The 57671-nt window shown below is 76.2% G+C and carries 50 protein-coding genes, 2 tRNA genes and 1 riboswitch (1 of these 53 running past the window's edge); of the genes, 17 read left to right on the forward strand and 35 right to left on the reverse strand.

The window, feature by feature from the left end; genetic code table 11:
• Positions 1–61 precede the first annotated feature (61 nt).
• Both AB8M62_RS12220 and AB8M62_RS12225 read right to left on the reverse strand, forming a co-directional pair.
• On the reverse strand, positions 62–1231 hold the full coding sequence (locus AB8M62_RS12220; protein ID WP_369053274.1) for an acyl-CoA dehydrogenase family protein: 1170 nt from the start codon (positions 1229–1231) through the stop codon (positions 62–64).
• Positions 1228–2784, reverse strand: coding sequence for a long-chain-fatty-acid--CoA ligase (locus AB8M62_RS12225; protein WP_369069730.1), 1557 nt, complete (start codon positions 2782–2784; stop codon positions 1228–1230). The genes AB8M62_RS12220 and AB8M62_RS12225 overlap by 4 nt, the downstream gene beginning before the upstream one ends.
• A gap of 146 nt (positions 2785–2930) precedes the next feature.
• On the opposite strand from AB8M62_RS12225, the gene valS reads away from it, so the two are divergent.
• Entirely contained in the window at positions 2931–5594 is a 2664-nt protein-coding gene (gene valS / locus AB8M62_RS12230; RefSeq protein ID WP_369069731.1) for a valine--tRNA ligase, read from the forward strand.
• Between the two features lie 432 nt (positions 5595–6026).
• Here the strand turns inward: valS and AB8M62_RS12235 are convergent, their stop codons facing one another.
• Positions 6027–7109, reverse strand: a complete 1083-nt coding sequence (locus tag AB8M62_RS12235; protein ID WP_369053278.1) for an inositol-3-phosphate synthase — start codon at positions 7107–7109, stop codon at positions 6027–6029.
• Positions 7109–7696, reverse strand: coding sequence for a PadR family transcriptional regulator (locus AB8M62_RS12240; RefSeq protein WP_369053280.1), 588 nt, complete (start codon positions 7694–7696; stop codon positions 7109–7111). The genes AB8M62_RS12235 and AB8M62_RS12240 overlap by 1 nt, the downstream gene beginning before the upstream one ends.
• A gap of 118 nt (positions 7697–7814) precedes the next feature.
• Here AB8M62_RS12240 and AB8M62_RS12245 point away from each other — a divergent pair, with 118 nt between their 5' ends.
• The 4 genes from AB8M62_RS12245 (at position 7815) to AB8M62_RS12260 (ending at position 12163) form a co-directional block, all read left to right on the forward strand.
• Positions 7815–8246, forward strand: coding sequence for a MarR family winged helix-turn-helix transcriptional regulator (locus tag AB8M62_RS12245; RefSeq protein WP_369053282.1), 432 nt, complete (start codon positions 7815–7817; stop codon positions 8244–8246).
• Between the two features lie 115 nt (positions 8247–8361).
• The gene (locus AB8M62_RS12250; protein WP_369069732.1) at positions 8362–8832 is read left to right on the forward strand and encodes a MarR family winged helix-turn-helix transcriptional regulator; all 471 of its coding nucleotides are present in this window, start codon (positions 8362–8364) and stop codon (positions 8830–8832) included.
• Between the two features lie 68 nt (positions 8833–8900).
• Positions 8901–11360: an MFS transporter gene (locus tag AB8M62_RS12255; RefSeq protein WP_369069733.1), complete on the forward strand. Its 2460-nt coding sequence runs from the start codon at positions 8901–8903 to the stop codon at positions 11358–11360.
• Positions 11357–12163: a YceI family protein gene (locus AB8M62_RS12260; RefSeq protein WP_369069734.1), complete on the forward strand. Its 807-nt coding sequence runs from the start codon at positions 11357–11359 to the stop codon at positions 12161–12163. Before AB8M62_RS12255 ends, AB8M62_RS12260 begins: the two co-directional genes overlap by 4 nt.
• A 67-nt stretch (positions 12164–12230) precedes the next feature.
• Here the strand turns inward: AB8M62_RS12260 and clpX are convergent, their stop codons facing one another.
• The 5 genes from clpX to AB8M62_RS12285 all read right to left on the reverse strand — a co-directional run bounded on the left by clpX (position 12231) and on the right by AB8M62_RS12285 (position 16919).
• A complete protein-coding gene (gene clpX / locus AB8M62_RS12265) occupies positions 12231–13520 on the reverse strand; it encodes an ATP-dependent Clp protease ATP-binding subunit ClpX (protein ID WP_369053287.1) in 1290 nt (429 codons plus the stop codon).
• Positions 13521–13726: 206 nt separating this feature from the next.
• On the reverse strand, positions 13727–14365 hold the full coding sequence (locus AB8M62_RS12270) for an ATP-dependent Clp protease proteolytic subunit (RefSeq protein WP_369053288.1): 639 nt from the start codon (positions 14363–14365) through the stop codon (positions 13727–13729).
• A gap of 49 nt (positions 14366–14414) precedes the next feature.
• Positions 14415–14990: a ClpP family protease gene (locus tag AB8M62_RS12275; RefSeq protein ID WP_369053452.1), complete on the reverse strand. Its 576-nt coding sequence runs from the start codon at positions 14988–14990 to the stop codon at positions 14415–14417.
• A gap of 256 nt (positions 14991–15246) precedes the next feature.
• Positions 15247–16689 (reverse strand): trigger factor, encoded by a 1443-nt coding sequence (tig, locus tag AB8M62_RS12280; protein ID WP_369053289.1) that lies wholly within the window; start codon positions 16687–16689, stop codon positions 15247–15249.
• Between the two features lie 156 nt (positions 16690–16845).
• Positions 16846–16919: transfer RNA gene (locus AB8M62_RS12285), tRNA-Pro, on the reverse strand.
• 111 nt (positions 16920–17030) lie between these two features.
• Here AB8M62_RS12285 and AB8M62_RS12290 point away from each other — a divergent pair.
• Positions 17031–17104: transfer RNA gene (locus AB8M62_RS12290), tRNA-Gly, on the forward strand.
• Here the strand turns inward: AB8M62_RS12290 and AB8M62_RS12295 are convergent.
• Entirely contained in the window at positions 17069–17527 is a 459-nt protein-coding gene (locus AB8M62_RS12295; protein WP_369069735.1) for a hypothetical protein, read from the reverse strand. The two genes, AB8M62_RS12290 and AB8M62_RS12295, sit on opposite strands and share 36 nt — an antisense overlap.
• A 49-nt stretch (positions 17528–17576) precedes the next feature.
• Between AB8M62_RS12295 and AB8M62_RS12300 the strand changes: the two genes are divergently transcribed.
• Complete coding sequence (locus tag AB8M62_RS12300) at positions 17577–18773, forward strand: glycerate kinase (protein WP_369069736.1); 1197 nt, start codon at positions 17577–17579, stop codon at positions 18771–18773.
• A 150-nt stretch (positions 18774–18923) separates the two neighbouring features.
• Here AB8M62_RS12300 and AB8M62_RS12305 read toward each other — a convergent pair whose 3' ends face one another.
• The 3 genes from AB8M62_RS12305 to AB8M62_RS12315 are packed head-to-tail and all read right to left on the reverse strand — an operon-like array spanning position 18924 to position 20916.
• Positions 18924–19721: an Fpg/Nei family DNA glycosylase gene (locus AB8M62_RS12305; protein ID WP_369053293.1), complete on the reverse strand. Its 798-nt coding sequence runs from the start codon at positions 19719–19721 to the stop codon at positions 18924–18926.
• 7 nt (positions 19722–19728) lie between these two features.
• The gene (locus AB8M62_RS12310) at positions 19729–20199 is read right to left on the reverse strand and encodes a ribose-5-phosphate isomerase (protein ID WP_369053295.1); all 471 of its coding nucleotides are present in this window, start codon (positions 20197–20199) and stop codon (positions 19729–19731) included.
• A 60-nt stretch (positions 20200–20259) separates the two neighbouring features.
• Positions 20260–20916 carry a mycothiol-dependent nitroreductase Rv2466c family protein gene (locus AB8M62_RS12315; protein ID WP_373694927.1) on the reverse strand — a complete coding sequence of 219 codons (657 nt, stop codon included), beginning with the start codon at positions 20914–20916 and terminating at the stop codon, positions 20260–20262.
• Between the two features lie 116 nt (positions 20917–21032).
• On the opposite strand from AB8M62_RS12315, the gene pepN reads away from it, so the two are divergent.
• A complete protein-coding gene (pepN, locus tag AB8M62_RS12320) occupies positions 21033–23588 on the forward strand; it encodes an aminopeptidase N (protein WP_369069737.1) in 2556 nt (851 codons plus the stop codon).
• A 54-nt stretch (positions 23589–23642) separates the two neighbouring features.
• Here the strand turns inward: pepN and AB8M62_RS12325 are convergent, their stop codons facing one another.
• Positions 23643–24008: a WhiB family transcriptional regulator gene (locus AB8M62_RS12325; protein ID WP_369069738.1), complete on the reverse strand. Its 366-nt coding sequence runs from the start codon at positions 24006–24008 to the stop codon at positions 23643–23645.
• Positions 24009–24136: 128 nt separating this feature from the next.
• Between AB8M62_RS12325 and AB8M62_RS12330 the strand changes: the two genes are divergently transcribed.
• Positions 24137–24544 carry an N-acetyltransferase gene (locus AB8M62_RS12330; RefSeq protein WP_369053298.1) on the forward strand — a complete coding sequence of 136 codons (408 nt, stop codon included), beginning with the start codon at positions 24137–24139 and terminating at the stop codon, positions 24542–24544.
• Here AB8M62_RS12330 and AB8M62_RS12335 read toward each other — a convergent pair.
• From AB8M62_RS12335 to malQ, 14 genes are all read right to left on the reverse strand, one after another.
• A complete protein-coding gene (locus AB8M62_RS12335) occupies positions 24510–27539 on the reverse strand; it encodes an ATP-binding protein (RefSeq protein ID WP_369069739.1) in 3030 nt (1009 codons plus the stop codon). The genes AB8M62_RS12330 and AB8M62_RS12335 overlap by 35 nt on opposite strands.
• A gap of 319 nt (positions 27540–27858) precedes the next feature.
• Positions 27859–28866, reverse strand: coding sequence for a nucleoside hydrolase (locus AB8M62_RS12340; RefSeq protein ID WP_369053301.1), 1008 nt, complete (start codon positions 28864–28866; stop codon positions 27859–27861).
• The gene (locus AB8M62_RS12345) at positions 28863–29768 is read right to left on the reverse strand and encodes an ABC transporter permease (RefSeq protein WP_369053303.1); all 906 of its coding nucleotides are present in this window, start codon (positions 29766–29768) and stop codon (positions 28863–28865) included. Before AB8M62_RS12345 ends, AB8M62_RS12340 begins: the two co-directional genes overlap by 4 nt.
• 5 nt (positions 29769–29773) lie before the next feature.
• Positions 29774–30880 (reverse strand): ABC transporter permease, encoded by a 1107-nt coding sequence (locus AB8M62_RS12350; protein ID WP_369053304.1) that lies wholly within the window; start codon positions 30878–30880, stop codon positions 29774–29776.
• Complete coding sequence (locus AB8M62_RS12355) at positions 30877–32385, reverse strand: ABC transporter ATP-binding protein (RefSeq protein WP_369053306.1); 1509 nt, start codon at positions 32383–32385, stop codon at positions 30877–30879. Before AB8M62_RS12355 ends, AB8M62_RS12350 begins: the two co-directional genes overlap by 4 nt.
• Positions 32382–33431 carry a BMP family ABC transporter substrate-binding protein gene (locus tag AB8M62_RS12360; protein ID WP_369053307.1) on the reverse strand — a complete coding sequence of 350 codons (1050 nt, stop codon included), beginning with the start codon at positions 33429–33431 and terminating at the stop codon, positions 32382–32384. The genes AB8M62_RS12355 and AB8M62_RS12360 overlap by 4 nt, the downstream gene beginning before the upstream one ends.
• A 134-nt stretch (positions 33432–33565) precedes the next feature.
• On the reverse strand, positions 33566–34219 hold the full coding sequence (locus AB8M62_RS12365; protein ID WP_369069740.1) for a VOC family protein: 654 nt from the start codon (positions 34217–34219) through the stop codon (positions 33566–33568).
• Positions 34216–35616 carry an alkylhydroperoxidase domain protein gene (locus AB8M62_RS12370; RefSeq protein ID WP_369053310.1) on the reverse strand — a complete coding sequence of 467 codons (1401 nt, stop codon included), beginning with the start codon at positions 35614–35616 and terminating at the stop codon, positions 34216–34218. Before AB8M62_RS12370 ends, AB8M62_RS12365 begins: the two co-directional genes overlap by 4 nt.
• Positions 35613–36746 carry a putative FMN-dependent luciferase-like monooxygenase gene (locus AB8M62_RS12375; RefSeq protein WP_369053311.1) on the reverse strand — a complete coding sequence of 378 codons (1134 nt, stop codon included), beginning with the start codon at positions 36744–36746 and terminating at the stop codon, positions 35613–35615. Before AB8M62_RS12375 ends, AB8M62_RS12370 begins: the two co-directional genes overlap by 4 nt.
• Positions 36743–38461: a dipeptide ABC transporter ATP-binding protein gene (locus AB8M62_RS12380; protein ID WP_369069741.1), complete on the reverse strand. Its 1719-nt coding sequence runs from the start codon at positions 38459–38461 to the stop codon at positions 36743–36745. Before AB8M62_RS12380 ends, AB8M62_RS12375 begins: the two co-directional genes overlap by 4 nt.
• Entirely contained in the window at positions 38458–39321 is an 864-nt protein-coding gene (locus tag AB8M62_RS12385) for an ABC transporter permease (protein WP_369053314.1), read from the reverse strand. Before AB8M62_RS12385 ends, AB8M62_RS12380 begins: the two co-directional genes overlap by 4 nt.
• The gene (locus AB8M62_RS12390; RefSeq protein WP_369053315.1) at positions 39318–40253 is read right to left on the reverse strand and encodes an ABC transporter permease; all 936 of its coding nucleotides are present in this window, start codon (positions 40251–40253) and stop codon (positions 39318–39320) included. Before AB8M62_RS12390 ends, AB8M62_RS12385 begins: the two co-directional genes overlap by 4 nt.
• 46 nt (positions 40254–40299) lie before the next feature.
• Entirely contained in the window at positions 40300–41952 is a 1653-nt protein-coding gene (locus tag AB8M62_RS12395) for a TIGR04028 family ABC transporter substrate-binding protein (protein ID WP_369053317.1), read from the reverse strand.
• 245 nt (positions 41953–42197) lie between these two features.
• Positions 42198–42292, reverse strand: a riboswitch (SAM riboswitch).
• A 110-nt stretch (positions 42293–42402) separates the two neighbouring features.
• Positions 42403–44613 carry a 4-alpha-glucanotransferase gene (gene malQ, locus AB8M62_RS12400; protein WP_369053319.1) on the reverse strand — a complete coding sequence of 737 codons (2211 nt, stop codon included), beginning with the start codon at positions 44611–44613 and terminating at the stop codon, positions 42403–42405.
• A 94-nt stretch (positions 44614–44707) separates the two neighbouring features.
• On the opposite strand from malQ, the gene AB8M62_RS12405 reads away from it, so the two are divergent.
• The 5 genes from AB8M62_RS12405 to AB8M62_RS12425 all read left to right on the forward strand — a co-directional run bounded on the left by AB8M62_RS12405 (position 44708) and on the right by AB8M62_RS12425 (position 51207).
• Complete coding sequence (locus AB8M62_RS12405) at positions 44708–46882, forward strand: prolyl oligopeptidase family serine peptidase (RefSeq protein WP_369069742.1); 2175 nt, start codon at positions 44708–44710, stop codon at positions 46880–46882.
• Between the two features lie 72 nt (positions 46883–46954).
• Positions 46955–48106, forward strand: a complete 1152-nt coding sequence (locus AB8M62_RS12410; protein WP_369053322.1) for a mechanosensitive ion channel family protein — start codon at positions 46955–46957, stop codon at positions 48104–48106.
• 65 nt (positions 48107–48171) lie between these two features.
• On the forward strand, positions 48172–49725 hold the full coding sequence (locus AB8M62_RS12415) for an SDR family oxidoreductase (protein WP_369069743.1): 1554 nt from the start codon (positions 48172–48174) through the stop codon (positions 49723–49725).
• Between the two features lie 97 nt (positions 49726–49822).
• A complete protein-coding gene (locus AB8M62_RS12420; protein WP_369053456.1) occupies positions 49823–50221 on the forward strand; it encodes a globin in 399 nt (132 codons plus the stop codon).
• Between the two features lie 29 nt (positions 50222–50250).
• Complete coding sequence (locus AB8M62_RS12425) at positions 50251–51207, forward strand: aminoglycoside phosphotransferase family protein (protein WP_369069744.1); 957 nt, start codon at positions 50251–50253, stop codon at positions 51205–51207.
• A gap of 2 nt (positions 51208–51209) precedes the next feature.
• Here the strand turns inward: AB8M62_RS12425 and AB8M62_RS12430 are convergent, their stop codons facing one another.
• Positions 51210–52658 (reverse strand): dihydrolipoyl dehydrogenase family protein, encoded by a 1449-nt coding sequence (locus tag AB8M62_RS12430; RefSeq protein WP_369069745.1) that lies wholly within the window; start codon positions 52656–52658, stop codon positions 51210–51212.
• A gap of 149 nt (positions 52659–52807) precedes the next feature.
• On the opposite strand from AB8M62_RS12430, the gene AB8M62_RS12435 reads away from it, so the two are divergent.
• Complete coding sequence (locus tag AB8M62_RS12435) at positions 52808–53224, forward strand: hypothetical protein (RefSeq protein WP_369053328.1); 417 nt, start codon at positions 52808–52810, stop codon at positions 53222–53224.
• The gene (locus tag AB8M62_RS12440; protein ID WP_369053330.1) at positions 53221–53433 is read left to right on the forward strand and encodes a hypothetical protein; all 213 of its coding nucleotides are present in this window, start codon (positions 53221–53223) and stop codon (positions 53431–53433) included. Before AB8M62_RS12435 ends, AB8M62_RS12440 begins: the two co-directional genes overlap by 4 nt.
• Before the next feature lie 31 nt (positions 53434–53464).
• Here the strand turns inward: AB8M62_RS12440 and AB8M62_RS12445 are convergent, their stop codons facing one another.
• Both AB8M62_RS12445 and AB8M62_RS12450 read right to left on the reverse strand, forming a co-directional pair.
• Positions 53465–54010 (reverse strand): GNAT family N-acetyltransferase, encoded by a 546-nt coding sequence (locus AB8M62_RS12445; RefSeq protein ID WP_369053332.1) that lies wholly within the window; start codon positions 54008–54010, stop codon positions 53465–53467.
• Between the two features lie 54 nt (positions 54011–54064).
• A complete protein-coding gene (locus AB8M62_RS12450) occupies positions 54065–54451 on the reverse strand; it encodes a RidA family protein (protein WP_369069762.1) in 387 nt (128 codons plus the stop codon).
• A gap of 49 nt (positions 54452–54500) precedes the next feature.
• Here AB8M62_RS12450 and AB8M62_RS12455 point away from each other — a divergent pair, with 49 nt between their 5' ends.
• Positions 54501–55025 carry a GNAT family N-acetyltransferase gene (locus tag AB8M62_RS12455; protein WP_369069747.1) on the forward strand — a complete coding sequence of 175 codons (525 nt, stop codon included), beginning with the start codon at positions 54501–54503 and terminating at the stop codon, positions 55023–55025.
• Between the two features lie 6 nt (positions 55026–55031).
• Here AB8M62_RS12455 and AB8M62_RS12460 read toward each other — a convergent pair whose 3' ends face one another.
• From AB8M62_RS12460 to AB8M62_RS12475, 4 genes are all read right to left on the reverse strand, one after another.
• Positions 55032–55667 carry a TetR/AcrR family transcriptional regulator gene (locus AB8M62_RS12460; RefSeq protein ID WP_369069763.1) on the reverse strand — a complete coding sequence of 212 codons (636 nt, stop codon included), beginning with the start codon at positions 55665–55667 and terminating at the stop codon, positions 55032–55034.
• On the reverse strand, positions 55664–56437 hold the full coding sequence (locus AB8M62_RS12465) for an ABC transporter permease (RefSeq protein ID WP_373694928.1): 774 nt from the start codon (positions 56435–56437) through the stop codon (positions 55664–55666). The genes AB8M62_RS12460 and AB8M62_RS12465 overlap by 4 nt, the downstream gene beginning before the upstream one ends.
• Positions 56434–57186: an ABC transporter ATP-binding protein gene (locus AB8M62_RS12470; protein WP_373694929.1), complete on the reverse strand. Its 753-nt coding sequence runs from the start codon at positions 57184–57186 to the stop codon at positions 56434–56436. Before AB8M62_RS12470 ends, AB8M62_RS12465 begins: the two co-directional genes overlap by 4 nt.
• Positions 57187–57259: 73 nt before the next feature.
• Positions 57260–57671, reverse strand: partial view of an SDR family oxidoreductase gene (locus AB8M62_RS12475; RefSeq protein ID WP_369053336.1) — the 3' portion only. It continues 356 nt past the right edge of the window; only the last 412 of its 768 coding nucleotides appear in the window; the start codon falls outside the window, past its right edge — the gene reads right to left on this strand; it ends in the stop codon at positions 57260–57262.

Consider the following 57671-nt stretch of genomic DNA (forward strand, 5'->3'; position numbering starts at 1 on the left):
CGGGCCCGCCGCCCGGGGAGGTCCCGGGCGGCGGGCCCGCCGTCGTGCGGCCGCGCGCCGCTCAGGTGAAGGCGCCGACCCCCGTCAGGTGGCGGCCGACGATGAGGGTCTGGATCGACTCGGTGCCCTCGTAGGTGTGCAGCGCCTCGACGTCGGCCATGTGCCGCGCCACCCGGTGCTCCAGCAGGATCCCGTTGCCGCCCAGCAGGTCCCGCGCCATCGCGGTGACGGTGCGGGCCTTGCGGGTGGCGTTCACCTTCGCCAGCGAGGCCTGCGTGTCCGTCAGCCGGCCCTGCTCGGCCAGCCGGGAGGTGCGCACGCAGTACAGCTGCATCGCGGTCACCTCCGCCAGCATCGTCACCAGCTTGTCCTGCACGAGCTGGAAGGAGGCCAGCGGCTTGCCGAACTGCGTGCGCTCCAGCGAGTACGCCAGCGCCACCTCGTAGGCGGCGGTGGCGTGCCCGAGCGCGCCCCAGGCGATGCCGGCGCGCGTGGCCGACAGCACCAGCCCGGTGTCGCGGAAGCTGCGCGCGCCGGGCAGCTTGTTCTCCGCGGGCACGCGCACCCCGTCCAGGCGGATGTCGGCGTTGTGGATGGCCCGCAGCGACGCCTTGCCCTCGATGACGCTGGCCTCGTACCCGGGCGTCCCCCGCTCGACGAGGAAGCCCTGCACCTGCCCGTCCTCCCCGCGCGCCCACACCACGCACACGTCGCAGGCCGTTCCCAGGCCGATCCAGCGCTTGGCGCCGTCCAGGACGTACTCGTCGCCGTCGCGGCGGGCGGTGGTGGCCAGCGCGACGGCGTCGGAGCCGTGGTCGGGCTCGGTGAGGGCGAACGCGCCGAGGACCTCCAGGCGGGCCATCGCCGGCAGCCAGCGCCGCTTCTGCTCCTCGGAGCCGAGGAAGGCGATGGAGCGCATCGCCAGCCCGGCCTGCACGCCCAGCAGGGTGGCGAAGCTGCCGTCGCCGCGGGACAGCTCCATCGTCACCAGCCCGGCGGCGGTGTGGCTCAGGCGCGGGATCCCCGGCCCCTCCAGCCCGTCCCCGACCAGTTCGAGGGAGGCGTACTCCTTCAGCAGGTCCAGGGGCATCTCCGCCCGCTCCCAGTACCCGCCGGCGACGGGCACGAGGCGCTCGTCGACGAACGCGCGGACCGAGGCCCACACGCGCCGCTCCTCCTCGGTCAGGTCGGCGGCCAGGTCGAAGTAGTCGACGCCGGTGGGTGTGCTCACGCGTGCTCTCCCGTCGTGCTCGGTCGCGGGGCGCGGATCTCGCGCTTGAGGATCTTCCCGGTGGCGCCCTTGGGCAGGGACTCCTGCAGCCAGACGTGCCGGGGGTACTTGTAGGCCGCCAGGACGGCCTTCACGTGCGCCTGCAGCTCCTGCGGGGTGGCGCTGGCGCCGGGCTTGAGGACGACGGCGGCGCCGACCTCCTCGCCCAGCCGCTCGTCGGGGACCGCGACGACCGCGGCCTCGGCGACGGCGGGGTGCTCGTAGAGGACCTCCTCGACCTCGCGCGGGTACACGTTCATCCCGCCGCGGTTGATCATGTCCTTGGCGCGGTCGACGATCCGGTAGTACCCGTCGGCGTCGCGGGTGGCCAGGTCGCCGGTGCGGAACCAGCCGTCGGCGTCGACCGCGAGCGCCGTGGCGGCCGGGTTCCCCCAGTAGCCCTTCATGACGTTCTCCCCGCGCACGACGACCTCGCCGACCTCCCCGGGTGCGGCGGGCGAGCCGTCGGCGGCGCGCAGGTCCATCTCGCAGCCGCGCACCGGGGTGCCGATGGACCCCGGCCGGCGCTCGGCGTCGGGGTGGTTGAAGGAGGCCACGGGCGAGGTCTCCGACAGCCCGTAGCCCTCCAGCACGGTGCAGCCGAAGCGCGCCTCGAAGGCGTGCAGGAGCTCCACGGGCAGCGAGGCGCCGCCGGAGACGCACAGCCGCAGCGAGGAGACGTCGGCCCGCTCGGCGCCGGGGTGGTGCAGCAGCGCCCCGTACATGGTGGGCACGCCGGCGAAGCAGCGGACGCGGTCGCGCTCGACCGCCGCGAAGGCGGCGGCGGGGTCGAAGCGCGGCAGCAGGGTGATCGCCGCGCCGGCGACGACGGCGGTGTTGAGCGCGCACGTCTGCCCGAAGGCGTGGAACAGCGGCAGCGCGCCCAGGACCGTCTCGCCCGGCTGCAGGCGGATCAGGGTCTCCTGGCTGGTCAGGGCGTTGGTGAGCAGGTTGCGGTGGCTCAGCTCGGCACCCTTGGGCGCCCCTGTGGTCCCCGAGGTGTAGAGGACGACCGCGGTGTCCTCCGGGTCGGGCAGGTGGACGTCGCGCAGCGGCTCGGCACCGGCGAGCAGGTCCTCGCCGGGGTCCTGCTCCGGGTCCACGACGAGGACGCGGGTGTCGACGCCGACGGCCCCGGCGTGCGCCGCGTCGGCCGTCGCGCGCCAGACCAGCGCCAGGCGCACCCCGGCGTCGGCGAAGCAGTGGGCGACCTCGCGGGCCTGCAGCAGCGGGTTGAGCGGGACGACGACGGCACCGGCGCGCAGGGCGCCGTAGTAGAGGACGCAGAAGTGCGGGACGTTCGGCAGCGAGACCGCCACCCGGTCGCCCGGCTCGACGCCGTGGGCGCGCAGCAGGCCGGCCGCGCGGGCGGTGGCGTCGTCGAAGGCGGCCCACGTCAGGACGGCGTCGTCCAGGCGGACGGCGGGGGCGTCGGGGCGCTCGGCGGCGTGCCGGGGCACGAACTGGGCGAGCGAGACCGGGGGCGGGCTCGTGGGGCTCGGGGCGTGGCTCATGGCGGCTCCCTGCAGGCGGCGTCGGCTACAGCCCGGCCAGTCTCGCACGTTCCCGGCACCGGCGGTACCAGGTACTCGTCAGTACCGACCGGCACCGGGCGACGGCTGGTCGTGGACGGGCGGGCGGCCTTGCGATGATGGGGACCATGTCCGACGCGTCCGCCCAGACCCTCCCGTCGACGGCCCCTGCGCCGTCCGGTCCCCCGCCGACCGCCCCCGGCGTCGTCGTCCCGGACCGCCCGACGGTCGACGGGCTGGAGGAGCGCTGGGCCGCCGCCTGGCAGGAGGACGGCACCTACGCCTTCGACCGCACCCGCGAGCGCGCCGACGTCTACTCCGTCGACACCCCGCCGCCCACGGTGTCCGGCTCCCTGCACGTCGGGCACGTCTTCAGCTACACCCACACCGACGTCGTCGCCCGCTACCAGCGCATGCGCGGCAAGTCGGTCTTCTACCCGATGGGCTGGGACGACAACGGCCTGCCCACCGAGCGGCGCGTGCAGAACTACTTCGGCGTGCGCTGCGACCCCTCGCTGCCGTACGACCCCTCCTTCGTGCCGCCGGAGAAGGCCCCCAAGAGCGACCGCGACTTCGTCCAGGTCTCCCGGCGCAACTTCGTCGAGCTGTGCGAGCGGCTGACCGCCGAGGACGAGCAGGCCTTCGAGGCCATGTGGCGCCGCCTCGGGCTGTCCGTGGACTGGTCGCACACCTACTCCACGATCTCCCCCGCCGCCCGCGCCACCGCGCAGCGCGCGTTCCTGCGCAACCTCGCCCGCGGCGAGGCGTACGCCGCCGAGGCGCCCACCCTGTGGGACACCACCTTCCGCACCGCCGTCGCCCAGGCCGAGCTGGAGGACCGCGAGCGCGAGGGCGCCTACCACCGCGTCGCCTTCGAGCGCACCGGCGGCGGCGAGCCCGTCTTCATCGAGACCACCCGCCCCGTGCTCATCCCCGCCGTGGTCGCCCTCGTGGCGCACCCGGACGACGAGCGCTACCAGCCGCTGTTCGGCTCCACCGTGCGCTCGCCGCTGTTCGGCGTCGAGGTGCCCGTCGTCGCCCACCGCCTGGCCGAGCCCGACAAGGGGTCCGGCATCGCGATGATCTGCACCTTCGGCGACACCACCGACGTCACCTGGTGGCGCGAGCTGCAGCTGCCCACCCGCGCCGTCATCGGCTGGGACGGCCGCCTCGTGCGCGAGGTCCCCGAGTGGATCGCCGGCGGGCCCGGCGAGGCGCTGTGGGCCGAGATCGGCGGCGCGACGGTCCACACCGCGCAGGAGAAGGTCGTCGCCGCGCTGCGCGCCAGCGGTGCGATGGTCGGCGAGCCGAAGAAGATCGTGCACCCGGTGAAGTTCTACGAGAAGGGCGAGCGCCCCCTCGAGATCGTCACCACCCGCCAGTGGTACCTGCGCAACGGCGGCCGCGACGGCGACCTGCGCGACGCGCTGCTCGCCCGCGGCGCCGAGCTGGACTGGCACCCCGAGCACATGCGCCACCGCTACGACCACTGGGTCGGCGGCCTCAACGGCGACTGGCTGATCTCCCGGCAGCGGTTCTTCGGCGTGCCCTTCCCCGTCTGGTACCCGCTGGACGCCGACGGGCAGCCCCGCTACGACGCGCCGATCCTGCCCGAGGAGTCGGCGCTGCCGGTGGACCCGGCCTCCGAGCCCGCCCCCGGCCACGAGGAGTCCCAGCGCGGTGCGCCGGGCGGTTTCGCCGCCGACCCCGACGTCATGGACACCTGGGCCACCTCGTCGCTGACCCCGCAGATCGCCGGCGGCTGGGAGCGCGACGAGGACCTGTTCGCGCGCGTCTTCCCGATGGACCTGCGCCCGCAGGGGCAGGACATCATCCGCACCTGGCTGTTCTCCACCGTCGTGCGCTCGCACCTGGAGCACGGCGCGCTGCCCTGGCGCCGCGCCGCGCTGTCGGGCTGGATCCTCGACCCCGACCGCAAGAAGATGTCCAAGTCCAAGGGCAACGTCGTCACCCCGCTGGCGCTGCTGGAGGAGTACGGCTCCGACGCCGTGCGCTACTGGGCCGCGCGCTCGCGCCTGGGCACCGACGCCACCTTCGACACCGGCCAGATGAAGATCGGGCGCCGGCTGGCGATGAAGGCGCTCAACGCCTCCAAGTTCGTCCTCGGCCTCGGCGTCGAGCGCGGGCTCGCCTCGGCCGACCCGGCCGCCGTCACCGAGCCGCTGGACCGCAGCGTCCTCGCCGGCCTGGCCGAGGTGGTGCGCACCGCCACCGAGCGGTTCGAGGACTACGACCACGCCACCGCCCTCGACGTCACCGAGCGCTTCTTCTGGGGCTTCTGCGACGACTGGGTCGAGCTGGTCAAGGACCGCGCCTACGGCGCCCGCGGCGAGGAGGCCGCCGCCTCGGCGCGCGCCACCGCCGCCATCGCGCTGCGCACCCTGCTGCGCCTGCTGGCCCCCTTCCTGCCGTACGCCGCGGAGGAGGTGTGGTCGTGGTGGCAGGACGGCTCGGTGCACACCGCCCCCTGGCCCACCGTCGACGAGCTCGGCGCTCCCGACACGACCACCACGGGCGTCCTCGACGCGGCCGGGCAGGCGCTCACCGCCCTGCGCAAGGTCAAGAGCGAGGCGAAGGTCTCGCAGAAGACGCCCCTGACCGCCGCCACGATCACCGGCCCGGCGCACGTCCTGCACGCCGCCCGGCTCGCCGAGGCCGACGTGCAGGCCGCCGGCCGCGCCGCCTCGATCACCTGGCAGGAGGCGCCGGTCGTCGAGGGCGAGCAGGCGGCGGCGCTCGCCGCGCAGGCGGAGATCGCCGAGCAGGGCTGAGGTCGCGGGGCGCCCGCTCCGGGCGTGGGCCGGTCGGTGGCGGGCGCTCCGGCCGGCTCTCCGCCCGCCACCGGGCGGGTCTCCACGGGCTGCTGGGACGGGCGGGCTCCGGACGCCGGCCTGCGCACCCGCCACCGCCCTGTCGTCCCGGACCGTCCCCGGGCCTCCTGGGAAGGTCGTCGGCCGTCCCCGGACCGTGCCGAGGTGTTCCGGGCCGTCATCGTGAGCCCCGCCGGAAGAGGGTGACGGGGTGTCGTGGACGCCGGGCGTCCGGAGCCCGCGCCCTCCGGCGAGCGGGACGAACCCCCCGGTCCGGCGCGGGCGGAGAGCCCGGCGGCCAGGACGCCCCGGCTCCCGGCGACGAGACCGACCCCGGACGCGGCAGGACCCCGCGGCGCACGCACCGCGGGGTCCCGTCGAGACAGCGCGAGGTCAGCGCTCCACGTCGCCGCGGATGAACGCCTCGACCGCCGCGCGGCCCTCGTCGTCCGGCATCTGCACCGGCGGGGACTTCATGAAGTACGCCGACGGGCTGGTCAGCGGGCCGCCGATCCCCCGGTCCAGGGCGATCTTCGCCGCGCGCACCGCGTCGATGATGACGCCCGCGGAGTTCGGGGAGTCCCACACCTCGAGCTTGTACTCCAGGTTCAGCGGGACGTCGCCGAACGCGCGGCCCTCCAGGCGCACGTACGCCCACTTGCGGTCGTCGAGCCACTGGACGTAGTCGCTGGGGCCGATGTGGACGTTGCGCGTGCCGAACTCGGCCTGCACGTTGCTCGTCACGGCCTGCGTCTTGGAGATCTTCTTGGACTCCAGCCGGTCGCGCTCGAGCATGTTCTTGAAGTCCATGTTGCCGCCGACGTTCAGCTGGTAGGTGCGGTCCAGCTTGATGCCGCGGTCCTCCAGCAGCTTGGCCAGCACGCGGTGCGTGATGGTCGCGCCGACCTGGGACTTGATGTCGTCGCCGACGATCGGGACACCGGCCCGCGTGAACTTGTCCGCCCACTCGGGGGTGCCGGCGATGAACACGGGCAGGGCGTTGACGAAGGCGACGCCCGCGTCGATCGCGCACTGCGCGTAGTGCGTCGCGGCGTCCTCGGAGCCGACGGGCAGGTAGCAGACGAGCACGTCGGCGCGCGCCTCGCGCAGCGCGGCGACGACGTCGACCGGCTCGGCCGGGGACTCGGTGATGGTCTCGCGGTAGTAGCGGCCCAGGCCGTCCAGGGTCGGCCCGCGCTGCACCGTCACGCCGGTCTCGGGGACCTCGGCGATGGTGATGGTGTTGTTCTCGCTGGCGCCGATCGCGTCGGCCAGGTCGGTGCCCACCTTCTTCTCGTCGACGTCGAAGGCGGCCACGAACTCCAGGTCGCGCACGTGGTAGTCGCCGAAGCGCACGTGCATGAGGCCCGGCACGGTGGCCGTCTCGTCGGCGTCGCGGTAGTAGTGCACGCCCTGCACGAGCGAGGCGGCGCAGTTGCCGACGCCGACGATCGCGACGCGGATGGGTCCTGCCATCAGGGGGTCTCCTCACGAGAGGTGGCGGGTGGCGGCGCGGGGGCCGCCGGTGCGGTGGCTTCGGCGCTGATGAGGCGGTCGAGCCAGGCGACCTCGCGGCGCACGGTCTCCAGACCGTGCCGCTGCGCCTCGAGCGCGTAGGCGTCGAGCTGCGCCTGCGTGCGGTCGATGGTGCGGGACAGGTGGTCCAGCCGCTCGAGCAGCCGGGCCCGGCGGCCCTCCAGCAGGCGCAGGCGCGTGCGGGGGGCGACGCGGGTGAACAGGGCGAACCGCACGCCGAAGGCGTCGTCCTCCCAGGCGTCCGGCCCGGCGTCCTCCAGGAGCCGGCGCAGGCGCTCGCGGCCCGCGCCGGTGACCTCGTAGACGACGCGGGGGCGGCGGCCGGCGGCCGGGGCGCTCCGCGTCTCGGTGACGCACCCGTCGGCCTGCAGCCGGCGCAGGCAGGGGTAGAGCGTGCCGTAGGAGAGCGCGCGGAAGGCGCCGAGGCGCACGTCCAGGCGCCGGCGGACCTCGTAGCCGTGCAGCGGACCGTCGGCCAGCAGGGCGAGCACCGCCAGCTGGAGGGCGTCCGTCCGCCGCCTGACCACCGCGCACCTCCTCGACAGATGCATCGGTTCGATGCATCGCCCTGAACGTAGACGGGATCACACCGGTCGGCAAGCGCCACCGGGCGTGGCGGCCCGGCGGGGCCTGTACGGTCCCTGCATGGTCACGGGTCCCGCCGAGAACCTCGAGCGAGAGCTCGCCGTCCTGCTGCGCCGGTCGCGCGCGATCTCCCGCGAGACCGCGCGCTCGGTGCACCCGGAGCTGGAGCCCGAGGCCTACAGCCTGCTGGTGCGCCTGGACGACGTCGGCTCGGCGCGCCCGTCGGACCTGGCCGCCTTCTTCGGCATCGGCAAGCCGACGCTCAGCCGGCAGGTGCAGCTGCTGGAGCGGCTGGGCTTCCTCGAGCGGGCCGCGGACCCCGACGACGGCCGCGCGGTCCTGCTGACCCTGTCCCCCACCGGCCTGGAGCAGGTGCACGCGGCCCGGCAGGCGCGCCGCCAGCGGCTGCACGACCGGCTGGCGTCCTGGGACGACGCGGACATGGCGCAGCTGGCGGACCTGCTGGCGCGCTTCAACGCCAGCATCATCTGACCCCCGCCGCGCCCGCGCGGCACCTCGCGGGACCGTCTCCGGCCATGAAGTTGCATGCGGCAACCACCAGTCGTACAGTTGCCTCATCGCACTGACTTCGACCCCCGAGGTGCCCGTGGCCACACCGCACGCCTGCTCAGCGCTCGTCGACGTGCTGCCCGGGGTGCTCCGCACCCGCCGGGCGCTGGCCGGTCCCCCCGGCGCCGCCGCCGCGCTGAGCGCCCTGGCCGCCGTCCACGAGCTCGGCGGCCCCCGCGTCTCCGAGCTCGCCGACCACCTCGGCCTCGACCTGTCCACGGTCAGCCGCAAGGTCGCCCACCTGCGCCGCCTCGGCCTGCTGGAGGCCGTGCCCGACCCCGACGACGGCCGCTCGCACCGGCTGTCCACCAGCGCCGCCGGCCTCGCCGAGCTGCGCGAGCAGCGGCGCCGCCTCGTCGGCCGCCTCGTCGACCACCTCGACGACTGGGACGACGACGACCTCGACCGCCTCACCGGCCTGCTCGGGCGCTTCGGGCGCCCGGCGGGCCCCCCGGGCGCCGGCGAGGAACCCCGACCCACCACCCGCACGCAGCAGAGGACCGCATGAGCCGCACCGCACCCCCGTCCGCAGCCCCCGCGGCGGCACCCGCCACGGCGGGGCCGTCGGGGGTCGTCATGACCCACCGCCAGGTGCTGGAGGCGCTCTCCGGCCTCCTGCTCGGCATGTTCGTGGCGATCCTCAGCTCCACCGTCGTCTCCAACGCCCTGCCCCGCATCGTCAGCGACCTCGACGGCACCGAGTCCGGCTACACGTGGGTCGTCACCGCGGCCCTGCTGGCCACGACGATCTCCACCCCGATCTGGGGCAAGCTGTCCGACCTCTTCTCCAAGAAGCTGCTCGTGCAGGTCGCCCTGGTGGTCTTCGTCGTGGCCTCCGCCATCGCCGGGCTCAGCCAGAGCATGGCCATGCTCATCACGATGCGCGTCTTCCAGGGCCTCGGCGCCGGCGGCCTGACCGCCCTGGCCCAGGTCATCCTCGCCTCGATGGTCTCCCCCCGCGAGCGCGGGCGGTACTCCGGCTACCTGGGCGCCACCTTCGCCCTGGCGACCGTCGGCGGCCCGCTCATCGGCGGCGTCGTCACCGAGCACCTGTCCTGGCACTGGTGCTTCTACGTCGGCGTCCCCTTCGCGGTCGCCGCCTTCGTCGTGCTGCAGAAGACCCTCGACCTGCCGGTCGTGCGCCGCGAGGTCCGCATCGACTACGCCGGCGCCCTGCTCATCGCCGCCGGCGTGTCCTCCCTGCTGGTCTGGGTCTCGCTGGCCGGGCACCAGTTCGACTGGGCCTCCTGGCAGACCGCCGCGATGGTCGCCGGCGGCGTCGTGCTCCTGGCCGTGGCCGTGCTCGTGGAGAGCCGCGTGGCCGACCCGGTCATCCCCGTGCGCTTCTTCCGCAACCCCACCGTCGTGCTGTCGGCCCTGGCCAGCCTGTTCGTCGGCGTCGCCATGTTCGGCGGCACCATCTTCCTCAGCCAGTACTTCCAGCTGGCGCGCGGCGAGACGCCGACGATGTCCGGCCTGCTGACCCTGCCGATGATCGTCGGGTTGTTCCTGTCGTCCACGATCGCCGGGCAGGTCATCACCCGCACCGGCCGCTGGAAGGGCTGGATCGTCACCGGCGGAGTCCTGCTCACCGCGGGCCTGGGCCTCATGGGCACCGTGGAGTGGGACACCCGCTACTGGGTGCTGGCGCCGTGGATGTTCCTCATCGGCACCGGCGTCGGCATGATGATGCAGAACCTCGTGCTGGCCGTGCAGAACGTCATCGAGCCGCGCGACCTGGGCGCCGCGAGCTCCTTCGTGGCCTTCGCCCGCACCCTCGGCGGCGCCATCGGCGTCTCGGCCCTGGGCGCCGTCCTCGCCCACCGCGTCGAGGACCACCTCGTCAGCGGCTTCACCGCCGCCGGGATCGACCCGGCCGCCCTCGGCGGCGACACCCGCGGCATCCCGGACCTGGCGACGATCCCCGAGCCGGCGCGCGGCCTCGTGCAGGCCGCCTACGGCTCCGGCGTGGCCGACATCTTCCTCGTCGCCGCGCCCTTCGCGCTGCTCGCGCTCGTCGTCTCGCTGTTCTTCAAGGAGGTCGCCCTGCGCGGGCCCGCGCAGCCGGGGGACGCCGCGACCGGCGGCGACGCCGCCCAGGAGCCCCGGCAGACGCAGGAGTGGTCGACCTCCCCGGCCGAGCGCGCCGAGCGCGCCGAGCGCGCCGAGCGGGACGCGACCGCCGGCGACGGCGGCACCGGCCTGCACGTGGGCGGCACCGTCACCCACCACGACAGCCGCCCCCTGGCCGGGGCCGTCGTCACCCTCGCCGACCAGTCCGGCCGCCAGGTGGCGCGCACCACCAGCGACCAGGACGGCACCTACCGCCTGCCCGTGCCCACGGGCGGCACCTACCTGCTCATCGTCGCCGCCGACCACGTCGCGCCCTCCGCGCAGCTCGTGGCCGTCGGCGACCGGCCCGCCGTCCGCGACGTCGTCCTGGCCGGCCGCTCGGCCATCACCGGGCGCGTCCTGGGCCACGACACCCGCACCGACGCCCACACCGGCGTGCCCGGCGCGCTGGTGACGCTGACCGACGTGACCGGCGAGGTCGTGGGCGCCACCCGCACCGACGGCGGCGGCGGCTACGCCTTCGACCAGCTGCGCGGCGGCAGCTACGTCCTCACCGCCCGCAGCGAGGAGCACCGCCCGCTGGCCCGCAGCGTCGACGTGCCCGACTCCGGGGCGCTGGCGTGCGACCTGCTGCTGACCGGCGGGGGGCGCCTGACCGGCGCCGTGGTCGCCGCCAGCGACGGCCGGCGCCTGAAGGAGGCCACCGTCACCCTCGTCGACGCCGAGGGGCAGGTGGTCGCCGCCACCACCACCGGCGAGGACGGCGAGTACGCCTTCGAGGACCTCGCGGGCGGCCACTACACCCTCACGGCCGCCGGCTACGCCCCCGTGGCCACCGGCGTGGACGTGGAGGAGGACGCCGTCTGCGCCGTCCAGGTCCACCTCGGCACCGGCGCGACCGGCGGGACCGGCGCGACCGGCGGGGTCGACGTGCGCGAGGGCGCCCTGCCGGGGCAGCGGTGACCGCCACCACCGGCACCGGGCGGGTGCGGACCCGGGAGGGCTGGCCGGTCGCCGGCGCGGCCGTCACCCTCCTGGGCCCCGACGGGCACCAGGCCGCCCGCGGCGTCACCGGCGGCGACGGCACCTTCCGCCTGACGGACGTGCCGGCGGGCGCGGCCACCCTGCTGGTGGCCGCCCCCGCGCACGAGCCGCGCGCCAGCGCCGTCACCGCGCCCGCCGGCGGGTCCTGGCAGCTGGGCGACCTCGTGCTCGCGCGCACCGGCGGCGGGGACGTGCCGCCCCCGGGCGTCTGGGACGTCGACACCGCCCACTCCACGATCGCCGCGCGCGCCCAGCACCTGGGGTTCGCGGCGGTCAACGGCCGCTTCGACGACTTCACCGGCGTCATCACCGTCCCGGCCGACCACGCGGCGGCGAGCGTGGAGGTCGAGATCGCCGCCGCCTCGATCGCCACGGGCAACGCCCAGCGCGACGCGCACCTTCGCTCGGGCGACTTCCTCGACGTCGCCCGCCACCCGCACCTGCGGTTCACCGGCTCCGGACCGCGCCGCGGCGCGGACGGCTGGACGCTGCCCGGGCGGCTGACCCTGCTGGACGTGACCCGGCCGGTGGAGCTGGCGTTCACCTACGCCGGCAGCGGCCCGGACCCGTGGGGCGGCACCCGCGCGGCCTTCACCGCGACCACCGAGCTGCGGCGGGAGGACTTCCGGATGAACTGGAACCAGGCCGTCGGCGTGGGCGTGGCGGTCCTCGGCACGACCCTGAAGGTCACCGTGGACGTCGAGGCCGTCCTGCGGACCTGACGGCGGCCGCGACGCGACGAGGCCCGCCCGGGGAACGCTCCCCGGGCGGGCCTCGTCGCGTCGCGGCTCAGGCGGACTTGTCGCGGCGCTCGCGGGTGCTCTTGCGCTGCGGCGCCTCGCGCGGCACGAGCGTCGGGTTGACGTTCTTCAGGACGACCTCGCGGGTGACCACGACGCGGGCGATGTCGTCGCGGCTGGGCACGTCGAACATCACCGGCAGGAGGACCTCCTCGATGATGGCGCGCAGGCCGCGCGCGCCCGTGCCGCGCAGGATCGCCTGGTCGGCGACGGCCTCGAGGGCGTCGGGGGTGAACTCCAGCTCCACGCCGTCCAGCTCGAACATGCGCTGGTACTGCTTGGCGAGCGCGTTGCGCGGCTGGGTGAGGATCTGCACGAGCGCGTCGCGGTCGAGGTTCTCCACCGAGGTGATGACCGGCAGGCGGCCGATGAACTCGGGGATGAGCCCGAACTTCATGAGGTCCTCGGGCATGACGTCGCCGAACGTCGGCTCGGCCGAGGCGGCGGTGGAGCGCAGCTGCGCGCCGAACCCGAGGCCCTGCTTGCCGGCGCGGGACTCGATGATGCGGTCCAGGCCGGCGAACGCGCCGCCGACGATGAACAGCACGTTCGTGGTGTCGATCTGGATGAACTCCTGGTGCGGGTGCTTGCGCCCGCCCTGCGGCGGCACGCTGGCCGTCGTGCCCTCCAGGATCTTCAGCAGCGCCTGCTGCACGCCCTCGCCGGAGACGTCGCGGGTGATCGACGGGTTCTCCGACTTGCGGGCGATCTTGTCGACCTCGTCGATGTAGATGATGCCCGTCTCGGCCTTCTTGACGTCGTAGTCGGCGGCCTGGATGAGCTTGAGGAGGATGTTCTCGACGTCCTCGCCGACGTAGCCGGCCTCGGTGAGCGCGGTGGCGTCGGCGATCGCGAACGGGACGTTGAGCATCTTCGCCAGCGTCTGCGCGAGGTACGTCTTGCCGCAGCCGGTCGGGCCGATGAGCAGGATGTTCGACTTGGAGATCTCGACCGCGTCCTCGCGGCCCTTGGCGGCGGGCTCGCCCACCTGGATGCGCTTGTAGTGGTTGTACACGGCCACGGCGAGCGACTTCTTCGCCGAGGACTGGCCGATGACGTACTGGTCGAGGAACTCGAAGATCTCGCGGGGCTTGGGCAGCTCCACCAGGCCCAGGTCGTTGGCCTCGGCGAGCTCCTCCTCGATGATCTCGTTGCACAGGTCGATGCACTCGTCGCAGATGTAGACCCCGGGGCCGGCGATGAGCTTCTTGACCTGCTTCTGGCTCTTCCCGCAGAACGAGCACTTGAGCAGGTCGCCACCGTCCCCGATGCGTGCCACCGACGCCGTCCTCTCCTCGTGCTGCCGTCCGGGCGGTGCGCCCGGCGCCCCGTCACCGGAGCGTCACGTCCCCTCCACGCTACCTGCCGGGGAGGCGTGCCTGACCCATTAGACGCCCCGGGGGGAGCCGGTGCCAGGCCGGTCCCCCCGGGGTACCGCCACCGGAGTGACGGATTGCTGCTGTGCGGTGACGCTGCGTCGAGAGGTCAGCCCTTGCGGCTCTCGAGCACCCCGTCGATGAGGCCGTAGTCCACGGCCTCGCGGGCGGTGAGGAACTTGTCGCGCTCGATGTCGCCGCGCACCTGCTCCACGGACCGCTTCGAGTGCTTGGCCAGGGTCTCCTCCAGCCACTCGCGCATCCGCAGGATCTCCCGCGCCTGGATCTCCAGGTCGGAGGCCTGGCCGTAGTCCCCGCCGGCCATCGCCGGCTGGTGGATGAGGATGCGGGAGTTGGGCAGCGCGAACCGCTTGCCCGGGCTGCCCGCGGCCAGCAGCACCGCCGCGGCCGAGGCGGCCTGGCCCATGCAGTACGTCTGGATCTGCGGGCGGATGTACATCATCGTGTCGTAGATCGCCGTCAGCGCCGTGAAGGAGCCGCCCGGCGAGTTGATGTACATGACGATGTCGCGCTCGGGGTCCTGCGACTCCAGCACGATCAGCTGGGCGATGATGTCGTCCGCCGACGCGTCGTCCACCTGCACGCCGAGGAAGATGATCCGGTCCTCGAACAGCTTGGTGTACGGGTCCGAGCGCTTCATCCCGTAGGACGTGCGCTCCTCGAACTGCGGCAGCACGTAGCGTGCCGACGGCGCGAGGGCGGGGTCGAACCGGCTGTACTGGTCCACGGGGGGGCCTCCTGCGGTGACGGGTCGCTCGGTCGGGCGCTGGAAGGGGTCACGCACCGGTGCCACCCCCGCCGGTGACCTCGCTGGAGCGGCCGACGACGTGGTCGATGAGGCCGTAGTCGCGCGCCTCCTCCGCCGTGAACCAGCGGTCCCGGTCGGAGTCGGTCGTGATCTTGTCGTACGTCTGACCGCTGTGCTGGGCGATCAGCTCGGCCATCTGCCGCTTGGTCATGATGATCTGCTCGGCGAGGATCTTGATGTCGCTGGCCGAGCCGCCCAGGCCGCCCAGCGGCTGGTGCATCATGATCTTCGCGTGCGGCAGCGCCGAGCGCTTGCCGGGGGCGCCGGCGCAGAGCAGGAACTGCCCCATCGACGCCGCCAGGCCCGTGGCGATGGTCGCCACGTCCGGCTTGATGTACTGCATGGTGTCGTAGATCGACATCCCCGCGGAGACCGATCCGCCCGGGGAGTTGATGTACATGTAGATGTCCGCGTCCGGGTCCTCCGCGGCCAGCAGCAGCAGCTGCGCGCAGATGGCGTTGGCCATCTCGTCGCGGACCTCGGAACCCAGCCAGATGATCCGCTGCTGCAGCAGCCGCTGGTAGACGTTGTCGTCCAGGCCCATCCCGGGCTGGTTCGCCCGGGCCTGCTGCGGCGTCACCAGTCCCGGTGCGCTCACCAACTCGCTCACGATCCCTGGCCCTCTCCGGTGTCGACCACCCCCGAGGTCTCGGGGGCCGGCGGTGGAGCCGCCGATCTCGATCGACCCTAACGCGGGGCCCGGACGGGCCACCCCCGCACCACCGCCGTTTCGCTGTGGGCGCACCGCGACGGTGCGGTGCGCCCACAGCGGCGGGCCCGGGAGCGGACCCGGTGGCGGCTCAGGCCTTCTGCTCGCCCTCGGCGCTGTCGTCCGCGGACTGCGCGGCGTCGGCGGCCTCCTGCGCGTCGTCGCCGGTCGGGTCGACGGTCTCGCCCTCCTCGGGCACGGGGCCCTCGGCGACGACGTCGCTCGTCACGGCGTCGGTGTCGGCGCCCCCGGCCTCGTCGTCCTGACCGCCCACGAGCTCCTCCAGGTCCACCACGGCGCCCGAGGCGTCGGTCACGGTCGCCTTCTCCATCGCCACGGCCAGCGCCTTGCGGCGGCGGACCTCGGAGACCATCGCCGGCACCTGGCCGGCGCTGTCCATCGCCTGGATGAACTGCTGCGGCTGCATGCCGTACTGCTGGGCCTGGCCCACGAGGTACTCGATGAGCTCCTCCTGCTCCACGCCGACCTCCTCGCGGTCGGCGAGGGCGTCCAGCAGCAGCTGGCTCTTCAGCGCCTCCTGCGTGCTGGTGGTCACCTCGGCGCGGTGCTCGTCGTCCTGCAGGCGGTTCTCCTGCTCGAGGTGGCGGTGCACCTCGGCCTCGACCAGCGACTGCGGCACGGGCACCTCGACGAGCTCGAGCAGGCGGGCCAGGACCTTGTCGCGGGCCTGGATGCCCTGCTCGAACTTCTTGGACTGCTCCACCTGCCCGCGCAGGTCGGCGCGCAGCTCCTCCAGCGTGTCGAACTCGCTGGCCATCTGGGCGAAGTCGTCGTCGGCCTCGGGCAGCACGCGCTCCTTCACCGACTGCACGGTGACGGTGATCTGCGCGTCCTGGCCCTTGCGGTCACCACCGGCCAGCGGGGCGGTGAAGGTCGTCGACTCCCCCGCCGACAGGCCCGTCAGCGCCTCGTCGATGCCGATGATCATGTTGCCCTGGCCGACCTGGTACGAGATGCCGGAGGCGGTCTCGATCTCCTCGCCGTCGATCTCGGCGCGCAGGTCGATCGAGACGAAGTCGCCGTCGCCGGCGGCGCGCTCGACGCCGGTCAGGGTGCCGAAGCGCTCGCGCAGCGCCGTCAGGCGCGCCTCGACGTCCTCGTCGGCGATCTGCAGGTCGTCCACGGAGACCTCGAGGTCCTCCAGGGCCGGCAGCTCCAGCACCGGGCGGACGTCGACCTCGACGGAGAACTTCAGGTCCCCGCCGTCCTTCGGGTCGGGGACCTGGCCGACGTCGACCGTCGGCTGGCCCAGCGGGCGGATGTCGGAGGACTCGACGGCCTGCTGGTAGAACTTCGGCAGGGCCTCGTTGACGGCCTCCTGGATCACGGCCGCGCGGCCGAAGCGCTGGTCGATGACGCGCGCGGGCACCTTGCCCCGGCGGAAGCCCGGCACCTGCACCTGACCCGCGATGGTCTTGTAGGCCGCGTCGAGGTCCGGCTTCAGCTCGTCGTAGCCGACCTCGACGGTCAGCTTCACCCGGGTCGGGTTGAGGGTCTCGACGTCGCTCTTCACAGCGGGGCTCTCCTGGGGTCTCTCCGCCTCGCGGAGGTCGTGGTCAGGCGTGCGGGCGCCGGGGGACGGCCCCGGCGCACCGCAGAAGCCTAGCCGTCCGCGCCGGGGACCCTTCACGGCGCAGCGGCCCGCAGCTCGCGGGTGCCGCGCCGTCCGTCGGGGTACCCGGATTCGAACCGGGGGCCTTCCGCTCCCAAAGCGGACGCGCTACCAAGCTGCGCCACACCCCGCGCGCGCCGGCGACCTCACCGGGGCACGGGCACGAGGCTACCCCCGGGGACCCGATAGGCTGGGACCGGCGCACGTGCTCCGGGGGCCGCCCGGGCGCTGCGGTGCGCCGCGCGGGCGTAGCTCAATGGTAGAGCCCTAGTCTTCCAAACTAGCTACGCGGGTTCGATTCCCGTCGCCCGCTCCACGCCGTCCGGCCGTCCGCCCCGTCGCCGAGGTGGGCGGCCAGCGCGGCCAGCTGCCGGTGGTCCAGGTACGACGGGTTGCCGCCCACCGGCACGCGCACCACCTCCGCCCGCGCCAGCGCGGGGTCCGCCAGCAGCAGCGCGCGGGGCACCGGCTCCTCCAGCACCCGCACCGCCACCCGCACGCGCAGCCCCGCGTCGGCCGCGGCCACGACCTCCCCCACCGCGCGCACCCCGGCCGAGGCGCCGCTGGCCCACAGCAGGCACGCGTCGCCCGCGCGCACGAGGTCCGCCCGGTAGGTGCGGTGCAGGCAGCGCTCCAGCGTCCCGGCCCGCGCGCCGCCCAGCAGCTCGACCGGGTCGGTGCGGGTCTTCAGGACCCAGCACGCCACGTCCCCGCGCTGCAGCCGCGCCGTCCGCCCCACCCGGGCAGGGGACCACGTCCTCGGCGCGCCCGCCTGGCAAGCTCGCAGCGTGCTCCTGCCGACACCGCCGACACCGCCGGTCCACGTCGTCCTCGCCCCGGACAAGTTCAAGGGCTCCCTCACGGCCGTCGAGGTGGCCGCCCGCCTCGAGGACGGGCTGCGGGCGGGGTTCACCGCCGGCGGCGGGGCGCCCGGGGCGCTGGAGGTGGTGCGGCTGCCGGTGGCCGACGGCGGCGAGGGCACCGTGGACGCCCTCCTGTCCGAGGGCTGGCGGCCGCTGCGGGTGCGCGTCGCCGGCCCCACGGGCGAGCCCGTCGACGCCGTCGTGGCCCGCGAGCCCGGCGGCCCCGGCGCCGTCGTGGAGATGGCGCAGGCCTCCGGGCTGGACCGGCTGCCCGGCGGGGTGCGCGCCCCGCTGACCGCCGGCACCCGCGGCACCGGCGAGCTCGTGCGCGCCGCCCTGGACGACGGCGCCCGCCGCCTCGTCCTGGCCGTGGGCGGCAGCGCCTCCACCGACGGCGGCGCCGGTCTGCTCGCCGCCCTGGGCGCGCGGCTGCTCGACGCGGACGGGCGCGACCTGCCCGGCGGCGGTGCGGCCCTGGCGCACCTGGAGCGCCTGGACCTGTCCGGGCTCGACCCGCGCCTGGCGGGGACGGAGGTGGTGCTGGCCGCCGACGTGGACAACCCGCTGCTCGGCCCGCGCGGCGCCGCCGCGGTGTTCGGGCCGCAGAAGGGCGCGACCGGGGAGGACGTCGCCGCCCTGGACGCCGCCCTGGCCCGCTTCGCCGACGTCCTGGCCGCCGCGACCGGCACCGACGCGCGCGAGGAGCCCGGTGCGGGCGCCGCCGGCGGCACCGGCCTGGTGGCGCTGGGGATGCTGGGCGCCCGCCGCCGCCCCGGCGTGGAGGTCGTCCTCGACGTCGTCGGATTCGCGCAGCGCTGCCGCGGCGCGCACCTCGTCGTCACGGGCGAGGGCAGCTTCGACCGGCAGAGCCTGGGCGGCAAGACCCCGGTCGGCGTGGCCGCCGCCGCCCGCGCGCTGGGCGTGCCGGCGCTCGTGGTCTCCGGCCGGCGCGCGCTCGCGGAGGAGGAGTGGCGCGCCGCGGGGTTCCTCGACGCGCGGGCCCTCACCGACCGCGAGCCCGACCCGGCCCGCTGCGTCGCGGACGCCGGGCGGCTCCTGCGCGACCTGGCCGCCGACCTGGGCCGGGAGCTGGCCGCCGACGTCGCGGCCGCGCGGGGCTGACGCGACGGGCCGGGCCGTCCAGTCCGGCCGGCCCGGTGAGGGCCGGGCGGTTCAGCTCGCCCGGCCCGGTGAAGGCCGGGCGGTTCAGCTCGGCCGGCCCGGTGAGGGCCGGGCCGTTCGGTCCGGCCGGCCCGGTGAGGGCCGGGCGGTTCAGCTCGGCTGGCAGGTGGGGCACCAGTACAGGTTCCGCGCGGCCATCACCGCGTGCGCGACGGGCGTCCCGCACCGGCGGCACGGCTCGCCGGTGCGGTGGTAGACGTAGAAGGAGTCCTCGCGCCGCACGCGGCCCGAGCGCCGGGGCCGGTCCTCCACCCGCGTGGTGACGATCCGCCCGGCGCGCACCCCGGCGCGCATGAGCACCACGAGGTCGGCCCAGACGGCGTCCCACTCGGCGTCGGTGACGTCCCGGCCGGGGCGGTACGGGTGGATCCCCTGCCGGAAGAGGACCTCGGCGCGGTAGATGTTGCCGACGCCCGCGACGACGTCCTGCTGCATGAGCAGCGCGCCGACCGCCGTGCGCGAGCGCGCCAGGCGCGCGCGGGCCGGGGACGGGTCGGTGCCGGGCACCAGCGGATCGGGGCCCAGCCGGGCGCGCAGGGCCGCCTCGCCGGCGGGGTCCAGCACCTCGCAGGCGGTCGGGCCGCGCAGGTCGGCCCACGCGCCGGGCACCACCAGCCGCGCCCGCACCGCGCCGCGGACCGGCTCCGGCTCGCCGCGGCCCAGGGTCCACTTCCCGTACAGGCCCAGGTGCACGTGCAGCACCCGCTGCCCGGCGAAGCGGGCGAACAGGTGCTTGCCGTGCGCGTGCACGCCCTCCAGCACCGTCCCGTCCAGCAGGGCGGCGCCGTCGGCGAAGCGGCCCTGCGGGCTGCTCACCGCGACCGGGCGGCCGGCGAGCAGCCCGGCGAGGTCGCGGGCGCCGCGGTGGACGGTGTGCCCCTCCGGCACGCGGGGCTCAGGCGGGCAGCGGCGGGAGCTCCCCCGTCGCCGCGTACTCGGTCAGCATCTCGATGCGCCGGCGGTGCCGGTCCTCGCCGGAGAACGGGGTGGCGACGAACGCCTCCGCGATGGCGGCGGCCTCCTCGGCCGAGTGCATGCGCGCGCCGATGCCGACGACCTGGGCGTCGTTGTGCTCGCGCGCCAGGCGCGCGGTCTCCACGGACCAGGCGAGGGCGGCGCGGATGCCGGGAACCGCGTTCGCGGCGATCTGCTCGCCGTTGCCGGAGCCGCCGAGGACGATCCCGAGGCTGCCCGGCTCGGCCGCGACGGCCGCGGCCGCGCGCAGCACGTACGGCGGGTAGTCGTCGGTGGCCTCGTAGACGGGGGCGCCGTGGTCCACGACGTCGTGGCCGAGGCCGCGGAGGTGCTCGACCAGGTGCTCCTTGAGCTCGAAGCCGGCGTGGTCGGTCCCGATGTGCACGCGCATGGCGCACAGCTTCCCAGACGGCCCCTCCCCCGGCCGCTCGGGCCGGGGGAGGCCGCGCGGTCAGTCGAAGACGGGACCCTGCGTACGGGTGCGCTTGAGCTCGAAGAACCCGGGCGTGCCGGCGACCAGCAGGCAGCCGTCCCACAGCCGCCCGGCGTCCTCGCCCTTCGGCGCCGGCGTGACGACGGGCCCGAAGAACGCCGTGCCCTCGAACGCCACCACGGGCGTGCCGACGTCCTCGCCGACCCGGGTGATCCCCTCGGTGTGCGAGGCGCGCAGCTCGGCGTCGTAGGTGTCGCTGCGCGCGGCCGCGGCCAGGTCGGCGGGCAGGCCCACCTCGGCCAGCGACGCGGCGATCACGTCGTCGAAGTCCTTGTTCCCGCCGGGGTGGATGCGGGTGCCCATGGCGGTGTACAGCGGCAGGACGACCTCCTCGCCGTGCAGGAGGCGGGCGGCGGTCACCACGCGCACCGGGCCCCAGCCGCGGTCCATGAGGTCGCGGTACTCCTCGGGCAGGTCCCGGCCCTCGTTGAGGACGGACAGGCTCATGACGTGCCAGCGCACGCGCACGTCGCGCACGCGCTCCACCTCGAGCATCCAGCGGGACGTCATCCAGGCCCACGGGCAGAGGGGGTCGAACCAGAAGTCGGCGTGCGCGGTGCCGGCGGGCTGCGGGGCGCCGGTCCGCTGGGCGTCGGTCTGCGGGGCGTCGGTCATGGCCCGCATCCTGCCCCCGCCCTCACCCGCCGTCGCGTCGGGACCCCGTGGCAGAGTGACCGGACCGCTGGACGGGGCACGGCCCGCCAGCGACCGGTGGACGGAAGGACGTGGACGTGCCCGGCGAGAACCTGACCCGCGAGGAGGCCCGCGCCCGCGCGGAGCTCGTGCAGGTCGACGGCTACGAGGTGGAGCTGGACCTGACGACCGGGCCGGAGGTGTTCCGCTCGGTGACGACGGTGCGCTTCAGCGCCCGCGACGGCGCCTCGACGTTCGTCGACCTCATCAGCGCCGCGGTGCACGAGGTGGTGCTCAACGGGCGCTCCCTGGACCCGGCCGCGGTCAGCGACGGCGTGCGCGTGCAGCTGGACGGCCTGGCCGCCGACAACGAGCTGCGCGTGGTGGCCGACTGCCGCTACATGAATACCGGCGAGGGCCTGCACCGGTTCGTCGACCCCGTCGACGACGAGGTGTACCTGTACACGCAGTTCGAGGTCGCCGACTCCCGCCGCGTCTTCGCCGTCTTCGAGCAGCCCGACCTCAAGGCGGCGTTCACCTTCACCGTGACCGCCCCCGCGCACTGGCGCGTGATCTCCGGCGCACCGGTGGCCGCGACCGAGGACGTCGGGACCGGCAAGCGGTGGCGGTTCGAGCCCACCCCGCGGCTGTCCAGCTACGTCACCGCCGTCATCGCGGGCCCGTACGAGGGCTCGGAGGACTCCCTGGTCTCCTCCGACGGCCGGACGGTCCCCCTCGGCGTGTACTGCCGCCGGTCCCTGGTGGAGCACCTGGACGCCCACAACGTCGTCGCCGCCACGAAGGCGGGTTTCGAGTTCTACGAGCGCGAGTTCGACGCGCCCTACCCGTTCGCCAAGTACGACCAGGTGTTCGTGCCGGAGTTCAACGCCGGCGCGATGGAGAACGCCGGCGCGGTGACGTTCGTGGAGAGCTACGTCTTCCGCTCCAAGGTTCCGCGGGCCACCGTCGAGCGCCGCGTCGTCACCGTCCTGCACGAGCTGGCGCACATGTGGTTCGGCGACCTGGTGACCATGCGCTGGTGGAACGACCTGTGGCTCAACGAGTCGTTCGCGGAGTTCGCCAGCACCCTGGCGGCCGCCGAGGCCACCGAGTGGGAGGGCGCCTGGACGACGTTCAACTCCCTGGAGAAGTCCTGGGCCTACCGCCAGGACCAGCTGCCCACCACCCACCCGATCGTCGCCGAGATCAACGACCTCGAGGACGTGGAGGTGAACTTCGACGGCATCACCTACGCCAAGGGCGCCAGCGTCCTCAAGCAGCTCGTCGCCTACGTGGGCCGCGAGGAGTTCCTGGCCGGCGTGCGCGCCTACTTCCGCCGCCACGCGTGGGGCAACACCGAGCTGGTGGACCTGCTGCGCGAGCTGGAGGCCACCTCCGGGCGCGACCTGCAGGCGTGGTCGCGCCAGTGGCTGGAGACCGCCGGCGTGGCGACGCTGCGCCCGGAGGTCGAGGTCGGCGAGGACGGCACGATCACCGCGGCCGCCGTGCGCCAGGAGGCGCCGGCCGAGCACCCGCACCTGCGCGAGCACCGCCTGGCCGTCGGCTGCTACGACCTCGTCGACGGCGTGCTGCGGCGCACCCACCGCGTCGAGCTGGACGTGGCGGGTGAGCTGACGCCGGTCCCGCAGCTGGTGGGCGTGCGCCGGCCGGACCTGCTGCTGGTCAACGACGACGACCTCGCCTACGCCAAGATCCGGCTGGACGAGCGCTCGGCGGCCACGGCCGCGCAGCACCTGGACGCCTTCGCGGACTCCCTGCCGCGCTCGCTGGTCGCCGCGGCGTGGTGGGACATGACCCGCGACGGGGAGGCCGCGGCCCGCGACTACGTCGACCTGCTGCTGGGCACCCTGCTGGGCGGGGACGGCGCCCGCCAGGACTCCACCGTCCTGCTGGTGCTGCTGCGGCAGCTGACGACGACCGTGGAGCTCTACACGGCGCCGCAGCACCGCGACGCGGTGCGCGCGCGCACCGCCGAGCGCCTGCTGGAGCTGCTGCGCGGGGCCGAGCCGGGCAGCGACACCCAGCTGCAGTTCGCCCGCGCGTTCGCCGCCGCGGCCCGCACCCCCGAGCACCTGGCCGTCGTCGGCGGCCTGCTGGACGGCTCCGCCCCCCTGGCGGGCCTGGACGTCGACGCCGACATGCGCTGGGTCCTGCTGACCTCGCTCGTGGCGGGCGGGGCCGCCGGCGACGCCGAGCTCGACGCCGAGCTGCAGCGCGACGGCACGGCGACCGGGCAGCGCTCGGCCGCCGCGGCGCGCGCGGCCCGCCCGTCGCCGGAGGCCAAGCGGGAGGCGTGGACCCGCGTGGTCGACGAGGGCGGGCTGCCCAACGCGGTGGCGGCCTCGGTCATCGCCGGGTTCGGGCGGGTGCACGACGCGGAGCTGCTGCGCCCCTTCGTGGAGCCGTACTTCGGCTGCCTGCGCCGGGTGTGGGCCGAGCGCACCAACGAGATGGCCCAGCAGGTCGTCACCGGGCTGTACCCGGCGGTGCTGGCGGACCGGGCGCTGCTGGAGCGCACCGACGCCTGGCTCGAGCAGGAGCGCGACGCCCCGCCGGCGCTGCGCCGCCTGATGCTGGAGAACCGCGACGGCGTGGCGCGCGCCCTGCGCGCGCAGGAGCGCGACGGGCGCTGACCCGCGACCGCGACGGCCCCGGGCGCCGCGGCGCCCGGTGGGACGCCCCGCCCCTCACAGCACGACCGTGACGGGCGGGGCGTCCTTGCGCGGGCGGCCGCGGCGCCGCTTGTAGGCGACGGGGACGCCGTCGACGAACAGGTGCCCTCCCCACACGCCCGCGGGCTCGCGCCGCGCGAGGGCACCGCGCAGGCACGCGGCCGCGCACGGGCACGTCGCGCACAGCGCCCTGGCGCGCTCCAGCGGCTCGCCCTCCTCGGCGAAGAAGAGGTCGGCGGGCGCGGTGCGGCAGGGCACCGGCGCGGCGCCGGGCGGGGCGGCCGGCGGCGGGGTCGTCCGGGGCCTGGCGAGCGGGAGCGGGACGGGCGGGCGCGGACCGGCCTGGAGCGGGACGGTCGGGTGGGCGGTGGTCGAGAGCACGTCCCGAGGCTCGCCGGGCGCGCCTGCAGCCCGCTTGCAGCGCGGTGACCGCCGACCGGGAGCGGGTGCGGGGCGGGTGCAGGCGCCGGGCGGGAGGGTCGCAGCACCACCGACCCCGAGGAGTCCCCGTGCCCGCGCCCACCGCACCCCCCGACCCGTGGCTGCCCGCCTGGTTCCGCCGCCCGGGGCGCCTGGAGCTGCTCACCGGCCACCACCTGCGCCCCGTGCGCGACGTGGACGTCGACGTCGGGTGCCCGCCGCCGGCACCGGACCGCTCCGGCGGGCTGTGCGACTACGGCGTGTTCGAGGACGAGGAGGCCGAGGTCCTGGGCCACGTCGTGCTGCGGCCGCCGCAGCGGCCGGGCGCCGACGCGGACGTGCGCTGGTGGGTGGCGGACCGGCTGGTGGGCTCGGAGCTGGAGGCGGTCCTGGAGACCGAGGTACCGCGCTGGGTGCGCCGCGACTGGCCCTTCACCGCGCCCCGCTTCCGCGGCCGGGACCTCACCGGGCGGCGGCCGCCGGTCCCGCCCCGGTGACCGGGACGGCCGTGGGGGCGGGGACGGGACCGGGGGCCGGGCCGGCGTCCCGCACCGCCAGGCGCACGACCTCGGCCACCGGCAGGGCGCGTCCGCGGGCCTCGGCCGCGGCGGCGCGCCCGGGCCCCAGCAGCGCGTGCACGCGGGCGCGGGCCGACGCCAGCTGCGCCTCGTCGCGCACGTAGAAGCCGTACACGTCGGCCCCGACCCGCTCGCGCGCGGCGCGCGCGGCGCCCAGCAGCACGGCCAGCCGCTCGGGGTCGGCCACGTCGGCCACGTCGGCGCCGTCGCCCCCACCGTGGCCCCCACCGTGGCCCCCACCGTCGCCCCCACCGGCCCCCAGCACCACGAGGGCGTCGAGGAAGTGCGACAGGTTCGCCAGGTCCCCCACCTGCGCGGACAGCGCCGTGCCCTCGTGCAGGGCGCGCTCGGCGGCGCGGGGGTCGCGCGGCGCCTCGGCCTGGGCGAGGTTGAACAGGGCGACGAAGGTGGTGAGCCGGTCGCCGCGGGCGCGGGAGAGCCGCAGCCCCTCCTCGACGTGCTCGCGCGCCCGCGCGCCGGCCGCGCCGAGGGCGGTCAGGGCGGTCCCGAGCCACACGTGGCCCAGCGACTCCAGCCACGGGCCGTCCGAGTCCGCCGGCAGCGCCGCCGCCAGCGGGAGCGCGGCCTCCAGCCGCTGCACCGCGAGGGCGGCCTCGCCGCGGGCGAGGGCGGCGATGCCCCGCCCGGCGGTGGCGTGCGCCAGACCCGCCGCGTCGCCGGTGGCGGTGCTCAGCCGGTGCGCGCGGTCCCAGACCTCCTCGGCCTCCGCGTGCTCCCCCTGCGCGAAGAGCATCGCCCCCAGCGCGAGGTCCACCCGCACGCGCACCGGCGCGGGCAGGTCCGGCAGCGCCGCGACGGCGGCGGCCGCGCGCCGGCCGGCGCTCAGGTGCCCGTGCATCCACCAGAACAGCCACAGCGCCCACACCAGGCGCCCGGCGCTCTCCCCGTCCCCGGCGGCCACGCGCCCGTCGACGGCGGCCAGCAGGTTCGCGTGCTCGCGCTCCACCCGGCGCAGGTGCTCCACCTGGTCCGGCCCCTGGTAGTGCGGGGCCGCGCGCTCCGCGAGCGCGAGGTGCGCGGCCGCGTGCGCGGCGGAGACCTCGGCGCGCTCGTCGTCGCCCAGCAGGCGCTGGGCGTGCTGGCGGGTCGGCTCCAGCACGGAGAAGCGCAGGCCGTCGGGGGTCCGCTCGACGCGCACGAGGGACTGCTCGACCAGCGTCTCCAGCACGGGCAGCACGCCGGGTCCCTCGACGGCCTCGAGCACCGGCAGCGTCCAGCCGCCGGTGAAGACGGCCAGGCGCCGGAACAGCCGCTGCGCCGGGGCGTCGAGCAGGCCGTAGCTCCAGTCGAGGGTGGCCTGCATGGTGCGCTGGCGCGCGGGCAGGTCCCGGCGGCCGCCGGACAGCGCCTCGTCGAGGCGGGCCAGCAGGTCGCGGGGGCTGAGCACGCGCAGGCGCGCGGCGGCCAGCTCGAGGGCCAGGGGGATGCCGGCCAGCGCGGTGCACACGTCGGCGACCACGCGCAGCGCGTCGGCCCCGTGCGGGTCCCCGGGGTCCAGGCTCAGCCCGGGGGCGACGTCGCGGGCCCGGTCGCGGAACAGCGCGACCGCCGCCGACGAGAGCACCTCGCGGGGCCCGGCGCCGTCGGCGGGCAGGGTCAGCGGCTCGACGCGGTGCTCCACCTCCCCCGTCACGCGCAGCGGCGCGCGGCTGGTCACGAGGACGACCAGGTGCGGGCAGTCGCGCACCAGCTCGGCGACGTCGACCGCCGCGTCGAGCAGGTGCTCGAGGTTGTCCAGCACGAGCAGCGGGCGCAGCGGCCGCAGGTGCTCCACGAGCGCCTCGCGGGCGCCGGGCCCCTCGGTGGCACCGGTGCCCAGGGCCCGCGACAGCGCCGGCAGCACACCGGCGGCGTCGTCGAGGGTGGCCAGCGGCACGAGCACGGCGCCGTCGGGGAAGCGGGTGGCGTCCTCGGCCGCCAGCCGAGCCGCCTCCAGCGCCAGCCGCGTCTTGCCGACCCCGCCGGTGCCGGTGAGCGTGACCAGGCGGGCGCCGTCGTCGACCAGGTGCCGCACCCGCGCGAGGTCCTCGTCGCGGCCCAGCAGGGGGGTCGCGGGCGTGGGCAGGGCGGGCCGCCGGGCGGCGGGACCGGGCGCCGGGCCGGGAGCGGGCGCCGCGGTCGGCGCGGTCGCGGGGGCGTCCAGCGACGGGTCCTGGCGCAGGACGAGCTGGTGCAGCCGCCGCAGGGCGGGCCCGGGGTCCACGCCCAGGGCGTCGGCGAGCAGGACGCGGCCCTCCTCGTACGCGCGCAGCGCGTCGGCCTGCCGGCCGCTGCGGTACAGGGCGAGGACGAGCGAGGCGCGCAGCCCCTCGCGGAACGGCTCGGCGGCGACCAGGGCCGGCAGCCGGTCGGCGAGCGCCCGGTGGCGGCCCAGGACCAGGTCGAGCTCGGCGGCCAGCTCCTCGGCCTCCAGCCGCTGCCCGTGCAGGCGGACCGCCTCCTGGCGGGCGAAGGCGGCGGGGACGTCGGCGTACGCCGGCCCGCGCCACAGGGCCAGGGCGCCCGCGACCCGTTCGCGGGCGGCGAGGGGGTCGTCGTCGGCGCGGGCCGCGGCGAGCAGGCGGCCGAAGCGCGCGGCGTCGAGGGCGTCGTCGTCCAGCACCAGCCGGTAGCCGGGCGCGCGGGTGGTCAGGACCCGCCAGCCGCCGTCGCCGGGACGCGGCTCCAGGCGGCGCCGCAGCCGGGAGACGTAGCTGTGCACCGTGGAGGGCGCGGCGTCCAGGTCGCCGTCGTCCTGCAGCCGGTCGGCGAGGACGTCGGCGGGCACGACGCGACCGGCGTCGACGACGAGGGCGGCCAGCAGGGTGCGCAGCGACGCGCCGAGCGGCACCGGCCCGTCGGGGGTGCGCACCTCGACCGGTCCCAGGACGTGCACCGCGACCCCCGACGTCACGGACGGCAGCGTAGGTGCCGCGCCCGGCGTCGCGGGCCCGGTCGCTGCAAGCCGGTTGCAAGCGCGTGGCGAGGGCGGCCCGGCACGCTGGTCGCAGCGGCCCGCCGGGGGGAGGGTCGCGGGACGGGCGGTCGGGGGGACCGCCCGCGCACCCCGTCCAGCTGCGGCCGCCGGTTCGCCGGCGACCGCGGCTGGACGAGGCGACCGCGTCGGACCACGACGACGGCGCGGCCGGACCGCCGCACCCGCGAGGTGCGCCCGGTGCGCCGGTGGGTCCGCGTGCGCTGGACGTGGTCCTGCCGGACCGGTGGAGGACCGGTCAGCGGCCGTCGCCGGCGAGCACCCCGAGGAAGTCGTCGAGGAACGCCTGCACGTCGACCTCGAGCGCCACGCGCGTGTCCGGTGCGGGCATCCCGGGCCGTGCGGCGGGCTCGAACGGGACCGGCCCGCCCTCGGCCGTGCGCAGCAGGTGCGCGCGCCAGCGCGGCCCGTCCGGGACCAGGCCCACGGGGCCGTCCTCCCAGCGGGTGGTCCAGCGCGGTTCGACGAGGAGACCGGCGGCCAGGCCGTCCCAGGCGGGAGAGACCCTGCGACCCCAGACCTGCTGGTAGAAGTCCATGTAGGACTCCAGCAGCGCGGCGCTGAAGCGGCCGACCTCGGTCGGGCTGTCGTGGAGCCGGCGCACGGCTTCCTCGTCGACGATGACACCCGCGCCCACGTTCACGCCCGCCATGACCAGCTCGGTGCGCGGGGCCGCGAAGACCGCGCGCGCGGCGACGGGGTCGTTGGCCACGTTGGCGTCCACGATCTGGGCCACGCCCAGCGGCGGGAACGGCCCGGACCCGCCCATGACCGCCGTGCGGCGGAACTTCAGCAGCAGGTCCGGGTCGAGCTCGAGGGCGACCGCGACGTTCGTCATCGGTCCCAGCACCAGCAGGTCGTGCTCACCGGGAGCGGAGTTCGCCAGGTGCACGAGCTGCTCGGCGGCCGTCCGCCGCTCGACGGCGACCTGCGGGCGCGCCCCGCCCAGGTCGCCCAGGCCGTCCGCGCCGTGGACGTAGTCGGCGAAGTGCGGAGCGCGCCCGTCGACCGGTCCGGGCGCACCGACCGCGACCGGCACGTCGGGCAGGCCCGCGAGCGCGAGGACGGCGCCGATGTTGCGGGTGGCGTCCTCGACGGTGCAGTTGCCGAACACCGCGGTGACGGCCGCGATCCGGACGTCGGGGCGTCCCGCGAGCCAGAACAGGGCCAGGGCGTCGTCGATGCCGGTGTCGGTGTCGACGACGACGCTGCTGCGGACGGTGTTCTCGGTGCGCTGGTCGCTCACGCGGGGGCTCCTTGGCGGGACGATCGCCGTGCGCGCACGACGACGAGGACGACGAGGGTGACGAGGTAGGGCGCGGCGTCGGTCAGCTGCTGGGGCAGGCCGATGCCCTGCAGGCGGAAGCCCCACGCCTCGGCCGCGCCGAACAGCAGGCAGGCCAGCAGGACGCCGACGGGGCGGTTGACCGCGAGCATGACGGCGGCGACGGCGACCCAGCCGCGCCCGGCGGTCATGTTCTCGGTGAAGGCCGTGACGTTGCCCAGCGCGAGCTGGGCACCGGCGAGACCGCACAGCGCGCCGGCGACGTGGACGGTGGCCTGCTGGTAGCGGGTGACGGGGACGCCGAGGGAGGCCGCGGCCGCGGGGTGGTCGCCCACGCCGCGCAGCCGCAGCCCCGCCGGTGTGCGGGCCAGCCACCAGGCGGCGGCCAGGGGCAGCAGCAGAGCGACGGGCACGAGCACGCTCTGCCCGCTCAGCAGCGGGCCGAGCACGGGCACGCCGCGCAGGAGCGCGAGGTCGGGCAGCCCGGGCAGGCCCGGTGGTGCGTAGGTCCCGCTCGCGCCGAGCAGCGAGCGCAGCAGGAAACCGGTCAGCCCCAGCGCGAGCAGGTTCACACCGACGGCGACGATGATCGGGTCGGCGTGCCAGCGCACCGAGCCGACCGCGAGGACCGAAGCGAGCAGCGTCGTGGTCACCACGGCTGCGAGCACGCCCAGCCACACCGATCCCGTCCACGCCGCCACGACGACGGCGGCGAAGCAGGCCCACAGCACCTGGCCCTCGAGGGCGATGTTGAACACGCCCGCGCGGCCGCAGAGGGCGCCACCCAGCGCGGCCAGCGCGACGGGCGCGGTGGAGGTCAGCACGGCGGCGACGAACGACAGGGTGAGGACCGAGGACAGCACCGGCGTCAGCTCCGTTCCGGTGCACGGCGGCGGGCCCGGCGGGCGGTGGCGGTGAGGGCCACCGTCCTCAGCGCGAGCACGAGGATGACGACGGCCTGCAGCACCTGGCCGAGCTGGCGCGGCAGGTCGATGTCGCGCTCCATGCCCGTGGACCCCACCTGCAGGACGGTGAACAGCGCCGCCGTGAGCGGCAGCAGCGCGGGCCGCCCGCCCGCGAGCAGCGCGGCCGCGATGCCGGCGAAGGTGTACCCGGGTGCGGTGAGGGCACCGTCGACGAAGCGGAACGGCTGGGTCATGACGACGACCGCACCGGCCAGGCCCGCGACGGCGCCCGCGCTCGCGAGCGCGCCGAGCGTCAGGCCCGGGACCGACACCCCGCCGTAGGCGGCGAAGCGGCGGTTGGCGCCCACGGCGCGCAGTTCGAAGCCGAGCGGGGTGCGGCCGTCGACGACCACGACGGCCACGAGGACGAGCAGCACGAGGAGCAGCCCGAGGTTGGTGTACTGCGTGCCGGGCAGCGCCGGCAGGTGGGCGGCGTCCGGGAAGCGCGGGGTCTGGGGAACCCCGGACCCGCGGTCGGCCAGCGGGAACCGGACCAGGTAGGAGGTCAGCGCGACGGCCGGGGTGCTGAGCAGCAGCGTCGAGATGATGACGGGCACGCGGGCGCGGGTGGTCAGCGGCGCCGACAGCGCCGCGAGCAGCGCGCCTGCCACGACGGCCGCCAGCAGGCAGGCCGGCAGCAGCAGCGGCGCGGGCAGCGGCAGGTGCAGCGCCACGACGGCAGCGGCGATGCCGCCCACGCACAGCTGCCCGTCGCCTCCCAGGTTGTACTCCCCCATGCGGGCGGGGACGGCGAAGGCCAGCGACATCGCGAGGATGGCGGTGAAGGCCGCGACGGAGAAGTCGATGCTGCTGACGCCCAGCGCGCCGCGGACCATGGCGTCGTAGCCGCGCACCGGGTCGACCCCGGCGGCGAGCATGACGACCGCGCCCACGGCGAGGGCCACGAGGACGGCGCCGAGCGGGACGACGGCCTGCGGCGCTGCCAGCCGCAGCCGGTCCGCCGGTCGGAGGGTCGCGGGGGGCGCGGGGGAGTCCGGGGCGGCGCTCACGCCGACATCGCCCGGCCCAGGGCGTCCTCGCTGGCGTCGGCGGCCGCGAGCTCGGCGGTCACCGCGCCGTCGCGCATGACGAGGACCCGGTCGGACAGCGCCTGCAGCTCGCTGATCTCGTAGGAGACGAGCAGGACGGCGCCACCGGCGGCCCTGCGCTCGAGCAGCAGCCGGTGGATCTCCTCCCCGGCCCCGACGTCGACGCCCTGGGTGGGCTGCTCGACGACCAGCAGGTCGGCGTCGTGCAGGAGCTCGCGGGCCATGACCACCTTCTGCGCGTTGCCGCCGGACAGGGACGCCAGCGGCGCGTCGACCCCGGCCGTCCGGATCCGCAGGCGCCGCACCGCGTCGGCGGCCGCGGACCGCACGGCACGCGGCGACAGCCAGCCGCGGCGGGCGAGCGGGGCGCGGCGGTGGTGCCCCAGGGCGAGGTTGTGCGCGACCGTGAGGGTCGCGGCCGAGCCCGTGCCGGGGCGGTCCTCGGGCACGTAGGCGACGCCGCGCTCGCGGCGGCGGCGCACGTCCAGTCCGTCCAGCGCGCTGCCGCGCAGGACGACGGTCCCGGCGTCCTGGCGGCGCAGGCCGACGAGGGTCTCGACCAGCTCGCGCTGCCCGTTGCCGGAGACACCGGCCACCCCCACGACCTCACCGGCCGCGACCGTCAGGCAGACGTCGCGCAGCCCGGGCCCGGAGGCGCTCGCGCCCAGCCGCAGGTCGCGGACGGTGAGGACCTCGGCGCCGCGGACGCCGTCGCGCGGGTTGGCGGTCGGCGCGAGGCCGCGGCCGATCATGGCGCGCACCAGCTCCGCGGCGTCGGTGGCGGCGGTCTCGTACCGACCGCTGACGCGGCCGTCGCGCAGGACCGTGACGCGGTCCGACAGCGCGAGGACCTCCTGGACCTTGTGCGTGACGATGACGACGGCCGTGCCGGCGTCGGCCATCGAGCGCAGCACGGCGAACAGCGAGTCGACCTCGCCGGGGGTCAGGACCGCCGTGGGCTCGTCGAGCACGAGGACCTGCGCCTCGCGGTGCAGGGCCTTGAGGATCTCCACGCGCTGGCGCACGCCGAGGGGCAGCGACCCCACGCGGGCGTCCGGGTCGACGGCCAGCCCGAACCGGGCGCTGAGCTCCTCGACGCGGCGCACCGCGGCCCGCCGGTCCAGGACGCCGCGGCGCACGGGCTCGGCGCGGTAGACGACGTTCTCGGCGACGGTGAGCGGCTCGAACAGCTTGAAGTGCTGGTGGACCATGCCGAGGCCGTGCCCGATGGCGTCCAGCGGGGAGGTCAGCTCGACCTCGCGTCCCCCGCGGAGCACGGTGCCGCTGTCGGGGCGGTGCAGGCCGTAGAGCATCGACATGAGCGTCGACTTGCCCGCGCCGTTCTCCCCGACCACGGCGTGCACCGCGCCGGCCTCGACCTCCAGGTCGACGTCGTCGACCGCGAGGACGGCGCCGAACCGCTTGGTGACGCCGCGCAGCGCGACCGCGGCGGGACGCCCGCTCATCCTGCCGCGGGGTCCGGGACGACGAGGCTGCCGTCGACGATCTGCTGCGAGACCGCGCGGACCTGCTCGACGACGTCGGGACGATCGGCGACCAGGCAACCGGAGGAGGCCAGCTCGTCGGTCAGCGCGGTGACGCCGACCCCGCCCTCGGCCAGGCCGTACTGCTCGTCGCCGCCCGCGGTGCCGTCCAGGACGGACTGGACGGCGTTCTCGAGCGCCACGTCGACGTTCTTCAGCACGTTGTCCACGACGTGTCCCGGGGCGTCACCGCACTGGTTGACGTCGACGCCGTAGGTCGCGAAGGCACCCGTTCCGGCGACCTGGAACGTACCGACGTTGCTGCCCGACGCCGCGGCCATGACCTGGTCGACGCCGGAGTCGGCGAGGACCTGGGCCTGCGCCGCACCGCGGGCCGGGTCGCCGAACGGGTTGTCACCACCGACGAACAGCGCCGTGCTGCGCACGTCGGGGCGGACGCTCTGCGCACCGGCCGTGAACGGGTCCACCCAGCGGCGGATGAACGGGGTGTCGAGCGCTGCGACCGAGCCGATGTTCCCGGTCTCGGTCAGCAGGCCGGCTTCGACGCCCGCGAGGTAGGCGGCCTCGTGCTCGCGGAAGGACGCGCACGTGACGTTCTCCGGCTGCGGGTCCGGGCACGCGTCGACGAGCAGGAACTGCTGGTCGGGGTTGTCGACGGGAACGGTCGCGAACACGTCCTGCAGGGAGAACGACAGGCCCACGACGATCTCGGGCTGCTCGCGCACGGCGGCCTCGACGTTCTGCTGGATGGACGTCGGGTCGCTGCTCTCGAAGACCCTGACCTCGAGGTCGTTGGCCGCGGCCACCCGCCGGGCTCCCTCGACCGCGAGCTCCAGGAAGTTGTTGCCGCCCAGCGGGTTGGGCGTCACGACGACGATCGTGCCCGCCCCGGCGTCGGCCGTTCCACCGCCACCGCCCCCGCTGCCCGCGTCGGCGCAGGAGCTGAGCAGCACCGTGGTGGCCGCCGCGAGGGCGAGGAGACTGGTCCGGGTGGTGCTCGCGCGCATGGTCGCCGTCCTGTCCGTAGGGGTCGCGGGGAGGCTACCCGAGCAGCGGCGCCGGACCCGCTCGCCGGAGACCGCGGGGAACCCCGGCCGCCGTGGCCGCACCGGGGCGGCCGCCGCTCGACGCGGCGAGCGCGTCAGAGCACGACGACGGAACCGTCGGGCCGCCGCACCCGCAGGGTGTGGCCCGGCACGTCGTCGGCGGCGGCGTCCCCGGGCCCGCTCACCGGGCCGGGCAGCAGGCCCAGCGGGGCCAGCGCCGCGACGGTCCGGTCGTCGACGGCCGTGGGCGTGAAGGCGACGACGTCCAGCGCGGGTCCCACCGTGAGCCCCGGGTGCGGCGTCGTCCCCCAGTCGATGAGGAAGGGGACGTCGGGCCGGTCCGCGCGGGCGTGCGTCAGCCGCCACCGCAGCAGCGTGCCGTCCGGGGTCCGGCGCGAGAGGTCCTCGACGGGACCGGGGTCGTAGCCCCGCGCGCGGGAGGCGGCCACGACGGCGTCGAGGTCCGGGGGGTGCACGGCGTAGGTGACCACCCGCGGCGCCGTCAGCCCGGGGATCCCGAACTTCACGGCCTCGACCGTGCCGTCGGGGTCCGGCGCGATGAGCTCGACGTAGTGCGGGCGCCGCTCGCCCTCGACGGTCAGCGCGACCAGGGCGTTGGCGGTGCCGGTGCTGGCGTGCACGCCGCCGGGAGCGGCGGTCACGCCGGTGGCGCCGGCGAACCAGGCGACGAGCTCGTCGAGGTCGGGGCCAGCGATGACGACGTGGTCGAGCAGGGCGGGGACGCTCACGCCCGCTCTCCCCCGCGGTGCGCGGGAACCTCGGGCTCGCCGAGGGAGAGCATCAAGCGGTTCGCCCAGTTGAAGAACGCGGCACCGTTGACGACGTCGACGACCTCGGCGTCGTCCAGGCCGGCCGAGCGCAACCGCTCGACGTCGCCGGCTCCGAAGGCGAGCGGGGTGTCGGCCAGGTGCGCCGACGCGGCCACGACGGCGTTCCACCGCTCGTCGCCCAGGTCGGCGGGGATCCCCTCGTCGAGCAGGCGCTGCACGTCCTCGCTCCGGCCGGACTCGCGGCTGGCGGCCGCGGCGTGCACGTGGGCGCAGAACACGCAGCCGTTGCGCCGCGAGGTGGCGGTCGCGGCGAGTTCCCGCTCGGCGCGCCCGATGCCGCTGGAGGTGTTGAAGAAGATGTCGAGGTCGGTCAGCGTGCGGGCGCGCAGCGCCTCGGGGTCGCGCGCCAGCAGCCGGAAGTACGGCATCTTCGCGCGGACCGGTTCGACCAGGGCCTCGCGCTGGAACTCGGTGAGGTCCTCCTCGGGGACGGGCCGCAGCCAGGGGACCCAGCCCAGGGGCTGCTGGGTGAACCGGTCGGGCCGGTGCAGGTCGGGGTCCTCGACCACCAGGTCGGAGACCCCGGAGACCCCGGAGACCCCGGAGACCCCGGAGACCTGCTCGACCGGCTCGCCCGGTTCCCCCTGCGCCGCCGCGGTCGCCGGGTGCTCCCCGCGGGAGGGGGCGGTGCCGGTGCGCAGCACGGCCAGCCCCCACGCGGTGCGCAGCTGGAAGGTGAGGAAGGCCACGAGCTGGGAGAGGCTGACGACGTGGTCCGCGCTCCACCCGGCGGCGAGCAGCGCACGCAGGGCGGCCGGGCTCGCCTCCCGCGGGCGGACCACCAGGAGGTGGGTGTGGACGAGCGCGGCGCTCAGCCGGGGCCCCAGCTCGCGCGCGAGCGCGGGATCCGGCGTCCACGCCGTGGCGGGCGTGCTCTCCGCGGCCAGCCCGGGTTCCCGGTAGGTGCCGGCGGGGCCGCGCGCGGCGGCCGCCCGCGCCGCGCGCTCGACGGTGTCCACGAGACCGCGCGGGGTGCGCGCGTCCTCGACTCCCGGACCACCGGCGAGGTCGCCGAGCAGGTCGGCGTAGAACGCCGCGGCGTGGTCGAAGCCGTGCAGGCGGGCGGTGAACAGCGCGACGGCGTACCGCTCGGCGTAGCTGAACCGCCCGGGCTCGGCGGGTTCGAGCAGCGCCTCGAAGCTGCGCTGGGCGTTCTCCCGGGCGCCGGGCCGCTGGTCGCGCGTGCGGGACAGGGGGCTGTCGGCGCTGATCCCGGCGAGCAGGTCGACGACGTCGGCACCGTCCCGGGGAGCGGCGCCCCCGGGGGTGGACGTGGTCGCGGCGGTGGTGCTCATGCGCTTCCTCCGGGGACGAGGACGGGGTCGGCGGTGCGCTGCCCGGTGCCGGCCTGGTGGGCCTGGCCGGTCAGGTGGGCCTGGTGCAGGGCGGTGGAGGCGTCCGCGCCGGTGGCGAGGCCCAGCAGCGGGGCGACGCGCGTGGCGAGGAGTTCGATGCTGCGCAGCGTCAGCTCGTGGGTCGCGGCGATCGAGTGCACCTGGAAGGTGACGTCCGTGGCGACGTCCAGGGTCCGGTCGGCGGCCAGGGAGGCGGCGACCTCCTCGACGGTGCCGACGTGCGTGTCGGTGACGGCGACGAGCTCGTCGATGCCGAGGTCGTCGGCGGCGGGGCCGACGCAGGTCCTCGCGAAGCGGCGCAGCCCGTCGCGGGCCAGCTCCAAGGCGCGGGTGCGCTCCTCCTCGTCGACGACCAGGGCGGTGCGCGAGGCCAGGACCCGGTGCGGCGCGGTGGCGGGCAGGGCTGCGCGGTAGGCCTCGACGACGGGCAGCTGCAGGTCGTGCAGGGCCGCGGAGGGGGCCTCGGCGGGCCGCGGCTGCGTGCGGGAGAGCATCAGCCCGTGGCCGCGGGCGCCGGCCCGCGCGCCCCCGGCGACGGAGAAGGTGCCCTGCCACACCCGTGCGGCGAGGGTGCCGGCGGCGGGGTACAGGTGCGCTCCGGTCCCGCGCACGCCCCGGCCGCAGAGGGTGTCGAGGAGGACGTCGAGGTGCTCGCCGAAGAGCTCGCGGCGGCGGTCGACCCGGTGGCCGAAGGGGGCGAAGGAGGTGTCGGTGCCGCCGGAGGCGACGCCGAGCTGCACGCGCCCGCCGCTGAGGGCGTCGAGGACGGCGGCGTCCTCGGCGGCGCGCACGGGGTCCTCCAGCGGCAGGGTGACGACACCGGTGCCCAGGCCGATGCGGCTGGTGCGCTCGGCGGCCGCGGCCAGCAGCACGAACGGGGAGGGCAGACCGCCCTCGTGCTCGCCGAAGTGGTGCTGGGCCACCCACGCCGAGGCGAACCCGGAGCGCTCGGCGTGCTGCACCTGCTCCAGCGCGAAGCGGTACCTGTCGGGGGCGGCGGCGTCCTCCAGCACCCGGGTGAAGAAGCCCAGGCGGGGTCCGGCGCCGGTCGGGGCGGGAGCGGTGGTCACGGTCGTGCCTCCTGGGTGAGGGGCCGGGGGACGGGCGGCGGGGACACGGCCTCCTGCGCGCCGGCCTGCTGCGCGGGGAGCCTCCTGCGGACGGTGCCGGGCCGGGTCGTGCCGGGGACCGCGGCCAGCAGCTCGCGCGTGCAGGCGTGCTGCGGGTCGCCGAAGACGTCCTGCACGCGGCCGGACTCGACCTGGCGGCCGCGCTGCAGCACCGAGACGGTGTCGGCGACCTGCCGGACGACGGCGAGGTCGTGGGTGATGAACACGTAGGTCAGGCCGAGGTCGGCCTGCAGCCGGGACAGCAGGCGCAGCACCTGCGCCTGCACGCTGACGTCCAGGGCGGACACGGCCTCGTCGAGGACGACGAGCTCGGGTTCCAGGACGAGGGCGCGGGCGATGGCCACGCGCTGGCGCTGCCCCCCGGACAGCTCGCGCGGGCGGCGGGTGACCACGTCGGCGGGCAGGCCGACCACCTCGAGCTGGTGGGCGACGCGGTCCCGGCGCTCGGCGGCGTCCCCGATCCGGAAGTTGCGCAGCGGCTCCGCGACGATCGCCCCCACGCTGGAGCGCGGGTCCAGGGAGGCGTAGGGGTTCTGGTGCACGAGCTGGGTCGTGCGGCGGAAGGCGCGCGCGGCGCGGGAGGTCGGGCGGGAGCCGAGGGCGGTGACGTCGACGTCGCCGACCCGCACGCTGCCGGCGGTCGGCTGCCCGAAGCCCGCCAGCACGCGCCCGGTGGTCGTCTTGCCCGAACCGGACTCCCCCACGATCGCGTGCGTGGTGCCGCGCGCGACGCTGAAGGACACGTCGTCCACGGCCACGAACGGCTGCGCGCGGCGCCGGCGGAACTCCCGGCGCAGCCCGTCGACCTGCACCAGCGGCCGCGCGGCGGGCCCCTCGGCGGTCGGCGCGGGGACGCGCTCGACGACCCGGGTGAGCGAGGGCGCGTCGGCGAGCAGCGCCCGCGTGTACTCCGCCCGGGGCCGGGTCAGGACCTCCTCGGTGGGGCCGGCCTCCTGGACCGTGCCGCGGCGCATGACGACGACGGCGTCGGCGCGTTCGGCGGCGACGGCGAGGTCGTGGGTGATGAGCAGCATCCCGCTGCCGGTGTCAGCGCGCAGGTCGTCGAGCAGGTCCAGGACGCGGGCCTGGACGGTCACGTCGAGCGCGCTGGTCGGCTCGTCGGCGATGATCAGCTCGGGTTCCAGGGCGATGGCGGCGGCGATGAGGACGCGCTGGCGCATGCCGCCGGACAGCTCGTGGGGGTACTGCCCCGCGCGCCGGGCCGGGTCGTCGATGCCGACCCGCTCCAGCAGGTCCAGGACGCGGGCGCGCTCGGCGCGCCGGTCGCGCGAGCCGTGGATGCGCAGGCCCTCGGCGACGCTGGCGCCGACGGTCGCCACCGGGTTCAGGGAGTTGCCCGGGTCCTGCGGGACGAGGCCGATCCGTCGCCCGCGCACGGCGCGCAGCTCGCGCTGGGACAGCTCCAGCAGGTCCCGGCCGCGCAGCTCGACGCGCCCGCCGGTGACCGCCCCGTTGCCGGCGAGCAAGCCGATGACGGCCTGGGCGACGCTGGACTTGCCCGAGCCGGACTCCCCGACCAGGGCGGTGACCTGACCGGGGTGCACCTCCAGGGACACCCCGTCGACGGCGCGGACCGTGCCGCCGGAGGCGGTGTAGTCCACGCGCAGGTCCTGCACGCTCAACAGGGTGCTCACGAGGGCACGCTCCCGCGGATCGACTGGCTGAGGCGGTTGGCGGCCAGCACGACGGCGACCACGACGACGCCGGGCAGGACGGTCAGCCACCAGGCGGTGGCCACGTAGTCGCGCCCCTCGGCGATGAGCAGGCCCCACTCGGGGGTCGGTGGCGGGGCGCCGTAGCCGAGGAAGCCCAGCGTGGAGATCTGCAGGACGGCCGAGCCGAACTGCAGCGCCGCCAGCGCCACGACGGGCGTCAGGGAGTTCGGCAGCACGTGGCGGCGCAGGACGGCGGCGAAGGTGCCGCCGGAGCCGTAGGCCGCCTCGACGTACTCGCTGACGCGCACCCGCACGACCTCGGCGCGCGCGAGCCGGGCGAACACCGCGATGGAGGTGACACCGACGGCGATGGCGGCGTTGGTGGTGCCGAAGCCGAGCAGGATGATGACGCTCAGGGACAGCAGCAGACCGGGGATCGCCAGCAGCACGTCGACCAGCCGCATGAGGACGTCGTCGACCGGGCCGCCCAGCGCACCGGCGAGGACGCCGAGCAGCGTGCCGGCGACGAAGCCGACGAGCACGGCCACGGCGGCGCCGAGGATCGAGTGCCGGGCGCCGTGCACGACGCGCGTCCACACGTCGCGCCCCGTCGCGTCGGTGCCGAACCAGTGCTCGCCGCTGGGGGCCTGCAGCGACGGGGCGACCGAGGCGGTGGGGCTGCCGGAGGCGAAGGGTTCCGGCAGCAGCGCCCACAGCAGCGCCAGGAGCAGGACGGCCGCGGCGAGCAGGGCGCCCGCCCCCGGCCGGGGCGCGCCGGTCCGGCGGCGGGGGACGTCGCGGTCCGGGTCGGTGGCGGGCACCCCGGTCCAGGCGCTCACCGCAGCGCTCCGCGGCGCAGGCGCGCGTCGAGCACGGGGTACAGCAGGTCGACGACCAGGTTGACGAGCACGTACGCCACCGTCGAGAGGACCACGACGGCCAGCAGCACGGGGGTGTCGCGGTTGGCGACCGCCTGGGCGGTCAGCTGCCCGATCCCGGCGCGCCCGAAGACGGCCTCGGTGACCACCGCGCCACCGACGAGCTCGCCGAACAGGAGACCGGCCATCGTCAGGGTCGGCAGGACGGCGTTGCGGCTGACGTCGTGCCACAGCAACCACGGGGTGCTGGCGCCCCGGGCGCGCACGACGGCGATGAACGGCATCTGCCCCACGTCGTCGATGCTGCGCATGAGCACCTGCGCCAGCGGCGCGGCGATGGGCACCGCGATCGTCAGCACGGGCAGGACGAGCGACTCGACCGGCCCGGCGCCGATGACGGGGATCCAGCCCAGGCGGAAGGAGAACACCTGGATGAGCAGGATCCCGATCCAGAAGACCGGCAGTGACACGAACAGCGGGGGCAGGTCGCGGAACAGCCGGCGCAGCCACCGGCCCCTGCCGTGGGTCGCGGTGAAGGCGATCGCGACCGCGAGCAGCACCGCCACGAGGAGGCCGAGCGCGGCCAGCACGAGCGTGGAGGGCAGCGCGCTGGCGATGAGGGTCGAGACCGCGGCCCCGCTCTGCACCGAGTAGCCGAGGTCGCCGCCCAGGAAGGCCCGCGCGGACTCCGCGAAGCGCACGAGCAGCGGGCGGTCGGCCCCGTAGGCGGCGCGGATGTCGGCCAGCTGCTCGGGCGTCAGGCCCAGCTCGGGACTGCCGAAGCGGGCCAGGACGGCGTCGCCGGGCAGCGCGGCCAGCAGCGCGTAGGACAGCGCGTAGGCCAGCACCAGGACGACGGCGGCCTGCGCGACGCGCTGCAGGACGTAGCTCACGCCGGCCCCGTCACCGCGGGCGCGCCGCCCGGGCGCCCACCGGCGCTCAGCGGTCCAGCCACGTCGCGTAGAAGGAGGGCCGGCCCACCGACTCGGTGGTGAAGCCCTGCACGTCGGAGCGGAAGCCGAAGACCTGCGGCTCCTCGAAGAAGGGCACGACGTAGGCCTGCTCGGCCAGCCGGCGCTGCGCTGCCTCGGACGCGGCCTGCCGCTCCTCGGTGGTCGGCCGGGAGGCGATGTCGTTGAGCAGCGCGTCCAGCTCGGGGTCGCCGAGGGACTCGTCGTCGGTGTCGAGGTTGAGCAGCGTGTTGCGGTTCCTGGAGAAGTACTGCGACTTCAGGACGTCGAAGTCGGCCCGGCCGACCATCGAGTGGTACACCTGCACGGTCTCCGGGTCGAGCGAGGCGGCGGTCTGCGCGGCCTGGTCGCCGGGGAACAGCTCGACCTGGACCCCCAGTCCGGACAGCTGCTCCTGGACGAGGGTGACGACCTCCCGGGAGCGGGGCTGGGGCAGCGCCTCGTTGACGGTGAGGGCCAGCCGCACGCCGCCCTTCTCCCGCACGCCGTCGGCGCCGGTGAGCCAGCCCGCCTCGTCGAGCAGCTGGGCCGCGCGGTCCGGGTCGTACCGGTACTGCTCGGAGGTGTCGACGTAGCCCAGCGCCGACCTCGCGAGGGCCCCGGTGGCCAGCACGTAGCTGTCGCTGAACAGGGTGTCGATGATGGCCTGCCGGTCGATGGCGGCCACGAGGGCCTGGCGGACGGGCAGTTCCTGCAGCTGCGGGGTGCGGAAGCGGAAGCTGAACCCGTTGTTGACGCCGTTGGTGGCCGCGGCCAGCAGGGCCAGCCCGTCGGCCTGGAACTGCTGCTCGTCGGGGGCCTCGATCTGGCGGGCGACGTCGGCCTGCCCCGCCACCACGGTGCCGACGCGGACGCTGTCCTCGCCCGCGACCACGAAGCGGATGCCGTCGAGGTAGGGACGGCCCTGCCGGGCCAGCGACGGCGGGGCCCAGTCGTAGTCCTCGCGCGCCACGAGCGAGATCTGCGTGCCGACCTCCTCGTCGTCGACGACGAACGGGCCGCAACCGACGACGCCGACCGCCTGGCCGGGCCCGAAGCCCTCGCTGTCCCGCTCGAGGGTGGAGGTGGCGAGCAGACCGGAGTTGATGGTCGAGACGGCCTGCGCGAAACCGGGCGCGGGGGCCGAGAAGGAGAACCTCACGGTGAGGTCGTCGACGACCTCACCGCGCTCGTAGTTGTTGATGGCCTCGGAGACCGTGAGCGCCCGGTCCGGGTCGCCGCTGCCGAAGAGGTCGATGTTGGCGAGCACGTTGGCCGCGTCGACGGGTGATCCGTCGGAGTGGGTGACCCCCTCGCGCAGGGTGAACGTGTACTCGGTGGCGTCGGCGTTGACCTCGGGCAGTTCCGCGGCGATCCACGGCTGCAGCTCGAGGGTCTCCGGGTCCTGCCACAGCAGCCGGGCGGTGATGTTGTTGACGATGCCGCCGTTGGGGTAGAAACCCGCGGCCGGCGGGTAGAGCGTCGTCCACGTCTGCGGTTCGAGGTAGGTGAGGGTTCCGCCGGTGCGGGGTTCCCCCGACGGCGTTCCCTCGTCGCTCGTCGCGCGGGAGCAGCCGGTCACCAGGCCGGCGAGGGCGGTGGCCGCTGCGGCGGCGAGCGTGGTGCGGCGACGGACGAGCATGGGTGGGCTCCGGCTGTTCGTGGCGCGGTGTGGCGCGAGCTGTTGCGGGGGAAGGGGTCGGGAGGGCGCGGCGCGGCCGCGGGGTGGTCCCGGGCGGTGGCGTCGTCGTCGTGACCGGTCTCCGCGGTGGCGGGGACCGGGTACCGCGCAGCTGCTAGCGACAGCCCGTGGCCCCTCGGCGGCAGTGGTCGATGTGACGACGCCGCGAGGCGTGGAAGGCGTGACCGCGGATCCTGAGCACCGTTCCTCCATCGGTTCTGGCGGAAGCACCCGAACCCGCTCTCGCGGAGGGTTGCTGCGGCGTCACGGAGCCAGATCTCTCAGCCGCTCTCGATGGTGAGCGGGAGCCACGGTGCCCGAGCGGGCCCGCGCGTGTCAAGGTGCGGCGCAGCGGGACGGCCGCCCCACCGCGGTGGAGGAGTTCCCCCGCCTCCGGCCGCCCCTCCCCGCTCAGCGCTCCGCGCCGCCCGCGCGCTCGTCCCCGCCCGCGGCGAGCGCCTCGCGCACCGCCCGGGCCAGTGACAGCGCCCGGGTGTGGGTGGGCAGGTCGTCGAGCAGGACGACCTCCCCGTCCGGGCCGGTGAGGGGCATCCGCCAGTTCGGGTACTCGTTCGCGGTGCCCGGCTGGTTCTGGGTGCGGCGGTCGCCGACGGCGTCGACGAGGGACACGCCCAGCATCAGCGACGGCGCCAGCGCCAGGTAGCGGTGCAGCGCCTCGACGGTCTCCTGCTCCCCCGCGCCCTCGCGCAGCAGCCCGCGCCCGCGCACGAGGCCCAGGACGCGGTCCTGCTCGGCGCGGTCGGCGGCGCGCTCCTCCTCCACGTCGCGGGTGAGCAGGCCGAGGCGGTCGCGCAGCGCGACGTGCTCCTGGGCCAGGTAGCCGGCCGTGGGGGGCAGGTCGTGGACGGTGACGCTGGCCAGGGCCAGCTCGCGGTAGTCCTCCGGCGCCTTCGGGCGGTCGCCGTCGTACTCGAACCAGAGGACGGCGCTGCCGAGGATCCCGCGCTCGGCCAGGTAGCTGCGCACCCAGGGCTCGACGGTGCCGAGGTCCTCGCCCACGAGCACGGCCCCGGCCCGCTGGGCCTCCAGGGCCAGGACGCCCAGCAGCGCCTCGTGGTCGTAGCGCACGTACGTGCCGCGGTCGGCGGTGGCCCCCTGCGGGATCCACCACAGCCGGAACAGGCCGATGACGTGGTCGACGCGCAGGCCGCCGGCGTGCCGCAGGATCGTGCGGACCATGTCCCGGAAGGGCACGTAGGCCAGCTCGGCGAGGCGGTCGGGCCGCCACGGCGGCTGGCTCCAGTCCTGCCCCTGCTGGTTGAAGGCGTCCGGCGGGGCGCCCACGGTGACGCCGCGGGCGAGGGTGTCGCCCAGGCTCCACACGTCCGCGCCCTCGGGGTGCACGCCGACGGCGAGGTCGTGGACGATGCCGGGCCCGGTGCCGGGCGCGGTGGCCGCGTCCTGGGCGCTGCGCAGCTGCTCGTCGCACTGCCACTGCAGCCAGCGGTGGAAGTCGACCCGGTCGGCGAGGCGCTCCAGGGCCCCGGAGGCGCGGGCCGCGGCGGGGTCGCGGTCCTGCGCGGGCCAGCCGGAGGCGGGCAGGCCGTGCTCCTCGGCCAGCGCGCACCACAGCGCGAAGTCGGTCAGCCCGGGGTCCTCGTCGGCGACGTAGCGGCGGAAGGCGGCCTGGCGGGCCTGGGTGCGCGGGTGGGCGTGCAGCACCTCCAGCGCCTCGCGCTTGAGCGCCCACAGGGCGTCGCGGTCGATCTCGCCGGGGTCCGTGTTGGCGGCGCGGCAGCGCGCGGCCAGCTCCTCCACCCGGGCCCGCTGCTGCGGTGCGAGGTAGGCGGTCTCCCGCACGTCCTCCGGGCGCAGGTACAGCGGGTTGACGAAGCGCCGGGTGGTCGGCAGGTACGGGGAGGCCTCCATCGGCGGCACCGGGGAGGCGGCCGCCAGCGGGTTCACGAGCAGCCAGCCGGCGCCCTGGGCGGCGGTGGTGGCGGCCAGGTCGGCCAGGTCGGCCAGGTCGCCGGCGCCCCAGGAGCGGCGCGAGCGCACCGAGTACAGCTGCGCCTGGTAGCCGACGGAGCGCCCGCGCTGCAGCGCCTCGGGCAGCTCCAGGACGTCGGGGGTGACGACCAGCGGGCACTCGGCGTCGCCGGAGGGGGTGCGCACCCGCAGCAGGTGCCAGCCCAGCGGCAGGTCGTCGGGGACCTCGAAGGTGGCGCGGCCGGTGAGGCGGCCGTCGACGTGCTTGGGGTCCACCCAGCGGTCGACCTGGCGCAGCGGCGCCCACCCGCCGTCGTCCTCCAGCTCGACGACGACGTCGACGGGGTCGCCGTGCGGGACGTGGACGGGCACCTGGGCGCTGCTGCCCTCGCGGGTGACGACCACGGGCGGCAGGCGGCGGCGCCAGGGCCGCAGCCGCACCTCCGCCAGCGACGCGGCGACCGCGGCGGGCCCGGACACGTCGTGGCCGAGGGCGGTCAGCACGGCCTCGACGGTGGCGCGCGGCACGTCGGCGGTGCGGCCGCGCCAGTCGGTGAAGGAGGTGGAGACGCCCTCGGCGGCGGCCAGCTCGGCCAGCTGCGGCGGGGTCCGGTCGTCGGTCCGGTCGTCGGCGCGGTCGTCGGCGCGGGCGTCGGCGGGCTCGGGTGGCACGCGCCGACTCTGCCAGAGCGCCCCCGTCCCGGCGCGGCGGCGGCGGGCCTCCACGGGCCTCCACGGGCCGCCGGAGCTGCCTAGGGTGGCGCTCGTGCACCCCGCGACCGGCGCCGTCCGCCCGCCCGCCGACCTGGCCCCGCGCCTCGACCTCGTCGAGGAGCTGCACGGGACCCCGGTGCCCGACCCGTACCGCTGGCTGGAGGACGCCGACGACCCGCGCACGCGGGAGTGGTCGCGCTGGCAGGCGGCCGCGTGGGAGGACTGGGCGGGCCGGGCGCCGGGGCGCGAGCGCCTGCGCGAGCGGGTGGGGCAGCTGATGGCGACGGGGTCGGTGGGCGCGCCCGTGCACCGCGGCGCCCGGGTGTTCCGCACGCGCCGGGCGGTGGACGGGGAGCTGGGGGTGCTGACGGTCACCGACGGCGCCGGCACCCGGACGCTGGTGGACCCGCTGGCGCTGGACCCCTCGGGCACGACGACGCTGGACGCGTGGCGGCCCAGCCCGGAGGGCGACCTGCTGGCCTACCAGCTGTCCGAGGGCGGCACCGAGGAGAGCGTCCTGCGGGTGCTGGACGTCGCCACGGGCGAGGTGGTCGACGGCCCGCTGGACCGGGCCCGCTACTCGCCGGTGGCGTGGCTGCCGGACGCCGGGGACGGCGAGCGCCGGTTCTACTACGTGCGCCGGCTGCCGCCGGAGCAGCTGCCGGAGGGCGAGCGGCAGTACCACCGCCGGGTGTGGCTGCACCGGGTGGGCGCGGACCCGGCCACCGACGTGGAGGTCTTCGGCGGTCCCGTGCCGGGCGACCCGGAGGGCGCGCCGCCGCTGCCGCTGACGACGTACTACGGGGTGTGGACGTCGCGGGACGGGCGCTGGCTGGTCGTCAGCGCCGCCGACGGCACCGCCCCCCGCAACGACGTGTGGCTGGCGGACCTGCGCGGCGCGGACCCGGCGCGCCCGCCGTTCCGCGAGGTGGTGCGCGGCCTGGACGCGAGCACCGGGGTGTGGGTGGGCCGCGACGGGCGGCTGTACGCCTTCACCGACCTGGACGCCCCGCGGGGGCGGCTGGCGGTGGCCGACCCGGCGACCCCGGGCCCGGAGCACTGGCGCGACCTGCTGCCGCAGGCGCGGGACGCGCTGCTGGAGGACGTGGCCGTCCTGGACGGCGAGGAGCTGGACCGGCCGCTGCTGGTGGCGGGCTGGACGCGGCACGCGCTGTCGTCGCTGAGCGTGCACGAGCTGGGAAGCGGTCAGCGGCTGCCGGGGGGCGCGGGCGCCCTGGAGCTGCCGGGGTCGGGGTCGGTCGGCGGCCTCGTCACGCGCGGCGAGCCCGGTCACGACCTGTGGTTCTCCTTCACGGCCACGACCGTCCCGTCGGAGGTGTGGCACTGGGACGCGCGCACGGGCGGCCTGGAGCTGGAGTCGCGCCCGCCGGGCGCGGTGGAGGTGCCGGCGGTGACCAGTCGCCTGCTGGAGTGCGCCAGCGCCGACGGCACGACGGTGCGGCTGCTGCTGACGGCGCGCGCCGACGCGGTGGACGGCGCCGGGCGCCCGCTGCGCCCGGCCCCGGCGGTCCTGTACGGCTACGGCGGGTTCGGGATCAGCATGTCCCCGCACTACTCCCCCGACGCGCTGGCGTGGGTGGAGGCCGGCGGCGTGCACGTGGTGGCGCAGCTGCGCGGCGGCGGCGAGGAGGGCGAGGACTGGCACCGCGCGGGGACGCGCGGGTCCAAGCAGAACGTGTTCGACGACTTCCTGGCCGCGGCCCGGCACCTGGTGACCGAGGGCTGGACGACGCCGGGGCAGCTGGTCGCGGAGGGCGGCTCGAACGGCGGCCTGCTCGTGGGCGCGGCGCTGACGCAGGCCCCGGAGGCGTTCGCGGGGATCGTCTGCTCGGCGCCGCTGCTGGACATGGTCCGCTACGAGCGGCACGGGCTGGGCGCCACGTGGAGCGAGGAGTACGGCAGCGCGGCGGTCGAGGAGGAGTTCCGCTGGCTGCTGGCGTACTCCCCCTACCACCGGGTGGTGGAGGGCACGGAGTACCCGGCGGTGCTGTTCACGGTCTTCGACGGCGACTCGCGGGTGGACCCGCTGCACGCGCGCAAGCTGTGCGCGGCGCTGCAGCGCGCGACCGCCTCGCAGCGGCCGGTGCTGCTGCGCGCGGAGGGCGACGTCGGGCACGGCGCGCGCTCGGTCTCGCGCAGCGCGGCGCTGGCCGCGGACCGGCTGGCGTTCGCGGCGGCCGCCACCGGCCTCGACGTCGCGCGCTGACCCGCCCCCGACCCCGCCCCCGACCCCGCCCCCGACCCCGCTCCCGACCGACCCCGCAGGAGGACCCCCACCGTGCTCGTCGCCGCGACGACCCCCGCCCCGACCCCCAGCCCCGAGTCGACGAGCGCCGGGGAGGTCCTGCGGGACGTCGGGGAGCTGACGGGCTCGTACTGCGTGTCGGGCTCGCCGGGGGTGTGCGGGACGGTCTACGACCTGACCGGCTCGCGCCTGGCGGGGCGGATCGCGGACGTGCTGCTGGGCTGGCCGCTGCGGATCGTGCTGATCCTGCTGGTCTGCTTCGTGGCGCGGTACCTGCTGATGAAGGTCATCGACCGGACGGTGGCGGGGGTGGCGGCCGGGCGGCGCGAGGCGCGGCGCGGCGGGCTGCTGGAGTCCAGCCCGCTGCTGTCCGAGCGCCGCCAGCAGCGCGCGCAGACGCTGGGCTCGGTCCTCAAGAGCACGACGACGCTGGTGATCGGCGTCGTGGCGGTGCTGGGCGTGCTGGGGCAGCTGAACATCAACATCGCCCCCTTCATCGCTTCCGCGGGCATCGTCGGCGTGGCGCTGGGCTTCGGCGCGCAGTCGCTGGTGCGCGACTTCCTGTCCGGGGTGTTCATGCTCGCCGAGGACCAGTACGGCGTCGGCGACGTCGTGGACCTGGGCGACGCCTCGGGCACGGTGGAGGCCGTGGGGCTGCGGGTGACGCGGCTGCGGGACGTCAGCGGGACCGTCTGGTACGTGCGCAACGGCGAGATCCTGCGGGTCGGCAACCAGAGCCAGGGCTGGGCGCGCGCGGTGCTGGACGTGTCGGTGGCCTACGGCGCGGACATCGCGCACGTGCAGGAGGTGCTGCAGCGCATCGGGGACCGGCTGGCCGCCGAGGAGGCGTGGAAGCCGCTGGTGCTGGCCCGCCCGGAGGTGTGGGGCGTGGAGCAGATGGCCGCCGACGGGGTGGTGCTGCGCATGGTGGTCAAGACGGCGCCGCTGCAGCAGTGGGCCGTGCAGCGCGAGCTGCGCCGGCGCATCAAGGCGGCGTTCGACGCCGAGGGCATCGAGTTCCCCTTCCCGCAGCGCACGGTGTGGCTGCGCCAGGACGAGGCGCCGGCCACGCCGCCGCCGGCGCGGCACGGCGACCCGGCCGCGGCGGGCGGCTCGCAGCCGCCGCGGCGCAGCGAGGCGGACGTGGTGGCCGACGACACCGGGGAGATCCCCCGCATCCGCTGACGCGCCGGGCGGGACGTGGCCGGCGAGGGGGTGCGCGCGCGACGTCCGCGGCCGACACTGTCGCCATGACCCAGCGCCTCGCCCTCGTCACCGGCGTCAGCGGCTACATCGGCGGCCGGCTCGTGCCGGAACTGCTGCAGGCCGGTTTCCGCGTGCGCGCGATGGCGCGGCGGCCGGAGGCGCTGCGCGACCGCCCGTGGATCGACGACGTGGAGGTCGTGCAGGCCGACGCCGCCGACGCGGAGCAGGTGCGCGCCGCCCTGGCGGGCGTGGACGTGGCCTACTACCTCATCCACGCGATGAGCAGCGGCTCGCAGTTCTCCTCCAAGGACCGCCGCACGGCGCGCACGTTCGCGCGCGCCTCCAAGGCGCAGGGCGTGGGCCGCCTGGTGTACCTGGGCGGGCTGTACCCGGAGGGCGAGGAGCTGTCCACGCACCTGGAGTCGCGCCGGGAGGTCGGGGAGATCCTGCTGGACTCCGGCGTGCCCACGACGGTGCTGCGCGCGGCGGTGATCCTCGGTTCGGGGTCTGCCAGCTTCGAGATGGTCCGCCACCTGACCGAGCGGCTGCCGGCGATGGTGTGCCCGAAGTGGGTGAGCAACCGCATCCAGCCCATCGCGATCCGCGACGTGCTGCGCTACCTGGTGGGGGTGGCGGACCTGCCGCCGGAGGTCAGCCGCGTCTTCGACATCGGCGGCCCGGACGTCCTGACGTACCTGGACATGATGCGCGTGTACGCGGAGGTGGCCGGGCTGCCCAAGCGGCACGTGCTGCCGGTGGGCGTGATGTCGCCGCGGCTGTCGAGCCACTGGGTGGGCACGGTCACCCCGGTGCCCAAGCGGATCGCCCAGCCGCTGGTGGAGAGCCTCGTGCACGAGGTGGTCTGCCAGGAGCACGACATCGCGCAGTGGGTGCCGGACCCGGAGGAGGGCCTGATCGGCTACCGGGAGGCGGTGGCGCTGGCGCTGCAGCGCATCCAGGAGGCGAACGTGGCGACCCGCTGGTCGTCGGCGTCGCTGCCGGGCGCGCCCAGCGACCCGCTGCCCAGCGACCCGGGCTGGTCGGGCGGCAACCTGTACGTGGACGACCGCACGACGGTGGTCGAGGCGCCCCGCGAGGTGCTGTGGGAGGTGCTGGAGGGCATCGGCGGCGAGCGCGGCTGGTACTCGTGGCCGACGGCGTGGGCGGTGCGCGGGGTGCTGGACCGCTTCTCGGGCGGGCCGGGGCTGCGGCGCGGGCGGCGCGACCCGCGCTCGCTGATGATCGGCGACGCGGTCGACTGGTGGCGGGTGGAGGAGCGCCTGCCCGGGGAGCTGCTGCGGCTGCGCGCGGAGATGCGCCTGCCGGGCCTGGCGTGGCTGGACCTGCGGATCGAGAGCGACCCGGTGGGCCGCACGCTGTTCCGGCAGCGGGCGCTGTTCCACCCCAAGGGCCTGGCGGGGCAGGCGTACTGGGCGGCGATCAGCCCGTTCCACGACGTGGTGTTCGGCGGGATGCAGCGCAACGTGGCCCGGGCCGCGGAGGCGCTGGTGCGCGAGCGCCGCACCGGCGCCCCGCGGGGGCCGGTGGACAGCGCCCGCCGGGCGGGCGAGGCGCGCGAGGGGGCGCACGCGGCCTGACGCGCGGCCGGGGCGGGGGCGGGCCCGTGCGATCCTCGGAGTCGTGAGCACGACCCCGCCCTCCCCCCTCGGCCCGCCCACCGGCGGGCGCAGCAGCCTGACCCGCACGACGCCCGCGGGGCGCACGTTCTACGACGAGGTGGGCGGCGCCGCGACGTTCACCCGGCTGGTCGACGCCTTCTACGACGGGGTCGCCGCCGACGAGGTGCTGCGGCCGATGTACCCGGAGGCGGACCTGGGCCCGGCGAAGGAGCGGCTGCGGCTGTTCCTGGAGCAGTACTGGGGCGGGCCGACGACGTACTCCGAGCAGCGCGGGCACCCGCGCCTGCGGATGCGGCACGCCCCGTTCAAGGTGAACCCGGACGCGCGCGACCGCTGGCTGACGCACATGCGCGCCGCGGTGGACTCGCTGGGCCTGCCGGCCGCCCAGGAGGGCGTGCTGTGGGACTACCTGGAGCGCGCCGCCCACAGCATGCTCAACACGTTCGAGGAGTAGGTCGTCCGGCGGGTCGCAGCAGCACGACGGTGTCGCGGTCGACGGACGGGGGCGGGCAGCGGGTGGTCGTCGTCCCGGAGGTCATGCGGAACCACGCGCTCGCCGTGGGCGCCGGAGACTGGCTCGACGACCTGCCCGGACTCCTGGCCCACCTCGAAGGCAGGTGGGACGTCGCCGTCGGTCGCCCGTTCACCGGAGCCACCGAGGCCTACGTCGCGGAGGCGACCACGACGTCGGGTCGACCGGTCGTGGTCAAGGTCCTCGTCCCCCGCTCGGGCGACGGCGCGCGCCACGAGGTCACCGCCCTGCGCCTGGCGGACGGGCGGGGGACCGCGGCTCTGCTGCGCGACGATCCCGACGTGGGCGCGCTGCTGCTGGAACGGCTGGGCCCTCCGCTGTCCGCGCTGGGCCTGCCCACCGCGACCCGCCACGACATCCTGTGCGACACCGCGGCGCGGGTGTGGCGCCCGGCCGCGGGGTCCGGCCTCCCGACCGGTGCCGACCGCGCCCGGCAGCTCGTGTCGTCGATCACCGCGTCGTGGGAAGACCTCGGCCGCCCGTGCTCGGAGCGGGCCGTCGACCACGCCCTGCGCTGCGCGCGTCGGCGCGGGGCGGCCCACGACGACGAGCGTGCCGTGCTGGTCCACGGTGACGTGCACCAGCTCAACGCGCTCCGGGCGGGCGCGGGGTTCAAGCTGGTCGATCCCGACGGTCTGCTGGCCGAGCCCGAGTGCGACCTGGGCACGGTGCTGCGGGGCGACCCCGTCGACCTGCTCCGCGGTGACCCGCACGAGCGGGCCCGGCGACTGGCGGCGCGCACCGGCACGGACCCCGCGGCCGTGTGGGAGTGGGGGGTCGTCGAGCGGGTGGCGAGCGGGTTGCACTGCACCCGGATCGGCGTGCAGCCGCTGGGACGCGAGACGTTGACCGCTGCCGACGCCGTCGCCGTCCTCGACGCGACGACCGGTGGCCCGGGACCGCCCTGACGTCAGGCGACGGCCGTGCGCATCAGCCGGCGGGCGGCCTCGCCGATGACGGCGCTGTAGGTGGGGTAGGCGAACTCGACGCGCGCCAGGGTCGCGACGTCGACGCCCGCGGCCATCGCCGTCGTCACGGCCTGGACGATCTCGACGGCCTCCTCCCCCACGGCGTGCGCGCCGAGCAGGACGTCGCGGCGCCGGTCGGCGATGAGCTTGAGGAAACCCCGCGTGCGGTCGTCGATGACGGCGCGCTCCATCGCGGCGAACGGCACGGTCACCACGAGGCACTGCGGGTCCCGCGCCCGCGCCTCGTCCTCGGTGAGCCCCACCCCCGCGTAGTCGGGGTCGGTGAAACCCCCCGACGGCAGCAGCGGGTGCGGGGTGCGGCGGGTCGCGCCGAGGACGGCGTTGGTGGCGGCGGCCTCCGCCTCGGCGTGGGCGGCCTGCACCAGCATCGCGCGGCCGTTGGCGTCGCCGGCGGCGAACACGTGGGGCGCGGTGGTGCGCAGGTGCTCGTCGACCGCGATCGCCGAGCGGTGGACCTGGATCCCGGCGGCCTCCAGCCCCAGCCCGTCCAGCGACGCGGGCCAGCCGACGCTCATCACGACGGCGTCGAACGCCTCCTCGCGGTGCTCGCCGTCCTGCGACCAGGCCAGGTCGATGGCCCCGTCGGCGCGCCGGGTCAGCGAGCGCACCGCGTCGATCCCCGTCGCGACCCGCACGCCCTGCTCCTCGAACGCCTGCTGCACGGCGCGCGAGACGTCGGCGTCGGCCGTCGGCAGGACCCGCCGGGCCAGGTCCAGGAGCTGCACCTCGCTGCCCAGGGCGCGGAAGACGGTGACGAGCTGCGCGCCGGTGTTGCCCGCGCCCACGACGGCCAGGCGCCGGGGCAGGGAGGGCAGGTCCAGCACGGTCTCGGGATAGGTGGCGAGTTCCGCACCGGGCAGCGGCAGCCGCCGCGAGCGCCCGCCGACGCACAGCACGACGCTCTCGCCGCGCACCCGCCGCCCGGTCGCGGCGAGCTCCAGCACGTGCGGGTCGACGAAGCGCGCGCGGCCCTCCAGCACGAGGTCGACACCGGCGTCGGCCAGCCGCTGCGGGTCCGCCTTCGCGGCCTGCACGCGCTCGACGGTGGCGCGCACGCGGGCGACCGTCGCGGGCCAGTCCACGCGCTCCTGCGGGACGGCGATGCCGTACTCGGCGGCCGTGCGCACCTCGCGCACGAGCCGGGCCGTCTTGGCCAGCACCCGCGTGGGGACGCAGCCGGTGTTCACGCACGTGCCGCCGGTGCGCGAACCCTCCAGCAGGGCCGTGCGGGCGCCGAGCTCGGCGGCGCGCAGGGCGGCCGAGACGCCGGCCGGGCCACCGCCGACGACGACCACGTCGTAGGCGTCGACGGCGTCGCCGGGCGAGGGCGAGGAGGAGGTGCGGGCGTCGGGGAGCGTGGAGGAGCTCACCCGTCCACGGTCACCCGGCCCCCGCGGACCCGCCACCGGACCGCCTGTGAGAGTGGACACCCCGTCGCGCCCGGCACGGGGCGCGGCGTTCCGGGAGAGGTGTCCCGGAAACGTCCCCGGGACGGCGGCCGTCCTGCCACGCTGCCCCCGTGCACCGCTCGCCGCGACGGTCGCTCCCACCGCTGACCGTCCTCGTGCTGGCCGCCGCCCTCACCGGCTGCGCGGGACAGGAGACCGGCGAGGTCACCGTCGAGACGACCCTGCAGCTGTGCCGCGAGGACCGGTGCCGCGACCTGCCGGCGGCCGGAGCGCAGGTCACCTTCTTCGCCGGCGGCGACCCGGTGGGGACGGCCGTCCTCGACGAGGGCGGCCGCGTCACGCGGACCCTCGGCACCGGGACGTACACCGTGGACGTGTCGATGCCGGAGCTCGGCCTGCGCATCACCCAGGACGAGACGACGCCCACCGAGCTGGACGAGCGCGGGGGTGTCACCTTCGCCCTGGCGTTCCCCGGTCCCGTGGACGTCGACACGACTCCGCGGCTGCTCCGCGCGGACGGGACGTGACACCGGTACCCCGCCGTCGGCGCTGGCACGAGCGCCCGGTCCCGGTCACCCTCGTGCTGCTGCTCGTCGTGTGGACGGCCGCCCACCTCGTCGAGGTGCCGTCCGCGCTCTGGGGCCTGCCGGTGCTCGCCGCCGGGGTGTGCTCCGTCAGCCTGCGTCGCCGTCGTCGGCTGGAGCGGGCACGTCGCCGCACCACCACGTCCGCGTGAGGCGCTGGACGCCGTCCGACGGCGTCAGCGGTCACGAGGCTCCGGGGCCCGGCACGTCGTCGCCGACCGCGGCGAACAGCAGGCTGTCCTCGCGCCGGCCCCGGATCATCACGTGCGAGCGCAGCAACCCCTCCTGCCGCATCCCGATCTTCCGCAGCACCCGCTGCGACGCCAGGTTGCCCGGTCGGCACGTGGCCTCCACCCGCTCCAGCGCCAGGTCCTCCCGGGCGAAGCGCAGCACCGCCGCGGCCGCCTCGGTGGCCAGACCCCGCCCCCAGTGGGCCCGGGCCAGGACGTAGCCCATCACCCCGCGCCGGTGCTCTGCGCTGGTCACGCTCACCGAGCAGGCCCCCACGACCTCACCGGCGACGGTCACGGCCCAGGTCGTCGAGCCCGGCCGCTCCACCGCGGAGGCCGCGCACACCTCGTCGATGAACGCGCGCGACTGCGCAAGGGTGTTGGGTCCCCAGTCGGTGTACCGGCACACCTCCGGATCTCCGGCGTAGGCGTGGACGGCCTCCAGGTCGCCGGGGATGAACGATCTCAGCCGCAACCGTTCCGTCGTCAGCTCGCGCACCACCCGACCCTAGGAGGATCCCGCCCGTCGCCGCGCGGTCGTCGTCCCGGACCGTCAGGGCACGACCGCGTCCGCCTCGACCTCCACGAGCAGCCGCGGGTCGACGAGCGCGCTGACCTCGACCATCGTGCAGGCCGGCCGGACGTCGGCGAAGAACTCCCCGTGGACGCGCCCGACCTCCTCCCACCGGGCGATGTCGGTGACGTACAGGCGGGTGCGGACCACGTCGGCCAGTCCCGCGCCGACGTGCGCGAGCGCCGCCTCGACGCGCCGCAGCGCCTCGCGGGTCTGCGCGGCGGGGTCGTCGCCGCCGACGGGGGCGCCGTCCGGCCCGGCGGCGGTGGTGCCCGCCACGCTGACCCACGGCCCGACCCGCACGGCCCGCGAGTAGCCGACGACGGGTTCCCACGGCGCGCCCGAGGAGACGGTCCGGCGTTCCAGCACGCCGCCATCCTGTCCGACGCGCCGAGCGCCGGGCTAGCGTCGGGCGGTGCCCGCCGCCTGGTCGCTGCCGCTGCCCCTGCTCACGCCCCGGCTGCGGCTGCGCGAGCACCGCCCGGGCGACCTCGACGACCTCGTGGTGTTCCACGGCGACGAGCGGGTGACCCGGTACACGCCGTGGCCCGTGCGCGACCGGGAGGAGACGCGCCGGGCGCTCGGGGTGCGCACCGGGCAGGTGCGCGCCGCGGCGACCGGGGACGCGCTGGTGCTGGCGGTGGAGGAGGTCGCGACCGGGACGGTCGTCGGGGAGGTCCTGCTGCTGCGCACCGGCGACGACGAGGCGGCGCTGGGGTACGCGCTGCGCGCGGACCGGTGGGGGCGCGGGCTGGCGACCGAGGCGGCCGGCGCGCTGGTGGAGGCCGGGTTCGCCGTGCTCGGGCTGCGCCGCCTCACCGCGGTCGTGGTGCCCGCGAACTCCGCGTCGACGGCGGTGCTGGGCCGGCTGGGTTTCTCGCCGGTGTCCGCGGACGAGGAGCGGCTGGTGTTCGAGCTGCGGGCGGACCGCCGGGGCTGAGCGGCCTCAGCGGACCAGCGAGCCGCCCAGGTCCACGTCCCCGGTGAGGTAGCGCTGCACGCCCGGTCCCACGGCCGCCACGAGCTCCTCGACGGCCGCCGAGGCGACCGGTTCCAGCCGCAGCACGTGACGGGTGACGACCAGGCCGACGATCTGCCCGGCCGCCAGCGCGGCGCGCGCCTCGCGCTCGGCGGCGGGCACGGGCGCGGAGGCCAGGACGGGGCGCAGAACCCGGCTGAGGAGGAACTCGCGCAGCATCCGGGCCGCGCGCTCGGAGGTGGTCGCCGAGCGCAGCAGCGCCAGCCCGGCCGGGCGGGCCGGGCCGTCCCAGACGGACAGCACCAGCCGCACGAGGTTCGCCCCGAGGTCGTCGGCGCCGGCCGCGACGATGTCGGGCACGCGCTCGGCCGGGTCGACGGGGGCCTGCACGGCGGCGAGGAACAACCCGTCCTTGCTGCCGAAGTAGTGGTGCACCAGCGCGGGGTCGACACCGGCCAGCGCGGCGATCGCGCGGATCGTCGCGCCCTCGAAACCGCGGTCGGCGAACACCTCGCGGGCCGCGTCCAGCACCGCCTCGCGGGTGCCGGGGTTCCCCGCCCGCCGGCCGGTGCGCCGGGGCCGCGCGTTCGTCTCCTGGCTCAGCCGGTCCTCCTGCGCACGGTGGCCGCCGCCAGTGCCAGGGCCGCGAGCGCGGCGCCGGCCAGGACGGCGAGGTCGGTGCCCAGCGTGCCACCGGTGGGCGCGGCGGCCGACTCCAGGGCCCGCACGGCGTAGGTCATGGGCAGGGCGGCGCTGACGGCCTCCAGCCAGCCGGCCATCCGCTCGCGCGGCACGAGCAGCCCGCACAGCAGCAGCTGCGGCAGCACGACGACCGGCATGAACTGCACCGCCTGGAACTCGGTGCGGGCGAACGCGCTGCACAGCAGGCCCAGCGCCACGCCGAGCACGCCGTCGAGCACGGCGGTCAGCAGCACCCAGCCGGGTGCGGCCGGCACGTCCAGCCCGAGGACACCCAGCGCGAACCAGGTGGTGAGCGCGGCCTGCGCGGCGGCGACCGCGCCGAACGCGAGCGCGTAGCCGCCGAGCAGCCCGGCGCGCGTGACGGGCGTGGTGGCCAGCCGTTCCAGCGTGCCGCTGGTGCGCTCGCGCAGCATCGCGATGCTGGTGACGAGGAACATCAGCAGCAGCGGGAAGACGGCGAGCATCAGGTAGCCGACGCGGTCGAACACCCCCGGCTGCCCCTGCCACACCTGCGACATCAGGGCCAGCAGCAGCCCGGGCGCCAGCGCCAGCAGCGCCAGGGTGCGGTGGTCGTGGCGGAGCTGACGGGCCACGCGCACCGCCGTGGGCCAGGTGCCGGTGCCCGCGCGGACGGCCGGGCGGGCAGCGGCCGGCGCCGCCGCGGCGCTCACGCCGCCACCTCCCGCCCGGCGCCCCCGCCGGCGCGCACGAGCCGCAGGAACGCCTCCTCCAGGTCCTCGGCGCCGGTGTCGCGGCGCAGCCGGTCCGCCGTGCAGTCGGCCAGCAGCCGCCCCCCGCGCAGCAGCAGCAGGCGGTCGCAGCGGGCGGCCTCGTCCACGACGTGGCTGGAGACCAGGACGGTGGTGCCCTCCCGCGCCAGGGCGCGGAAGCGCTCCCACAGCTCCACCCGCAGCAGCGGGTCCAGGCCGACGGTGGGCTCGTCGAGCACGAGCAGCTCGGGGCGCCCGACGAGGGCGCAGGCCAGCGAGACCCGCCCGCGCTGGCCGCCGGACAGGGTGGCGGTCAGCTGCCCGGCCGCGCCGGCCAGGCCCACCGCGGCCAGCGCCTCGTCGGCCGCCGCCCGGCCCGCGCCGTGCAGGGCGGCGAAGTAGCGCACGTTCTCGGCGACGGTCAGGTCGCCGTAGACGCTGGGGGTCTGGGTGACGTAGCCGGTGCGCCGGCGCAGCGCCGCCGCACCGGCGGGCAGGCCCAGCACCCGCACCCGGCCCCGCTCGGTGCGCTGCACGCCCACCAGGCAGCGCAGCAGCGTCGTCTTGCCCGAGCCCGACGGGCCCAGCAGCCCCGTCACGCTCCCGGCCGGGACGGTGAACGACAGCCCGTCCAGCACGGGCCGGCCACGCCTCCCCGGGCGCCCCCCGAGGCGCACGGCCAGCTGCTCCACCTCCACCGCGGTGTCCACGACGACCTCCCCAGAACTCAACGGACGATGAACTCAACGGTAGATGAGTTCTGGGTGGAGGGGAAGGGCCCGCTCAGGGACGCTGCGCGGCGGGGCGGACGACGAGCTCGTTGACGTCGACGTCCGGGCTCTCGCCGACGGCGTAGGCCACGGCCCGCCCGATCGCCGCGGGCGGGATCGCCTCGCGCCGGTACACGTCCATCCCGGCGCTGGCCGTCGGGTCGGTGATGTGGGTGGCCAGCTCGCTCTCCACGACGCCGGGGCTGACCGTCGTGGTCCGCACGCCCGGCGGCAGGTCCTGGCGCAGGCCCTCCATGAGCGCCCGCACCGCGTACTTGGTGGCCGAGTACACCGCGGCGGTGGGGACGACGCCGTACGCGGCGATGGACGCCGTGGTGACGACGTGCCCGGACTCCTGGCGCAGGAAGTGCGGCAGGACCGCGGCCAGGCCGTGCAGGACGCCCTTGACGTTGACGTCGACCATC

The sequence above is a fragment of the Kineococcus terrestris genome (assembly GCF_041020755.1).
GTDB lineage: Bacteria > Actinomycetota > Actinomycetes > Actinomycetales > Kineococcaceae > Kineococcus > Kineococcus terrestris.

Excerpts from the sequence above, each read along its gene's own strand:
- AB8M62_RS12225 (WP_369069730.1), bottom strand. The coding sequence starts at position 2,784 with ATGAGCCACGCCCCGAGCCCCACGAGCCCGCCCCCGGTCTCGCTCGCC.
- valS (WP_369069731.1), top strand. The coding sequence starts at position 2,931 with ATGTCCGACGCGTCCGCCCAGACCCTCCCGTCGACGGCCCCTGCGCCG.
- AB8M62_RS12235 (WP_369053278.1), bottom strand. The coding sequence starts at position 7,109 with ATGGCAGGACCCATCCGCGTCGCGATCGTCGGCGTCGGCAACTGCGCC.
- AB8M62_RS12245 (WP_369053282.1), top strand. The coding sequence starts at position 7,815 with ATGGTCACGGGTCCCGCCGAGAACCTCGAGCGAGAGCTCGCCGTCCTG.
- AB8M62_RS12255 (WP_369069733.1), top strand. The coding sequence starts at position 8,901 with ATGACCCACCGCCAGGTGCTGGAGGCGCTCTCCGGCCTCCTGCTCGGC.
- AB8M62_RS12275 (WP_369053452.1), bottom strand. The coding sequence starts at position 14,990 with ATGGGCCTGGACGACAACGTCTACCAGCGGCTGCTGCAGCAGCGGATC.
- AB8M62_RS12310 (WP_369053295.1), bottom strand. The coding sequence starts at position 20,199 with ATGCGCGTGCACATCGGGACCGACCACGCCGGCTTCGAGCTCAAGGAG.
- AB8M62_RS12315 (WP_373694927.1), bottom strand. The coding sequence starts at position 20,916 with ATGACCGACGCCCCGCAGACCGACGCCCAGCGGACCGGCGCCCCGCAG.
- AB8M62_RS12355 (WP_369053306.1), bottom strand. The coding sequence starts at position 32,385 with ATGAGCGGGCGTCCCGCCGCGGTCGCGCTGCGCGGCGTCACCAAGCGG.
- AB8M62_RS12360 (WP_369053307.1), bottom strand. The coding sequence starts at position 33,431 with ATGCGCGCGAGCACCACCCGGACCAGTCTCCTCGCCCTCGCGGCGGCC.
- AB8M62_RS12370 (WP_369053310.1), bottom strand. The coding sequence starts at position 35,616 with ATGAGCACCACCGCCGCGACCACGTCCACCCCCGGGGGCGCCGCTCCC.
- AB8M62_RS12395 (WP_369053317.1), bottom strand. The coding sequence starts at position 41,952 with ATGCTCGTCCGTCGCCGCACCACGCTCGCCGCCGCAGCGGCCACCGCC.
- AB8M62_RS12415 (WP_369069743.1), top strand. The coding sequence starts at position 48,172 with ATGACCCAGCGCCTCGCCCTCGTCACCGGCGTCAGCGGCTACATCGGC.